Annotated in this window: 61 protein-coding genes and 1 other RNA gene (1 of these 62 cut by a window edge); 34 read left to right on the top strand and 28 right to left on the bottom strand. The window is 58.9% G+C overall.

The genetic code is table 11. The annotated features are described in order from the left end of the window. From thiL to VJ698_RS13940, 4 genes are all read left to right on the top strand, one after another. Positions 1-690, top strand: the 3' portion of a protein-coding gene (thiL, locus tag VJ698_RS13955; protein WP_324103381.1) for a thiamine-phosphate kinase. The gene continues 279 nt to the left of window position 1, outside the view; only the last 690 of its 969 coding nucleotides appear in the window; its start codon lies beyond the left edge, outside the window; its stop codon occupies positions 688-690. Beyond that, positions 687-1,211, top strand: coding sequence for a phosphatidylglycerophosphatase A (locus VJ698_RS13950; RefSeq protein WP_324103380.1), 525 nt, complete (start codon positions 687-689; stop codon positions 1,209-1,211). The genes thiL and VJ698_RS13950 overlap by 4 nt, the downstream gene beginning before the upstream one ends. A 467-nt stretch (positions 1,212-1,678) precedes the next feature. Beyond that, entirely contained in the window at positions 1,679-2,164 is a 486-nt protein-coding gene (locus VJ698_RS13945; protein ID WP_324103379.1) for a CinA family protein, read from the top strand. Continuing rightward, the gene (locus VJ698_RS13940; RefSeq protein ID WP_324103385.1) at positions 2,164-3,060 is read left to right on the top strand and encodes an alpha/beta hydrolase; all 897 of its coding nucleotides are present in this window, start codon (positions 2,164-2,166) and stop codon (positions 3,058-3,060) included. The genes VJ698_RS13945 and VJ698_RS13940 overlap by 1 nt, the downstream gene beginning before the upstream one ends. A 5-nt stretch (positions 3,061-3,065) precedes the next feature. Here the strand turns inward: VJ698_RS13940 and pyrF are convergent, their stop codons facing one another. Continuing rightward, positions 3,066-3,893, bottom strand: a complete 828-nt coding sequence (pyrF, locus tag VJ698_RS13935) for an orotidine-5'-phosphate decarboxylase (RefSeq protein WP_324103378.1) — start codon at positions 3,891-3,893, stop codon at positions 3,066-3,068. Between the two features lie 60 nt (positions 3,894-3,953). Between pyrF and VJ698_RS13930 the strand changes: the two genes are divergently transcribed. Genes VJ698_RS13930 through VJ698_RS13915 form a run of 4 tightly spaced genes read left to right on the top strand, consistent with a single transcriptional unit; the run spans position 3,954 to position 6,803 of the window. Continuing rightward, positions 3,954-4,844 carry a DMT family transporter gene (locus VJ698_RS13930; protein ID WP_324103377.1) on the top strand — a complete coding sequence of 297 codons (891 nt, stop codon included), beginning with the start codon at positions 3,954-3,956 and terminating at the stop codon, positions 4,842-4,844. Positions 4,845-4,888: 44 nt separating this feature from the next. Next, entirely contained in the window at positions 4,889-5,482 is a 594-nt protein-coding gene (locus VJ698_RS13925) for a LemA family protein (RefSeq protein ID WP_324103376.1), read from the top strand. Between the two features lie 17 nt (positions 5,483-5,499). Further along, a complete protein-coding gene (locus VJ698_RS13920; RefSeq protein ID WP_324103375.1) occupies positions 5,500-6,303 on the top strand; it encodes a TPM domain-containing protein in 804 nt (267 codons plus the stop codon). Next, entirely contained in the window at positions 6,303-6,803 is a 501-nt protein-coding gene (locus tag VJ698_RS13915; RefSeq protein ID WP_324103374.1) for a TPM domain-containing protein, read from the top strand. The genes VJ698_RS13920 and VJ698_RS13915 overlap by 1 nt, the downstream gene beginning before the upstream one ends. Positions 6,804-6,844: 41 nt before the next feature. On the opposite strand, the gene dacB is transcribed toward VJ698_RS13915, so the two are convergent. Then, a complete protein-coding gene (gene dacB / locus VJ698_RS13910) occupies positions 6,845-8,257 on the bottom strand; it encodes a D-alanyl-D-alanine carboxypeptidase/D-alanyl-D-alanine endopeptidase (RefSeq protein ID WP_414691158.1) in 1,413 nt (470 codons plus the stop codon). 61 nt (positions 8,258-8,318) lie between these two features. Here dacB and VJ698_RS13905 point away from each other — a divergent pair, with 61 nt between their 5' ends. From VJ698_RS13905 to VJ698_RS13885, 5 genes are all read left to right on the top strand, one after another. Further along, a complete protein-coding gene (locus VJ698_RS13905) occupies positions 8,319-8,789 on the top strand; it encodes a MarR family transcriptional regulator (RefSeq protein ID WP_324103372.1) in 471 nt (156 codons plus the stop codon). Positions 8,790-8,915: 126 nt separating this feature from the next. Then, entirely contained in the window at positions 8,916-9,335 is a 420-nt protein-coding gene (locus tag VJ698_RS13900) for an organic hydroperoxide resistance protein (protein WP_324103371.1), read from the top strand. Positions 9,336-9,609: 274 nt separating this feature from the next. Continuing rightward, entirely contained in the window at positions 9,610-9,900 is a 291-nt protein-coding gene (gene groES / locus VJ698_RS13895) for a co-chaperone GroES (protein WP_324103370.1), read from the top strand. Positions 9,901-9,936: 36 nt separating this feature from the next. Beyond that, on the top strand, positions 9,937-11,583 hold the full coding sequence (groL, locus tag VJ698_RS13890; RefSeq protein WP_324103369.1) for a chaperonin GroEL: 1,647 nt from the start codon (positions 9,937-9,939) through the stop codon (positions 11,581-11,583). 311 nt (positions 11,584-11,894) lie between these two features. Continuing rightward, positions 11,895-12,353 carry a cache domain-containing protein gene (locus VJ698_RS13885; protein WP_324103368.1) on the top strand — a complete coding sequence of 153 codons (459 nt, stop codon included), beginning with the start codon at positions 11,895-11,897 and terminating at the stop codon, positions 12,351-12,353. A 63-nt stretch (positions 12,354-12,416) separates the two neighbouring features. Here the strand turns inward: VJ698_RS13885 and VJ698_RS13880 are convergent, their stop codons facing one another. The 3 genes from VJ698_RS13880 to VJ698_RS13870 all read right to left on the bottom strand — a co-directional run bounded on the left by VJ698_RS13880 (position 12,417) and on the right by VJ698_RS13870 (position 15,139). Further along, positions 12,417-13,199 (bottom strand): enoyl-CoA hydratase, encoded by a 783-nt coding sequence (locus VJ698_RS13880; protein WP_324103367.1) that lies wholly within the window; start codon positions 13,197-13,199, stop codon positions 12,417-12,419. Then, positions 13,189-14,109 carry a ribosome biogenesis GTPase YlqF gene (gene ylqF, locus VJ698_RS13875; RefSeq protein WP_324103366.1) on the bottom strand — a complete coding sequence of 307 codons (921 nt, stop codon included), beginning with the start codon at positions 14,107-14,109 and terminating at the stop codon, positions 13,189-13,191. Before ylqF ends, VJ698_RS13880 begins: the two co-directional genes overlap by 11 nt. Positions 14,110-14,197: 88 nt before the next feature. Then, positions 14,198-15,139 carry a histone deacetylase family protein gene (locus tag VJ698_RS13870; protein WP_324103365.1) on the bottom strand — a complete coding sequence of 314 codons (942 nt, stop codon included), beginning with the start codon at positions 15,137-15,139 and terminating at the stop codon, positions 14,198-14,200. A gap of 196 nt (positions 15,140-15,335) precedes the next feature. Between VJ698_RS13870 and VJ698_RS13865 the strand changes: the two genes are divergently transcribed. The 4 genes from VJ698_RS13865 to mltB are packed head-to-tail and all read left to right on the top strand — an operon-like array spanning position 15,336 to position 20,420. Then, positions 15,336-16,256: a MoxR family ATPase gene (locus VJ698_RS13865; RefSeq protein WP_324103364.1), complete on the top strand. Its 921-nt coding sequence runs from the start codon at positions 15,336-15,338 to the stop codon at positions 16,254-16,256. Next, a complete protein-coding gene (locus tag VJ698_RS13860; protein ID WP_324103363.1) occupies positions 16,253-17,266 on the top strand; it encodes a DUF58 domain-containing protein in 1,014 nt (337 codons plus the stop codon). The genes VJ698_RS13865 and VJ698_RS13860 overlap by 4 nt, the downstream gene beginning before the upstream one ends. Further along, positions 17,263-19,293, top strand: coding sequence for a DUF3488 and transglutaminase-like domain-containing protein (locus VJ698_RS13855; protein ID WP_324103362.1), 2,031 nt, complete (start codon positions 17,263-17,265; stop codon positions 19,291-19,293). The genes VJ698_RS13860 and VJ698_RS13855 overlap by 4 nt, the downstream gene beginning before the upstream one ends. Beyond that, positions 19,290-20,420, top strand: a complete 1,131-nt coding sequence (gene mltB, locus VJ698_RS13850) for a lytic murein transglycosylase B (RefSeq protein ID WP_324103361.1) — start codon at positions 19,290-19,292, stop codon at positions 20,418-20,420. The genes VJ698_RS13855 and mltB overlap by 4 nt, the downstream gene beginning before the upstream one ends. Positions 20,421-20,433: 13 nt before the next feature. Here the strand turns inward: mltB and VJ698_RS13845 are convergent, their stop codons facing one another. Then, positions 20,434-20,982 carry a YaeQ family protein gene (locus VJ698_RS13845; protein WP_324103360.1) on the bottom strand — a complete coding sequence of 183 codons (549 nt, stop codon included), beginning with the start codon at positions 20,980-20,982 and terminating at the stop codon, positions 20,434-20,436. A 172-nt stretch (positions 20,983-21,154) separates the two neighbouring features. Between VJ698_RS13845 and VJ698_RS13840 the strand changes: the two genes are divergently transcribed. Next, the gene (locus VJ698_RS13840; RefSeq protein WP_324103359.1) at positions 21,155-21,760 is read left to right on the top strand and encodes a DUF1415 domain-containing protein; all 606 of its coding nucleotides are present in this window, start codon (positions 21,155-21,157) and stop codon (positions 21,758-21,760) included. 452 nt (positions 21,761-22,212) lie between these two features. Further along, positions 22,213-22,563, top strand: a complete 351-nt coding sequence (locus VJ698_RS13835) for a hypothetical protein (protein WP_324103358.1) — start codon at positions 22,213-22,215, stop codon at positions 22,561-22,563. Positions 22,564-22,586: 23 nt separating this feature from the next. Here VJ698_RS13835 and cysM read toward each other — a convergent pair whose 3' ends face one another. From cysM to gyrA, 15 genes are all read right to left on the bottom strand, one after another. After that, entirely contained in the window at positions 22,587-23,489 is a 903-nt protein-coding gene (gene cysM / locus VJ698_RS13830; protein ID WP_324103357.1) for a cysteine synthase CysM, read from the bottom strand. Between the two features lie 154 nt (positions 23,490-23,643). Next, on the bottom strand, positions 23,644-24,006 hold the full coding sequence (locus VJ698_RS13825) for a ComEA family DNA-binding protein (protein WP_324103356.1): 363 nt from the start codon (positions 24,004-24,006) through the stop codon (positions 23,644-23,646). A 119-nt stretch (positions 24,007-24,125) separates the two neighbouring features. Continuing rightward, on the bottom strand, positions 24,126-25,046 hold the full coding sequence (gene rfaE1, locus VJ698_RS13820) for a D-glycero-beta-D-manno-heptose-7-phosphate kinase (RefSeq protein WP_324103355.1): 921 nt from the start codon (positions 25,044-25,046) through the stop codon (positions 24,126-24,128). Next, positions 25,043-26,425 (bottom strand): UDP-glucose/GDP-mannose dehydrogenase family protein, encoded by a 1,383-nt coding sequence (locus VJ698_RS13815; protein ID WP_324103354.1) that lies wholly within the window; start codon positions 26,423-26,425, stop codon positions 25,043-25,045. The genes rfaE1 and VJ698_RS13815 overlap by 4 nt, the downstream gene beginning before the upstream one ends. A 29-nt stretch (positions 26,426-26,454) precedes the next feature. Next, positions 26,455-27,630 (bottom strand): lipopolysaccharide assembly protein LapB, encoded by a 1,176-nt coding sequence (gene lapB, locus VJ698_RS13810; protein WP_324103353.1) that lies wholly within the window; start codon positions 27,628-27,630, stop codon positions 26,455-26,457. 26 nt (positions 27,631-27,656) lie between these two features. Beyond that, complete coding sequence (locus VJ698_RS13805) at positions 27,657-27,968, bottom strand: LapA family protein (protein WP_324103352.1); 312 nt, start codon at positions 27,966-27,968, stop codon at positions 27,657-27,659. 301 nt (positions 27,969-28,269) lie between these two features. Then, positions 28,270-28,575 carry an integration host factor subunit beta gene (locus VJ698_RS13800; protein ID WP_088710132.1) on the bottom strand — a complete coding sequence of 102 codons (306 nt, stop codon included), beginning with the start codon at positions 28,573-28,575 and terminating at the stop codon, positions 28,270-28,272. Positions 28,576-28,589: 14 nt separating this feature from the next. Then, on the bottom strand, positions 28,590-30,296 hold the full coding sequence (rpsA, locus tag VJ698_RS13795) for a 30S ribosomal protein S1 (protein WP_324103351.1): 1,707 nt from the start codon (positions 30,294-30,296) through the stop codon (positions 28,590-28,592). A 126-nt stretch (positions 30,297-30,422) separates the two neighbouring features. Beyond that, entirely contained in the window at positions 30,423-31,097 is a 675-nt protein-coding gene (gene cmk / locus VJ698_RS13790; protein WP_324103350.1) for a (d)CMP kinase, read from the bottom strand. A gap of 55 nt (positions 31,098-31,152) precedes the next feature. Then, positions 31,153-32,478, bottom strand: coding sequence for a 3-phosphoshikimate 1-carboxyvinyltransferase (gene aroA, locus VJ698_RS13785; RefSeq protein WP_324103349.1), 1,326 nt, complete (start codon positions 32,476-32,478; stop codon positions 31,153-31,155). A 158-nt stretch (positions 32,479-32,636) separates the two neighbouring features. Continuing rightward, complete coding sequence (locus VJ698_RS13780) at positions 32,637-33,533, bottom strand: prephenate dehydrogenase (protein WP_324103348.1); 897 nt, start codon at positions 33,531-33,533, stop codon at positions 32,637-32,639. Between the two features lie 27 nt (positions 33,534-33,560). Continuing rightward, positions 33,561-34,667: a histidinol-phosphate transaminase gene (hisC, locus tag VJ698_RS13775; RefSeq protein WP_324103347.1), complete on the bottom strand. Its 1,107-nt coding sequence runs from the start codon at positions 34,665-34,667 to the stop codon at positions 33,561-33,563. A gap of 66 nt (positions 34,668-34,733) precedes the next feature. Continuing rightward, positions 34,734-35,810 (bottom strand): prephenate dehydratase, encoded by a 1,077-nt coding sequence (gene pheA / locus VJ698_RS13770; protein ID WP_324103346.1) that lies wholly within the window; start codon positions 35,808-35,810, stop codon positions 34,734-34,736. A 68-nt stretch (positions 35,811-35,878) separates the two neighbouring features. Beyond that, on the bottom strand, positions 35,879-36,970 hold the full coding sequence (serC, locus tag VJ698_RS13765; protein ID WP_324103345.1) for a 3-phosphoserine/phosphohydroxythreonine transaminase: 1,092 nt from the start codon (positions 36,968-36,970) through the stop codon (positions 35,879-35,881). Further along, complete coding sequence (gyrA, locus tag VJ698_RS13760; protein WP_324103344.1) at positions 36,967-39,621, bottom strand: DNA gyrase subunit A; 2,655 nt, start codon at positions 39,619-39,621, stop codon at positions 36,967-36,969. The genes serC and gyrA overlap by 4 nt, the downstream gene beginning before the upstream one ends. A 236-nt stretch (positions 39,622-39,857) precedes the next feature. Between gyrA and VJ698_RS13755 the strand changes: the two genes are divergently transcribed. The 6 genes from VJ698_RS13755 (at position 39,858) to VJ698_RS13730 (ending at position 43,708) form a co-directional block, all read left to right on the top strand. Beyond that, positions 39,858-40,535, top strand: coding sequence for an OmpA family protein (locus VJ698_RS13755; protein ID WP_324103343.1), 678 nt, complete (start codon positions 39,858-39,860; stop codon positions 40,533-40,535). 285 nt (positions 40,536-40,820) lie between these two features. Continuing rightward, positions 40,821-41,465, top strand: a complete 645-nt coding sequence (ompA, locus tag VJ698_RS13750) for an outer membrane protein OmpA (RefSeq protein WP_324103342.1) — start codon at positions 40,821-40,823, stop codon at positions 41,463-41,465. 110 nt (positions 41,466-41,575) lie between these two features. Beyond that, a complete protein-coding gene (ubiG, locus tag VJ698_RS13745; RefSeq protein WP_324103341.1) occupies positions 41,576-42,271 on the top strand; it encodes a bifunctional 2-polyprenyl-6-hydroxyphenol methylase/3-demethylubiquinol 3-O-methyltransferase UbiG in 696 nt (231 codons plus the stop codon). Positions 42,272-42,336: 65 nt separating this feature from the next. After that, positions 42,337-43,041, top strand: a complete 705-nt coding sequence (locus VJ698_RS13740; protein ID WP_324103340.1) for an HAD-IA family hydrolase — start codon at positions 42,337-42,339, stop codon at positions 43,039-43,041. A gap of 13 nt (positions 43,042-43,054) precedes the next feature. Beyond that, positions 43,055-43,431: a transfer-messenger RNA gene (gene ssrA, locus VJ698_RS13735) on the top strand. Positions 43,432-43,555: 124 nt separating this feature from the next. Beyond that, complete coding sequence (locus tag VJ698_RS13730) at positions 43,556-43,708, top strand: hypothetical protein (RefSeq protein ID WP_324103339.1); 153 nt, start codon at positions 43,556-43,558, stop codon at positions 43,706-43,708. A gap of 9 nt (positions 43,709-43,717) precedes the next feature. Here the strand turns inward: VJ698_RS13730 and VJ698_RS13725 are convergent, their stop codons facing one another. The 4 genes from VJ698_RS13725 to VJ698_RS13710 form a co-directional block, all read right to left on the bottom strand. Further along, a complete protein-coding gene (locus tag VJ698_RS13725) occupies positions 43,718-44,686 on the bottom strand; it encodes a PA2778 family cysteine peptidase (protein ID WP_324103338.1) in 969 nt (322 codons plus the stop codon). Beyond that, positions 44,687-45,079, bottom strand: a complete 393-nt coding sequence (locus tag VJ698_RS13720) for a PA2779 family protein (RefSeq protein ID WP_324103337.1) — start codon at positions 45,077-45,079, stop codon at positions 44,687-44,689. It abuts the gene before it with no gap. 216 nt (positions 45,080-45,295) lie between these two features. Further along, entirely contained in the window at positions 45,296-45,547 is a 252-nt protein-coding gene (locus tag VJ698_RS13715) for a hypothetical protein (RefSeq protein WP_324103336.1), read from the bottom strand. A 1-nt stretch (position 45,548) separates the two neighbouring features. Next, the gene (locus tag VJ698_RS13710) at positions 45,549-45,761 is read right to left on the bottom strand and encodes a hypothetical protein (protein WP_324103335.1); all 213 of its coding nucleotides are present in this window, start codon (positions 45,759-45,761) and stop codon (positions 45,549-45,551) included. A gap of 277 nt (positions 45,762-46,038) precedes the next feature. On the opposite strand from VJ698_RS13710, the gene VJ698_RS13705 reads away from it, so the two are divergent. The 3 genes from VJ698_RS13705 to thpR all read left to right on the top strand — a co-directional run bounded on the left by VJ698_RS13705 (position 46,039) and on the right by thpR (position 48,206). Next, positions 46,039-46,458, top strand: a complete 420-nt coding sequence (locus VJ698_RS13705; RefSeq protein WP_324103334.1) for a hypothetical protein — start codon at positions 46,039-46,041, stop codon at positions 46,456-46,458. Positions 46,459-46,636: 178 nt separating this feature from the next. Beyond that, complete coding sequence (locus VJ698_RS13700) at positions 46,637-47,584, top strand: metallophosphoesterase family protein (protein WP_414691157.1); 948 nt, start codon at positions 46,637-46,639, stop codon at positions 47,582-47,584. A 34-nt stretch (positions 47,585-47,618) separates the two neighbouring features. Further along, positions 47,619-48,206 (top strand): RNA 2',3'-cyclic phosphodiesterase, encoded by a 588-nt coding sequence (gene thpR / locus VJ698_RS13695; RefSeq protein ID WP_324103333.1) that lies wholly within the window; start codon positions 47,619-47,621, stop codon positions 48,204-48,206. A 164-nt stretch (positions 48,207-48,370) separates the two neighbouring features. On the opposite strand, the gene tcdA is transcribed toward thpR, so the two are convergent. Beyond that, the gene (gene tcdA, locus VJ698_RS13690; protein WP_324103332.1) at positions 48,371-49,228 is read right to left on the bottom strand and encodes a tRNA cyclic N6-threonylcarbamoyladenosine(37) synthase TcdA; all 858 of its coding nucleotides are present in this window, start codon (positions 49,226-49,228) and stop codon (positions 48,371-48,373) included. Positions 49,229-49,319: 91 nt separating this feature from the next. Here tcdA and VJ698_RS13685 point away from each other — a divergent pair, with 91 nt between their 5' ends. From VJ698_RS13685 to VJ698_RS13675, 3 genes are all read left to right on the top strand, one after another. After that, positions 49,320-50,471 carry an MFS transporter gene (locus tag VJ698_RS13685; RefSeq protein ID WP_324103331.1) on the top strand — a complete coding sequence of 384 codons (1,152 nt, stop codon included), beginning with the start codon at positions 49,320-49,322 and terminating at the stop codon, positions 50,469-50,471. 214 nt (positions 50,472-50,685) lie between these two features. Next, positions 50,686-51,321 (top strand): pyridoxamine 5'-phosphate oxidase, encoded by a 636-nt coding sequence (gene pdxH, locus VJ698_RS13680; protein ID WP_324103330.1) that lies wholly within the window; start codon positions 50,686-50,688, stop codon positions 51,319-51,321. A 62-nt stretch (positions 51,322-51,383) separates the two neighbouring features. Next, positions 51,384-52,592, top strand: a complete 1,209-nt coding sequence (locus VJ698_RS13675; protein ID WP_324103329.1) for a cyclopropane-fatty-acyl-phospholipid synthase family protein — start codon at positions 51,384-51,386, stop codon at positions 52,590-52,592. Positions 52,593-52,625: 33 nt separating this feature from the next. Here VJ698_RS13675 and VJ698_RS13670 read toward each other — a convergent pair whose 3' ends face one another. Both VJ698_RS13670 and msrA read right to left on the bottom strand, forming a co-directional pair. Next, the gene (locus tag VJ698_RS13670) at positions 52,626-53,030 is read right to left on the bottom strand and encodes an HIT family protein (RefSeq protein WP_324103328.1); all 405 of its coding nucleotides are present in this window, start codon (positions 53,028-53,030) and stop codon (positions 52,626-52,628) included. A 20-nt stretch (positions 53,031-53,050) separates the two neighbouring features. Further along, complete coding sequence (gene msrA, locus VJ698_RS13665) at positions 53,051-53,587, bottom strand: peptide-methionine (S)-S-oxide reductase MsrA (protein WP_324103327.1); 537 nt, start codon at positions 53,585-53,587, stop codon at positions 53,051-53,053. A 291-nt stretch (positions 53,588-53,878) separates the two neighbouring features. Between msrA and VJ698_RS13660 the strand changes: the two genes are divergently transcribed. The 3 genes from VJ698_RS13660 to VJ698_RS13650 form a co-directional block, all read left to right on the top strand. Beyond that, positions 53,879-54,028, top strand: coding sequence for a hypothetical protein (locus VJ698_RS13660; RefSeq protein WP_324103326.1), 150 nt, complete (start codon positions 53,879-53,881; stop codon positions 54,026-54,028). Positions 54,029-54,198: 170 nt separating this feature from the next. Beyond that, positions 54,199-54,714, top strand: a complete 516-nt coding sequence (locus tag VJ698_RS13655) for a flavin reductase family protein (protein WP_324103325.1) — start codon at positions 54,199-54,201, stop codon at positions 54,712-54,714. A 52-nt stretch (positions 54,715-54,766) separates the two neighbouring features. After that, on the top strand, positions 54,767-55,501 hold a 735-nt coding region (locus VJ698_RS13650; protein ID WP_324103324.1), incomplete at its 3' end, for an acyl-CoA dehydrogenase family protein.

Genomic DNA, 55,501 nt, shown 5'->3' with positions numbered 1-55,501 from the left:
GCCCGGCCCGAATGGCTGGAACCCTTTTCCTCCGGCATGCTCGCACTTGCCGACCTGCATGCGTGCGAACTGATCGGCGGCGATACCACGAAAGGACCGCGCAATATCTGCATCACCGTCTTTGGCGAAATTCCATCCGGGCAGGCATTGCGGCGCGATGCTGCGCAAGCCGGCGACGATATCTGGATTTCCGGAACCGTCGGCGAGGCGCGTTTGGCACTTGCAGCATGCCGGCATGAATTGACACTGGATGCCGCTGCAATGGCGGCCGCCTGCGAGCGCCTGCATGCGCCGGCGCCGCGCGTAGCTCTCGGTATCGCCTTGCGCGGCATTGCCCATGCTGCGATCGACATTTCCGACGGTCTGTCCGGCGATCTCGGGCACATCCTGGAGCGCTCGCAAGTGGGTGCAACACTCGACGTGGACGCACTCCCCTGCGGACCGAACCTGTCACGACAAACAGTCGAACTCCGTCGTCGCTTCGCGCTGGCCGGCGGCGATGACTATGAACTGTGTTTCACGGCGCCACCTTCCCGACGCGACGAGGTGCAGGCGGCAGCCCGCACCGCATCGACGCCGGTCACGCGCATTGGCACGATCGACTCCGCGCCGGGCCTGCGCCTTGTCGATGCGCAAGGTGCCGCGCTCGATCTGCAAGTTGCTTCCTTCGATCATTTCGCATCCCCATGACCACGCTCGAATCAGGCCAGCGTGCCTGCGTCACCAAACCGAATGCACGATTCATGCTGTCGCACCCGGCGCACCTGCTTGCGCAAGGTTTCGGAAGCGGCCTGTCGCCGATCGTCCCAGGCACAACGGGTACGCTGTTCGCTTGGCTGTCATTCAGCACGCTCACGGCGCGCTGGCCAGCATGGTTCTCGCCGCTGCATTGGGCGATCATCATCGCGGCCGGATTCGTTGTCGGCATCTGGGCCTGCCACAGGACCGGGCGCGATCTCGGCATCCCCGATCATGGGAGCATGGTCTGGGATGAAATCATTGCGTTCTGGCTGGTACTGCTGGTCCTGACGCCCTCGGATTTCAATACTCAGTTCTGGGCCTTTCTCTGGTTCAGGTTCTTCGACATGGTCAAGCCCGCGCCTATCGCATACTTCGACCGCCGTTTGAAGGGCGGCTTCGGCGTGATGTGGGACGACATCATTGCCGCGTTTTACACGCTGCTGCTGTTTGCGTTGTGGCGCACGCTGTAATGGCGAGCACAAAAAAACGCGGCCGCATGGCCGCGTCAAGCTCGAAACTTCACGCCATGAACACGCCGCCAGACCGCTCGAGTCAAACGACGCACTGTTCGATGCCATTGTGGGTCGAATAAGCAACGGATATTTGATGCAAATCATGTTCCCGTCGCGATAACGCGGATTGCCTCTTGACCTTGCGGGCCATAGCGGCGCCAAACCACTCACGACGCTGCACCACGGGCCGCTTTTACATGGCCACGCCCTCCCCGTCAGCACTGGATGAAGCGCGCCACAAGCATGCGGTGCGGCCTCGACGCGCAGTGCGGATTTTTCAGGCCGGACAAGCCCGAACACGCCACCAAAAATACAATCCCGGTGGTAAAGTTAATCTTGTCCGTGGTGGAAATCCGGCACGACAATGCATGCAGGTTTTCGCCCGGTCCACCGGCTATACAAGTGAAACAAATAACGGAGAACACATGAGTGACATCATTGATCTGGCAGCACGCGTCGGACGCACGCTCCAGGCAAAAGGATTACTGCTTGCAACCGCCGAATCGTGCACGGGCGGCGGCGTGGGGCAGGCCATCACTGAAATTGCCGGCTCATCGGAATGGTTCGATTGCGGCTACATCGCCTACTCCAACGCGTCCAAGACGGAAATGCTCGATGTGCCGGCAGCATTGATCGCCCAGTTCGGCACGGTCAGCGAAGAAGTCGCGGGTGCCATGGCGGAAGGTGCGCTGGCCAACAGCAATGCGCACGTCGCGCTCTCCACCACCGGCATTGCCGGCCCTGGCGGCGCGGTCCCCGGCAAACCTGTCGGCACCGTGTGCTTCGGCTGGGCAATCGAGCACCACACCTACACGGAGCGGCTTGTTTTCACCGGCGATCGGCAGGCAGTGCGCCAGCAGACCATCATCCACGCGCTCGAAGGCCTGTTGCGCTTCCTGGATAACGCATGATGCTGGAAAGCTTCCAGCGAAAGCAGTTGCAGGTCAATGGCGTCGCCATCAACCTGCGGCACGGCGGCAAGGGGCCGCCGCTGCTTTTGCTGCACGGTTTTCCCCAGACGCATGTCATCTGGCACAAGGTCGCCGATGCGCTGGCGAAGAAGTTCACGCTGGTGATGCCAGACCTGCGCGGCTACGGCGACTCTTCCATGCCGCCGGGCGCGCCCGATCACAGCAATTATTCCAAGCGCGTGATGGCACAGGACATGGTCGAGGTCATGCAAGCGCTGGGATTCTCGTCGTTCTACCTGTGCGGCCATGATCGCGGCGGCCGGGTCGCACATCGCCTCGCGCTCGATCATCCATCGGCAGTCACGAAGCTGATGATCCTCGATATCTCGCCGACGCGCACCATGTACGAAGCCACCGACAAGGCCTTCGCGACGGCGTATTACCACTGGTTCTTCATGATCCAGCCAGCGCCGCTGCCGGAAACCCTGATGGGCAACAGCGCATCCTTCCTGCTCGACACGCTGCTCGGCGGCTGGGGTTCTCAGGGCGAAAAGTTCATCGATTCCGCCGCAATGGACGAATACCGGCGCTGCTTCTGCCGCTCCGAATCGATCCATGCCGTCTGCGAGGACTATCGCGCAGCGGCCGGCATCGACCTCGAACATGACCGCGACCATGACAACAACAGAATCGCGTGCCCGGTGCACGTGCTGTGGGGTGAGCGCGGCGTGATCGGTCAGCTGTTCAGGCCGCTCGATGACTGGCAGGCGAAATGTACGCAGGGCGTGACGGGCAAGCCCTTGCCCTGCGGGCATTTCATTGCGGAACAGGTGCCGGAGCTATTGCTGCAGGAGATGTTTGCATTCTTCGGAAGCCCTGGCGCAATGCCGGCGTAATGGCATCAAGCCCGGTAGCGATTGATCGCGTCCCGGGTTTCCACCGCCACGCGCCGCGCCGCCTGTGCGAAATCCTCGCCCGCCTTTTCATTCGGCTTTGCGTACAGGATGGCCCGCGATGAATTGATCATCATGCCGGTGCCGCTTGCCGTCCTGCCGGCATTCACCGTCGCCTGGATATCGCCACCCTGCGCACCGATGCCCGGAACCAGCAAGGGCATGTCGCCGACGATCCGCCGCACCTGCGCCAGCTCATCAGGGAACGTGGCACCCACCACCAGTCCGCACTGACCATTGGTGTTCCATTTGTCCGCGACGAGATGCGCGACATGCTGGTAGATCGGCATGCCATCCGCATTCAGGAATTGCAGGTCGGACCCACCCGGATTCGAGGTGCGGCACAAGATGATCACGCCCCGGTCTTTCCATTCCAGATACGGCGCAATGGAGTCATAACCCATGTAGGGATTGACGGTGACCGCATCGGCGCCATAACGCTCGAAGGCTTCGCGCGCATATTGCTCGGCAGTCGCGCCAATGTCGCCGCGCTTGGCGTCGAGCACGATCGGAATCGCAGGATAGGTCTTGCGCAAGTAGTCGCAGATTGCCTCCAGCTGGTCCTCCGCACGCAACGCGGCGAAGTAGGCGATCTGGGGCTTGAATGCGCAGGCTACGTTTGCCGTGGCATCGATGATTGCCTTGCAGAATACGTAGATTGACTGCGGCTGTGTCTGCAGATGCGCAGGAAACTTTGCGATGTCGGGATCGAGGCCGACACACAGCAATGAATTGTTGGCCGCCCATGCGGCAGCCAGTTTGTTGATGAAAGTCACGGCTTTACCCGAAAGATGTCAAACAGTGCACATTGTAACGTGCCATGCTATCGTTTCGGGATGACTTCTCTTTCCCGCAAGGACTGGATCCTGCTGATCCTGTTGACGCTGAGCTGGGGGCTCAACTGGCCAATCATGAAAATGGGCGTTCGCCACTTCCCGCCGCTGACATTTCGTGCGATCAGCATGATCGGTGGCTTGCCGGTCTTGTGGCTGGCTGCGCGCATGCAGGGCGCGTCGCTCGCCCTTCCGCGTGGAAGAACCTTCGAAGTGGTCCGCCTGGCAGTTCCCAACATGCTGGTCTGGAATGTCTTCATGATCCTTTCGGTCCGGATGCTCTCTTCCGGCCGGGCAGCCATCCTCGGCTATACGATGCCGGTATGGGCGGTACTGTCGGCCCTGGTTTTTTTCGGCGACCGGCCGGGCCGCAATGGCTGGATCGGCATTGCCTGTGCCATGACCGGCGCCCTGCTGCTCTTGTCGAGCGAAATCACGACGCTGACCGGCAATCCGCTGGGGACAGTGCTGGCATTGATTGCAGCAGCGGGCTGGGGCTACGGCACGGTGACGATCAAACGCTCTTCACTGGAGATGCCGACCATCTCCCTGACGTTCTGGATGTTGGCCCTGACCAGTTCGGCCATGGCGCTTGCCGCAACGCTGTTCGAGAGCAATGCGTGGCAGATGCCGGACATGGCTACGATCGGCGCGATCGCTTTCAACGCGCTCGTCATCTTCGGTTTCGCGCATGTGGTCTGGTACAAGCTCGCGCGCACGCTGCCGCCGGTGGTGTCCAGCCTCTCGGTGATGATGATCCCGGTGCTCGGCGTATTCTCCGGCGCATGGCTGCTCGGCGAAACACCGCACTGGCAGGACTACGCGGCGATGGCCCTGATATTGGCTGCGATGAGCACGGTATTGTTGAGGCCCGGCACAATCGCCCGCAAATAGTTGCTCCCATTTCCACCTCAATATTCAGCGAAGAGGCAATCACAATGAAAACCTGGATCAGATGGATGGCAATCGCGATGCTCGCGTCGATGCTGAGCGCGTGTGGCTACAATGAATTTCAGGAAAAGGACGAGCGCGTCAAGGCGGCATGGAGCGAAGTGGTGAACCAGTACCAGCGCCGTGCCGACCTGATTCCGAACCTGGTAAATACGGTCAAGGGTTATGCCTCGCACGAAAAGGATACGCTGGAAGCGGTCACGCGCGCGCGCGCCGCAGCAACCAGCTTCCAGATCACCCCGGAAGTGCTGAACAATCCTGAAGCATTCAAGAAATTCCAGCAGGTGCAGGGCGAGCTGTCGAACGCGCTGTCGCGCCTGATGGCGGTTTCCGAGAACTATCCGAACCTCAAGGCAGATGCCAGTTTCCGCGACCTGCAGTCGCAGCTGGAAGGCACGGAGAATCGCATTACCGTTGCCCGCCAACGCTATATCCAGGCGGTACGTGAATACAACGTGCTGGCACGCAGCTTCCCGACCAACCTGACGGCCATGATGTTCCACTATGAAGTCAAACCGTCGTTCACCGTCGATAACGAGAAAGCGATTTCGAACGCGCCGACGGTCAACTTCGGCAAGTAGGCAGGCGAAGCGAGGCCATGCTTTCCCTTCTGCACCGCTACCTGATCGGCGTTTTCCTTGCGCTCGCCATGTCCGTGGCGGGCGCCCAGGATTTCGTCCCCGTGCCGCCGCTGAAGGAGCGAGTAACGGACCAGGTCGGCATGCTGACGCCCGAGCAGCGCAACACACTGGAGAATGTGCTGAAGGAATATGAGGAGCGCACCGGCAGCCAGATTGCTGTCCTCTTGATGAGCACGACAGAACCCGAAGCAATCGAGCAATACAGCATTCGCGTCTTCGACGAATGGAAGCTCGGTCGCAAAGGTATCGATGACGGCGTGCTCCTGATCATCGCCAGGGACAATCCTCCGGCACTGCGGCGCATGCGCATTGAAGCCGGTCGCGGCGTGCAGGGCACGCTGACCGATGCACAATCGAAACGCATCCTGCAGGATGTGATGGCTCCCCACTTCCGCCAGAACGATTTCTATGGAGGCCTGGTCGCAGGCGTCTCGGCCATCACCAGCCTGCTGGACAAGGAACGGTTTGCAGCGCCCGGGGAGAAGAAGCCCGCGCAAGAAGAAGAGTCCGATGCATTCTCACTCGGCCTGTTTTTCTTTTTCATGATCCTGTTCCTGCTGCTGTCGCGTGCCCGTTCGCGACGGTATGGACATCATCGAAGCGGTTGGGGAAGATCAGCACCGGGCGTGATCCTTGGCGATGGATTCGGCCGCGGCGGATTCGGCGGCTTTGGCGGAGGAGGCTTCGGCGGTTCCGGAGGCGGCGGATTTTCTGGCGGCGGCGGCACTGCCGATGGCGGCGGAGCTTCGGGGAACTGGTGATGAAAACATTTTCGCGCCTGATCAAACACTTGTGCACGACAACCGCTGACGGCCGCCGCGCGTTTCCTGAAGAAACGCTGAAGGCCATTGAGGAAACGATCGCTGCCGGTGAAAAGTGCCATCGCGCCGAGGTGCGCATGGTGATCGAACCTTCGCTCAGTTCTCAGGCAGTGCTCAACGGCATGTCGCCGCGGGAACGCGCACGAGAGCTGTTTTCCCATTATCGCGTCTGGGACACCGAGGAAAATTGCGGCGTGCTGGTGTATATCAACCTGGCCGACCACCAGGTGGAGATCGTCGCCGATCGTGGTGTCGGCCGCGTAGTCGCTGCAAAGGAATGGCATGGAGTTTGCCGCACCATGACCGAGGGTTTCGCGAACGGGTCCTATCACGACAGCATCGTGGCCGCGCTGGAGCAGTTGAACAGGCTGCTCGCGAACCACTATCCCGATGACGGCTCGACGCGGAACCAGTTACCAGACAGACCGGTGATGCTGTAATTTTCCGTGCGGCTTTCAGCACGCATTCAGCACGCGCCCGCTCAGCCGTGCTCATACACCCACTGCAGCAAGGCATCCTGTGCTTCCTGCCCCTGCAGCGAATTGGGGTGATTGATCATGAAAACGACCACGTAGCGCTTGCCTGACGCGGCCTGGACATAACCCGCAATATTGCGCACCTCATTCAGCAGGCCAGTCTTGATATGCGCCTTTCCCGCCACGGTCTGATTGACCAGCCGCATGCGCATCGTGCCGTCCAAGCCTGCCAGCGGCAGCGACGCCATGAACTCCGGCATGACGGGAGACTGGAAGGCGGCCTCGAGCATCCGGCCCATGGTCAGCGGGGAAATCCGCTCGGTACGCGACAGACCCGAGCCGTTCTCCACGCTCAGTTCTGGCGCATCGATACCCTTCTTGCCGAGCCACGTGCGCAGTACCGCAGCTCCACGTTCGGGGTTGGCCGGCAAGTTCAACTCATTCGCCGCAATCGTCAGCAGCAACTGGCGAGCCATGACATTGTTGCTGTACTTGTTGATGTCGCGGATCACTTCCGCAAGCGCCGGCGAGTCCCATTGCGCGACCAGGCGCGCCGAGTCAGGCACTGCACCGTTCTTTACATCACCTTTCAAGGTCCCGCCGAGATCGGCCCACAGTCGACGGAAGGCAAGATGGAAATATTGGGTGTGTGTCATCTGATAGGGATTCACGTACCAGACCTTCTCGCCGCAGGATGCAGAATAGGTGCCGGCGAAGCGCGCGCCCCAGGTGTCGATGACCGGACGCAGACGCGCATGCCAGTCGCCACATTCGCCGTGCGCCAGACGGGGCGCCATCACTGGGTAGGCCGCCAGCGCCGGATCCATCGTCACGCCGACGGCACCGCGCGCCTCATCCGGCGTGAAACGGAAGGCCAGCGCCTTGTAGTTCAGCAGCAAGGCATCGGGGCCGACGTTATAGGGCTTCATCGGATCGCCGTCGAATTGCGACGGGTCATACGGCATTTCTTCGAAAGCACTGCGGTCCAGCACAAGGTCGCCCCGGATCTCTCGGATGCCTCTCGCGCGGATACGGCGGAGGAACAGCCAGAAATTCTCGAGCACGAGCTTCGGGTCTCCGCTGCCCTTGATATACAGGTCACCACGCAGGACATCCCCGACTTGCGCGCCGGTGACGTAAGCCTGCGTTCTCCAGGTGAACGACGGCCCAAGCAGTTCGAGCGCCGCGTCGCTCGTCACCAGTTTCATGGTGGATGCCGGGTTGAACGGCATACTTTCATTTGAGGCAAGCAACAGCGGACCCGCGCCCACCTCCCGCACATAGATGCCGGTGGCGGACGCAGGGATCTGCGCGCGCTGCAGCGCATCCGCAACGGGAATCGGCAACTGTTGCGCGGCGGCCGTGCCGACAAATGCAAATAAGGCAAGCGCCGCTTGGAGTCTCTTCAGAATTCGCATAGGATTAGGAAAACGTATCACGCGCAATGCAATTGATTATCCCACGTCAGGGCTGCAAACCATGCCGAAATCCGCCACTCCCGCCGCCGTACAGACCCTGGATCCGCTGGCATTGGAAAACCAGTTCTGTTTCGCCCTGTATTCCGCCTCGCTGGCGATGACAAAAACCTACAAGCCGATGCTCGACAAGCTCGGACTTACCTATCCGCAATACCTGGTGATGCTGGTGCTTTGGCAGCAGGATGACATTTTGGTCAAGACCATCGGTGAAAAACTCTTCCTCGATTCCGGCACGCTCACACCTCTGTTGAAACGGCTGGAAGCCTCATCGCTCATCCAGCGCACCCGCGACGAGGCGGACGAGCGCCAGGTAAGGATCACTCTGACAAAGGAAGGTCGCGCCCTCAGGAAGAAGGCGCAATGCGTACCGCAACAGGTGCTCAGCGCCAGCGGCCAGTCGCGGGAAGCGCTGGAGCGTTTGCGCAATCAGCTCTCCTCCATCCGCGACGATCTGGTCAAACTGGCTTCGTAGGAAATCCGGATCGAACGCTTGCCATGCCGGCTTTCCCCAATTAAATCATACACAATTTAATTACGTGATATATTTATCCGGCAGTTCGACGGAATCCTTCATCCCACGATCATCAAGGAGCTACACATGCAGATCCTCTACAAGGCGCAGGCCACCGCCACCGGCGGACGCGACGGCCGCGCCGTTTCCAGTGACAAGAAACTCGATGTCAGCTTCAACACACCGAAAGAACTCGGCGGCCCGGGCGGCGACGGCACCAATCCAGAACAACTATTTGCCGCGGGCTATTCCGCCTGCTTCCTGTCCGCGATGAAGTTCGTCTCCATGCACGCGAAAATCCCGCTGCCAGCCGACGCCTCGGTTACCGCCGAAGTCGGCATCGGGCCAAACGGCAACGGCGGCTTCGGACTTGCAGCCGAACTGCGCGTCGCCCTGCCCGGCATGGACCAGGAAACCGCCCGCAATCTGGTCAGCAAGGCGCACGAAGTCTGCCCCTACTCCAATGCGACCCGCGGCAATATCGAGGTCAAGCTCACGCTGGCCTGATGTACTGGTCAGGCCATATAAAGCCTCCGCACGCCCCCAACGGGGGCTTTCTTTTTTGTCCACCGCCAGATTTAGCGGAAAAACAAGACATGGTCGATGTGGCCTTGAAAAAAGGATTACCCGCCCCTATACTTAGCACTCGTTAGGGGAGAGTGCTAACAAGAACTCCGCCTGGCTTCATGATTTTCTCGTGCGGTTTTGCTGCACTGTGAAACCCAGCTTGCAGCGAATCTGCCGCAAACAACCATAACTTATTGATAATTAAGGAGTTTGTATGAACCTTCGTCCATTGCACGATCGCGTCATCGTCAAGCGCCTCGACCAGGAAACCAAGACTGCGTCCGGCATCGTTCTCCCGGAAGCCGCTGCGGAAAAGCCGGATCAGGGCAAAGTGCTCGCAGTCGGTAACGGCAAGATTCTGGAAGATGGCAAAGTCCGCCCGCTGGATGTCAAAGTTGGCGACATCGTGCTCTTCGGCAAGTATTCCGGCCAGACCGTGAAGGTCGAAGGCGATGAAGTGCTGGTGATGCGCGAAGAAGACATCATGGCAATCGTCCAGAAGTAAGTACAGATACCTGTTCAATATTAAGGAGTCACAAACATGGCAGCAAAAGAAGTAGTCTTCGGCGATGCCGCGCGCCACAAGATGGTTGAAGGCGTCAACATTCTCGCCAACGCTGTTAAAGTCACCCTCGGCCCGAAAGGCCGCAATGTCGTCCTCGAGCGTTCCTTTGGCGCCCCGACCGTCACCAAGGACGGCGTGTCCGTCGCCAAGGAAATCGAGCTGAAAGACAAGCTCATGAACATGGGCGCGCAGATGGTCAAGGAAGTCGCTTCCAAGACCTCCGACAACGCCGGTGACGGCACCACCACCGCTACCGTGCTGGCACAAGCCATCGTGCGCGAAGGCATGAAGTATGTGGCCGCCGGCATGAACCCGATGGACCTGAAGCGCGGCATCGACAAGGCTGTCACCGCCACCGTCGAAGAACTGCGCAAGATCGCAAAGCCTTGCACCACTTCCAAGGAAATCGCACAAGTTGGCGCGATCTCTGCCAACTCCGACACCTCCATCGGCGAGCGCATCGCTGAAGCAATGGAAAAGGTCGGCAAGGAAGGCGTGATCACGGTCGAAGACGGCAAGTCGCTGAACGACGAGCTCGAAATCGTTGAAGGCATGCAGTTCGATCGCGGCTATCTGTCCCCGTACTTCATCAACAACCCGGACAAGCAAACTGCCATCCTGGAAAATCCGTTCGTCCTGCTGTTCGACAAGAAGATTTCCAACATTCGTGATCTGCTGCCGGTCCTGGAGCAAGTCGCCAAGGCAAGCCGTCCGCTGCTGATCATCGCCGAAGACATCGAAGGCGAAGCGCTGGCTACCCTGGTTGTAAACAACATCCGTGGCATCCTGAAGACCTGCGCCGTCAAGGCTCCGGGCTTCGGCGACCGTCGCAAGGCCATGCTGGAAGACATCGCCATCCTGACCGGTGGCCAGGTGATTGCTGAGGAAGTCGGCCTGACTCTCGATAAAGCATCCCTGAACGATCTGGGCCAAGCCAAGCGTATCGAAATCGGCAAGGAAAACACCACCATCATCGACGGCGCCGGCCAGGCTGCCGCGATCGAAGCGCGCGTCAAGCAGATCCGCGTCCAGATCGAAGAAGCAACGTCCGACTACGACCGCGAAAAGCTGCAAGAGCGCGTTGCCAAGCTGGCAGGCGGCGTTGCAGTGATCAAGGTCGGCGCTGCGACCGAAGTCGAAATGAAAGAGAAGAAGGCACGTGTCGAAGACGCGCTGCACGCAACCCGTGCTGCCGTTGAAGAAGGCATCGTTCCTGGCGGCGGCGTTGCCCTGCTGCGTGCTCGCGTCAACCTGACCCTGAAAGGCGACAACGCCGACCAGGAAGCCGGCATCAAGATCGTCCTGCGCGCCATGGAAGAGCCGCTGCGCATGATCGTCACCAACGCCGGCGAGGAAGCTTCGGTCGTCGTCAACAAGGTCATCGAAGGCAAGGGCAACTTCGGTTACAACGCTGCCAACGGCACCTATGGCGATATGGTCGAGATGGGCGTGCTGGATCCGGCCAAGGTCACCCGTTCGGCACTGCAGAACGCAGCGTCGATCGCCGGCCTGATGCTGACCACCGACTGCACCGTCGCCGAGCTGGTTGAAGAGAAGCCGGCTGCTCCGATGGGCGGCATGGGCGGCATGGGTGGCATGGGCGGCATGGAAGGCATGATGTAATTCGCCCCGCGAACCCGCTACGCAGAAAAGCCCGCTTCGGCGGGCTTTTTTCATGCCTGGAGAAGTTCGATATCGGGAAGGCGTCGAGTTTCATTGCCTTCCAGCAGTGACTGTTATACATGCAACTCTTTCAATTTCTTTGAGTGCATATTCTCTACGTTTCTTATTGGCAACATCCCAGTGCTGTTCCGATGGGGTTATCTTGCCGCAAAGAAACAAACCGGATAGATTCGAGGATGCGCCCGCAAGCCTCGCAGCGTCTTGCGGTTATTGCGCGTGCAATCAAATCAACAATCTTGTCGGAGAAATGAATGAAGCGTGTTTTGAAGTTTTTCATCGGCGCATGCCTGAGCCTCGGATTCGTCGCAAGCTCTCATGCGGGGGACAAAGGAACGAAGGATGAAGCAGTCGCCCTCGTCCACAAGGCGATCGCCTTTTACAAGGCCCATGGCAAGGACAAGGCATTTGCGGAGGTGAGCAACAAGTCCGGGCAATTCGTCGATCGCGACATGTATGTGTACATCCTCGATACGAACGGCACGATGATGGCGCACGGCGCAAATGAAAAACTGATCGGGAAGGACCTGACGAACCTGAAGGACGCCGACGGCAAGCTTTTTGCGCAAGAGCTGATTGCCCATGCAAAAGCGAAGAAGGCGGGCTGGGTCGACTACAAATGGCCGAACCCGGTGACGAAACAGATCGAGTCCAAGACTACCTACGTCGAAGCGTTCGACGGCTACGGATTTGCCGTCGGCGTGTACAAGTAATCGAATTCGCTGCGCGGCCGGCTGCACGGCCGCGCGATCGTACGGAAAAAGGCGGCGTTCCGCTCAACCCTTCCAGTTCGGTGCACGCTTCTCGATAAACGCCTGCACTCCTTCCAGCGCAGCGTCATCCATCATGTTGCACACCATCGTTTGCCCCGCAAGCTGATAGGCAGCGCCGATACCGAGTTCCAGCTGCTTGTAGAACAATTGCTTGCCCATCGCGATGGCGACCGCAGGCTTGGCGAGGATGCTGGCAATAAGTTTTCCAACCTCGGCGTCCAGCTGAGCGGCGGGAACGACACGATTGACCAGGCCGCGATCGCGCGCCGTTTCAGCATCGATGAATTCGCCCGTCAGCAGCATTTCCATTGCCTGCTTGCGCGAGACGTTGCGCGACAGGCCGACCGATGGCGTGGAACAGAACAATCCGTAATTCACACCGGACACCGCGAACTTTGCCTCGCTGGCGGCCACAGCAAGGTCGCACATCGAGACAAGCTGACAACCCGCTGCAGTGGCGATACCATGTACACGGGCGATCACTGGCTGCGGCAACTGCTGGATGGTCAGCATCACCTTGCTGCACTGGTCGAACAGTTTCTTGTAATACGCCTCGGAGGGCTGCGCGCGCATCTGCTTCAGGTCGTGGCCGGCGCAGAACGCCTTGCCTGCACCCGCGAGGATGACGACGCGGATGGCGTGATCATTCCTGATCGCGTCGAGTTCGCCCTGCAAGGCGTCCATCATTTCTTCCGAAAGCGGATTGAACTTCTCGCCGCGGTTGAGCGTGAGCGTTGCCACGCCATCCTGCACTGACCGGATCACATAAGGTGTTTCATTGCTCATCTTCGCTGCCCTCCTCTTGGTCTTGTGGTAAGCCGAGCGATGGCTCGGGCTGGTAGCTTGCAAGCAGGTCGGCCCGGCTCTGGGGGGTCTCCAGGCTGATGCGACCGAGCGCGCCAGTGCGATAGTCCTGCAGCAAGGTGTGCGCCGCCTTCTCCAGGTCGTATTCGCCGCCTTTCACACGAAAGGCACGTCGCTTGGCGATGCCTTCGAGCACGCCGGTACCGTCCATGTCTTCCGTCTTGAATCCATAGCGGGTTGCCAGGAGCGGCGCATAGCGGGCGAGCAACTGCTCTGCCAGGAAGGTTGCCACCTCCTCCTCGATCAAGGCGTTTACGCCCACAGCATGGCTGGCGGCGAGCATCAGGCCGTCAGTCGGATGCTCGATCTTCGGCCACAGCATACCGGGTGTATCGATCAATACCATGTTATTGCCGAGATAGAGGCGCTGCTGGGTCTTGGTTACTGCGGGCTCATCGCCGACCGCCGCCACGCGCTTCTTGAGCAGGGCATTCATCAATGTCGACTTGCCGACGTTCGGGATGCCCATGATCATCATGCGCAGCGGCTTGAGGGCCGTGCCGCGGTGCGGCGCCAGCTTCAGCGCGAGGCCGGGAACCTTGGCCACGTCGGCCGGCTTCTTGCAGCTCAGCGCGACGGCATGCACATCTTTCTGCGCGTTGTAGTGCGCAAGCCATGCCTTGGTGGCGACGGGATCGGCGAGGTCGGCCTTGTTGAGGATCTTCAGGCAGGGCCGCTGGCGCTGCTTGCGCAGCTGTTCGATCATGGGATTGCAACTGGCTTGCGGCAGGCGCGCGTCCAGCACCTCGATGACGAGGTCGGTCTTCTCCATGGATTCCGCCGCCTTCTTGCGGGCGGCGTTCATGTGACCGGGGAACCATTGAATGGACATGCGTGAATGTATTGAAACAAGGCAAACCGCTATTCTACCCGCTGCCTGCCTCCGTCACGGGAAGGGCCGGCGAAGGGCCGGCGGCGGCTCAGACGAGTTCGGCCAGTGCCTTGATATGTGCGACGACGCTGCGGCCGAGCGCGGAGAGGTTGTAGCCGCCTTCCAGGCAACTGACGATCCGTCCCTGGGCATGCTCTTTCGCGACTGCCAGGACCTGCTGCGTGATCCAGGCATAGTCGTCCTCCACCAGCCCCATCTGGCCGATATCGTCCTCGCGGTGCGCGTCGAAGCCGGCGGAAATGAAGATCATCTCGGGCCGGTGCGCATGCAGGGCTGGCAGCCACCGCTCGGCCACCAGCTGGCGCACCACATCTCCCTTGGAATAGGCAGGCACCGGCACGTTAACCATGTGCGGCGAATCCGGCCGGACCTCGGTATAGGGGTAGAAAGGATGCTGGAAGAAACTCACCATCAGCACGCGCGGATCATCGAGGAACGCTTCCTCCGTCCCGTTACCGTGGTGGACATCGAAATCGACGATCGCCACGCGCTCCAGTCCGCGTGCTTCGAGGGCGTGTTTTGCCGCAATCGCAACATTATCGAAGAGGCAGAATCCCATCGCCTCGGACGGCCTTGCGTGATGCCCCGGTGGGCGGATGGCGCAGAAGGCATTGCTCAATTCACCGGCAAGCACGGCGTCGGTCGCCGCCACTGCTGCACCGGCGGCCCGCAATGCCGCATTCCAGCTATGTTCGTTCAGCATGGTGTCGGCATCGATCGGGTAGTAGCCGGAGCCGGTTTCCGCCAGCGTCGCGGTGTTTTCCTGTACGCGCGCTATCGCGTCCGCCGTATGCACGCGCCGGATTTCGGCCACATCCACCTTCGGCGCCTCGCGGTGTTCGAGCAGGTTGTTGATCCGGCTGGCGATAAGCTGGTCTTCGATCGCCTGCAGGCGCGCAGGACATTCCGGATGCCATTGCCCCATTTCGTGGCGCTTGCAGTCGGGATGGGTATAGATGGCGGTGGTCATTTCCGTAAAGCCGGATGTGCGGCAGGGTTCTCGAATAGAATCTATCTGTCATCGATATGAAAGCGGATATCGATGCACTCGATGCATATAGTGTAACGAATAACAGGATGTATGACAGGAGCTTTTGTCACCGGCCTGGATTTGCGATTGCTTGACACCATAGCGCGTTTCCCTTTCACCCAGATTACAGAAGAACATGTTCGCAAAAGTCCATGCTGTCGCCAGCCAGGTTGGCAAGATCGTCGTCGGGAAAGACCTGCAAATCCGCCAGTCGCTGGTCTGCCTGCTGGCTGGTGGGCACTTGCTGATCGAGGACGTGCCCGGTGTAGGCAAGACGACACTGGCGCACGCGCTGGCGATTTCCCTCGGCCTGAAATTCAGCCGGCTGCAATTCACCAGCGACCTGCTCCCCGCCGATGTAATCGGCATTTCCATTTTTGACCGGGAAAAGAACGGCTTCGTGTTCCATCCCGGCCCCGTATTCACGCAAGTACTGCTGGCCGACGAAATCAACCGTGCCACGCCCAAGACGCAGTCGGCGCTGCTGGAAGCAATGGAGGAGCGCCAGGTCACGGCGGACGGCGTCACACGCAACCTGCCCGATCCGTATTTCGTGATTGCCACGCAGAACCCGGGGCATCAGATCGGCACGTTTCCGCTGCCGGAATCGCAGCTCGACCGATTCATGATGTGCCTGTCGCTCGGCTACCCGGATGCGGCCGCGGAACGCGCCCTGCTGATGGGTGAAGACCGCCGGACCATGCTGAAATCCTTGCCAACTGCCATGCGGCCGGAAGAGCTGCTGGCGGCGCAAACGGCGCTCAAGGGCATCCACGCCTCATCGGCGCTGATCGACTACATACAGGCTCTCGCACAAGCATCGCGCCGGAACGGATTGTTTGCGGAAGGCATGAGTCCTCGCGCAGGCATTGCCCTGCTCCAGGCCTCACGTGCCTGGGCCGCCCTGGAAGGGCGCAACCATGTCATACCCGAAGACGTGCAGGCAGTCCTTGTACCTGTCGTCGCGCACCGCCTGCGGCCATTGAAATCGACGGGCAGCTCCGCGCTGGGCAGCCGCGACCTGGTGCTGCAACTCATGAAATCCGTCCCGGTGTGAAGAAAAAACTTTCCCTCTACGCCCGGTTTGAACACAGCATCCGCAAGCGTGCCAGCAAATGGCTGTTGCGTCTCGATGGCCCTGAGCCGGGTGAAACTTTTCTCAACCAGCGGCGCGTCTTCATCGTCCCCACGCATCCCGGCCTGCTGTTCAGCCTGATGATGGTCGTCCTGTTCATCGGTTCGACAAATTACAACCTGAGCCTCGGCTTCGCGCTCACCTTTTTGCTCGGCGGTTGCGGACTCATCGACATGCACCTGACGTTCCGCAACCTTGCCCATCTTCACCTGGCCGCCGGCCGCACCCTGCCGGTGTTCGCCGGCGAAGAAGCGCAATTCGAATTGCACCTGATTAACCGTCGCACGTATCAGCGCTATGCCATCTGGCTTGACTTCGTCGCCGATGACAGGCCGGACCTGGCGCAGGCCTGCGACGTTTCCGCCAATGCCAGCACCAGCCTCGTCCTGTCGACGCCGGCCGGCAAAAGGGGCTGGCTGCAGGCGCCGCGGGTGCGCCTGCAGACGCGTTTCCCGCTGGGCCTGTTGCGCGCCTGGAGCTACTGGCAACCCGATGCCATGGTCCTGGTCTATCCTCGCCCGGAAGACGATGGTCCGCCGCTCCCCTATGCCGCAGCGACGCAGAAAGATGGGCAAGGCCGGGCAGGACAGGATGATTTTGCCGGCATCCGGGGTTATCAGGCCGGCGATTCGCTGAAGCGGCTTGCATGGCGGCAGATCGCCAAGCTCGATGCTGGATCGCCCGGCACGCTCATCTCGAAGCATTTCGAAGGCGGAGCTGCTGCTGAAGTCACGGTCGATTTCGCGCAGATGCCATTTGGAATGAGTACCGAAGCCAGGCTATCGCGCATGACCCGATGGGTCCTGGAAGCAGATGCACGCAATATGGCTTACGCTTTCCACCTGGGTGATACCAGCTTTCCGGCCGCGCTCGGGGCCGCGCACAGGGAAGCATGCCTGCGCGCCCTGGCCCTGTATCCGCAAGCATCATGAAGCCTGCCATCATCCAGTCCTTCGCGCGACGCCTGCAGCGCCCGCTCGCGCGTGACAAGGCCGACACCCTGCTCTTGCTGGCCACCTGCGCATTCGTGTTGCTGCCGCACGCGCGCCACTTGCCGGGATGGGTGTTCCCCACCTCCATGTCCGTTCTCGCGTGGCGCGGCTGGGTGACTTTCCGCGGCAACCGCATGCCGCCGAACTGGCTGCTGCTGCCCATTGCCGTGCTCGCGATGGCCGGTGTCTACCTGACCTACAAATCTTTTTTCGGGCGCGAACCCGGCGTCGCCATGCTGGCGTTGCTGCTTGCCCTGAAGCTGCTGGAAATGCACGCCCGGCGCGATCTGTTCGTGGTCCTTTTCCTCAGTTTCTTCCTGCTCCTGGCCAACTTCTTCGAATCGCAGTCCATCGGTAGCGCGCTGATAACCATCGTCGCCGTGATTGCGCTTCTCACCACGCAACTTTCTTTCCAGTACACCGGGGCCGTTCCCTCGCTGGGTCAGCGTTTCAGGCTGGGGGCGACGATCCTTGCCCTCGCCGCGCCGCTCACCCTCGTCCTGTTCCTGCTTTTTCCTCGCATCCAGGGTCCGCTCTGGGGCCTGCCGGGCGACGCCATGGCGGGACGCTCCGGCTTGTCGGAAACCATGGCGCCCGGGAACATCGCGAAGCTGGCGCTCTCGGACGATATCGCCTTTCGCGTCAGGTTCGCCGACCCTGCGCCGCCGAATCCGCAGCTGTACTGGCGCGGTGTCGTGCTGGGGAGGTTCGATGGTCGCACCTGGACGCCAATTCCGGCAACACCGGGCGATCGCCGCATCAGTATCAACCTGCGCGGCGCGCCGATCCACTACCAGGTCACACTGGAGCCAAACGGGCAGCACTGGCTATTTGCACTCGAAGCACCGCAGGCGCTGCCGCAGATCGACGGCAACCCGACCGGCGCAACGCCGGACCTGCAGATTCGCACGGCGCAGCCGATCAATGATCGCGTGCGCTACGACGTCGTCTCGCATACCGACTTCGATCTGCAACCCATCGAAGCCGCTTCCATCCTGCGGCAATCATTGCAGCTTCCTGCCGGATTCAATCCTCGAACGCTGGAGTATGCAACGCAACTGCGTAGTCAATACAGCAATCCCGCGGATGCCATCAACGCCGTACTCCGCTATTTCCGCGAGCAGAACTTCAGGTACACCCTGGAGCCGCCAGTGTTGGGAAAGCACACAGTCGATGAATTCCTGTTTACCACCAGGGCAGGTTTCTGCGAACATTATTCGAGTGCCTTCGTGGTACTGATGCGCGCGATGGGAATACCCGCTCGGGTGGTGACCGGGTACCAGGGCGGCGAAATGAATCCGGCCGATGGATTCATGACGATCCGTCAGTCGGACGCGCATGCGTGGGCGGAGGTGTGGCTCAACAGAAAAGGCTGGGTGCGTATCGACCCCACCGCTGCCGTAGCGCCAGGGCGCGTCGAACACAACCTGTCGAGCGTACTGCCGCGCCGCGTCCTCGGCGGCCTTGTCATGATCGATGGAACAAACAACCGCTGGCTCGCGCCGCTGCTGAGGCTGCGCCAGAACTGGGATGCCGTAAGCAATGCATGGAATCAATGGGTATTGAACTACACGCCCGAAAAGCAAAGGGATTTCTTCCGTTCGCTCGGATTTTCCGATGTCGATTGGCCACTCATGATCGCGGTCATGACCATCCTCGGCATTGCCGCGGTTGCGGTCGCCGTCCTGCCCATGATGCTGCACCAGCAACAGCGCGATCCGGTCGATGCGCTCTATCAAAAGCTGTGCAAGCGGCTTGCGCGCGAGGGCATGCCGCGCATGATGCACGAAGGACCTCGCGCCTACCGACAACGCCTGACCTCGGGCGACTCCTCGCTTTCCGCAAAAAGGAAAGCGGCTCTGGCGCGCTTCCTCGAACACTATGAAACAGTGCGGTATGGGGCAGATCGAAAGTCTCCCGGCGCCGCCATCTCTGAACTCAAATTGTTATTGTCCGAATGTCGATGATTTTCAAGCATGTCTCACCTTCCGCGCTGCTCATCTCGCTGCTGCTTGCGTTTGCGCCCCACCCCGATGCCTTTGCGAAGCACAGCTCGAAAAAACCACATGCGGTGAAGAAATCGTCAGGCGCCAAGCTGCGCAAGGTCGCCTTCTCGCCGGACAATGAGGGCGAATTCGCCAACTTCACGCAATGGAAAGATGTATCCGAATTCATTGACATGATGGTCGAGAAGCACGGCTTCGATCGGCCCGAGCTGGAAGCCATGTTCAGGAAGGCGCGCTATGTCGAGACCACGATCCAGCTGATCAAGCCCGCACCGCCCGGCAAGCCGAAGAACTGGCATGCCTATCGCGCACGCTTCATCGAGCCGGTCCGCATCAACGCGGGCGTGGCATTCTGGGACGCACATGCTGACGCGCTGGCGCGCGCCGAAGAACAATATGGCGTGCCGGCGGACATCATCGTCGGCATCATCGGGGTGGAAACCATCTATGGCCGAAACACCGGCAGTTTCCGCGTCCTCGATGCACTCACCACCCTGGCATTCGATTATCCGCAAACGCCGAACCGCAGCTCACGCATGGACTTTTTCCGCGGCGAGCTGGAGCAGACATTGCTGTTCGCGCGCGAGTCGGGCATCGATCCGTTCTCCCTGCTCGGCTCCTATGCAGGCGCAGTCGGTCTGCCGCAGTTCATGCCGGGCAGCATACGAAAATATGCTGTTGACTTCGACGGCGACGGCCGCGTCGACCTGCGCAACTCACCCGTTGATGCCATTGGCAGTGTTGCGAATTTCCTTGTTGAGCACGGATGGAAGCGGGGCGAACCGATTGCCTTTCCCGCAGCAGTAGCAAGCAATGAACCCGGCCGCGGCTGGGATATGTTCATCGGCCAGCCGCTGGAGGCAAAATTTACGCTGGATGAGCTGAAAGGTGCCGGCGTCACGCCGGGTGTGGAGCCGCCGCACGATATGCAGTACGGCCTGGTCGATTTGCAGAATGGCGAAGAGCCGACGGAATACTGGCTCGGCACCACGAATTTCTACGCGATCACCCGATACAATCGCAGCTTCTTCTATGCGATGTCTGTCGTTGAGCTGGGCCGCGCCGTGCGCAGCGCACGCGGCGGCTGAGGAAGGACTCTGTTCAGGCGTCGGCGAACGGCTTGAGCGTCTTCAGCTCAAGCTGCACGGTGTCCTCGCCGGAGCTCATCCAGATTTGCCCTTCCTGGATCGTGCATTGCAGCTGCATCGTGCGTTGCGCGAGTTTCGCCAAGGCGAGGCTGGACTCCGCCGGCACGTTCAGGACGCGCAGGTTACGCGCACGCTCAACCTTGCCGCCGGTCTGCCCCCACCAGATGTTGCTCGTGCTGCTATAGCAGTACACCAGGACCCGCGATGAACGGCCGCAAGCCTTGAGGATACGTTTCTCATCTGGCTGCCCGACGTCGATCCACAGGTCGATTGCACCGGTCAGGTCCTTCTGCCACATGTCCGGCTCATCATCGGTGCTCAGTCCCCTGCCAAAGGTGAGCGCCTCATTCGCATTGAGTGCGAATGCCAGCACGCGCATCATCATGCGCTCGTCGGTTTCAGAGGGATGCCGGGCAATCGTCAGGGAATGGTCGGCATAATAGTGCCGGTCCATGTCCGCGATCTGGAGTTCCGCCTTGAAGATGGTAGCTTTGAGGGCCATATTGGAATGCAGCCGCCCGGATCGCGATGCGCCGAACCGACTGTGTTTTGAATGGAGCGGCAAATGTACAGTAAAGCGGATATCGATGCCAGCTTGACGGAGGAAAGTACGGCGCGAGGAAGGTGCGATATGCTTGCCAGCTCTCATGCAGGTTCAAGCCACGTTATACAGAATGACAATCCACACTGACGAAACTGTTCTTAATATCACCGAAGCGACTGCGCACTGGCTCGACAAGGCCGTCATTGGCCTGAACCTCTGCCCATTTGCGAAAAGCGTTCGCGCCCGGAATCAGATCCGTTTTGCCGTGAGTAACGCAGGAACCGAAGTAGAACTGCATGCGGATCTGATTGCAGAACTGCTCCTGTTGCAGCAGACAAACCCGGAGGATGTGGATACCACTCTGCTGATTCATCCTTGGGCGCTCACCGATTTTCTTACGTATAACGACTTTCTCGATGTTGCCGATGCCACCCTGGAGGAACTGGACCTGGCGGGCGAAATCCAGATTGCGAGTTTCCATCCGCAATACCAATTTGCCGACACCGAGCCAGACGACATGAGCAATTTCACCAACCGGTCGCCCTACCCAATGCTTCATCTCCTGCGGGAAAGCAGTGTCGAACGCGCCGTCGCAGCGTTTTCCGACGCGGAAAAGATATTCCTAAGAAATATCGATACTATGCGCCGTCTCGGGCTTCCCGGCTGGACACGCCTCGACGTTTCGTTACCGCATGCAGAGCCTTTGCACACAGCCGGCAAAAAGAAAGAGAACTAATGCCTTGTGCCGCCGTTCCAACGCCGGCGAAAACTGCCCCTCGTTCATGAATTTCCCGGCTTCCTGCCGAAATTCGATGATAGAAAAGTGCAATTGCGCGGTATCAAAATGGTGACGGGGTGCTTGGTTAAAATGCAATTGAATTTACGCAATCCACCACCATATTCATATTAGTTCAGGAAGCGAACCTCCCTGAGTCACGCACCGTTGCCACACTGCCACTGAGCAACCAGTTAGCCGCCTTGTCACTTTTGGCTGGTTTTTAATATTGCGTTTTTGAAATCTTTTACTAGATTGCATATTAACAATAGGTGTTTCTGGCATACCAATGCAGCCTACAGAAGCGCTGCTGTACATTTTGTAACAAGCATCTTGTCCAAACTTGCTGCTTTGTCTAAACACTCTATGTTTTTTTCTGTACAATAATCTTGCAGTATGGAATTATTGAGACTATGACTACTCAATTAGGCAATGCTATGAACAGTACCCGACTCGCCGATCAAGTCAATTACGATCCCAACAACCTGCTGGACGCGCTGATCGAAAAGCTCAACCTCAAGAATGATGCCGCTCTTTCAAGAGCGCTCGAGGTCGCGCCACCGGTTATCAGCAAGATTCGCCACCGACGGCTTCCCGTGGGGGCGTCCCTGTTGATCCGCATGCATGAAGTCAGCGACCTGAGTATCAAGGAACTGCGGATCCTCATGGGTGATCGCCGCGACAAATTCCGTATCAGCGACAAGCAGTTCAAGCCGAAAGAGCCTCTCGCTCCCGCCGCGAGCGGTGAACAGCACGACGAATGAATTCCCTGCGTCGGACGTAACTGTCAGGCAGGGAATACGCCGGTCGATAGATAACGGTCGCCGCGATCACAGACGATGAAGACGATCGTCGCGTTTTCGACGCTATTTGAAATGCGCAGCGCGACTTCGCAGGCGCCGGCAGCCGAAATACCACAGAAGATCCCCTCTTCCATCGCCATGCGGTGCGCCATGCGTTCCGCAGCCGCTTGGCTGACATTTTCGATCTGGTCAATGCGCGACCTGTCGTAGATCTTCGGCATATACGCCTCAGGCCATTTCCTGATGCCCGGGATCTGCGAGCCTTCCTCCGGCTGCGCACCAATGATGCAGACGTCCGGATTTTTTTCCTTCAGATAACGTGACACGCCCATGATAGTTCCAGTCGTGCCCATCGCGCTGACGAAATGCGTAATGCGGCCTTCTGTGTCGCGCCAGATTTCCGGCCCTGTGCCTTCATAGTGCGCGCGCGGATTGTCCGGATTGGAAAACTGGTCAAGGATGATTCCCTTTCCCTCTTTCTGCATTTGTTCGGCAAGGTCGCGTGCATACTCCATGCCGCCGGTCTTCGGCGTGAGTATGATGTGCGCGCCATAGGCTGCCATGCTTTGCCGCCGCTCCTCGCTGAGATTTTCCGGCATCAGCAACACCATCTTGTAACCCCTCAGGGTCGCCGCCATGGCCAGCGCAATGCCGGTATTGCCGCTGGTTGCTTCGATGAGGGTATCGCCCGGCCTGATCTCGCCACGCTCCTCCGCGTGCTTGATCATCGACAGCGCAGGACGGTCCTTCACCGACCCGGCAGGATTGTTTCCTTCCAGCTTTCCGAGAATCACGTTGTTGCGACGCGCGGCTTCTTCGCCGGGAATGTGCTTGAGCTGAACAAGGGGGGTATTGCCGATGGTGTTTTCGATCGTCAGGTAAGGCATGGTGTGTAGTTCGGCTGCTTCATCAAAAATATCATTTTAATCGTAGACGCCAATCGACGTACGCTGCTGCCCGGGGCCTGTATCTACCAGTTGCAGGTGATCCGGCATAACAAAAACCCCGCGCAGGGGCGGGGTTTTTGCTCATGCGAAGCGCTCAACCTTTCGAATCGTTCTTCTTCATTTCCTTTTTCGACTTCGCGCCCGATCCGCTCTTCCTGTCTTCCTTGTCGGCATCGGATGCTTTTCCGCGGGGACGGCCATTGACCATCAAGCCGGCTTCGGACAATTTGATCGCTTTCTTTTCGCGGACGCCCTTCACGCGCGATTCGAAATCGGCCCAGTCCTTGAAGTCCCCACCCTTCTTGCGCTCGTCAAGGATGGTCTTCGACATTTTCGGCCCGATGCCCTTGACGCTGTCGAGCGAGGCCTGGTCGGCCTTGTTGACGTCGACTTGGGCAAAAGCGGATCCCATCGTTGCCGCCAGCATGACGATGGCCAGAATCAGTTTTTTCAGCATTTATCTATTACTCCCATGTTGATAAGGTTAACGAACGAAGCCACTCGGCTTCGAAATCGTTAACGAATTGACAACGAAACGGTTGACAAAGAAACATCTCGCGTTTCGCCTGCATGGGATCAGCCGAAAAGTTCTTCCTTGGTCACAGTCGCCGTACCCAGCTTGCCGACCACAATGCCCGCGGCACGGTTGGCGATTTCAACCGCTTCGATAAGCGGCTTGCCAGCGCCAAGCATCGTTGCCAGAGTAGCGATGACGGTATCGCCCGCGCCCGACACGTCAAAGACCTCGCGCGCCACAGTCGGGGTATGCACAGCCTGGCCGGCGGTATAGAGACTCATGCCTTCTTCCGACCTCGTCAGCAGCAAGGCTTCGAGGTCGAGCGATTCGCGCAGGCGTTGCGCCTTCGTGGTCAGCTCTTCCTCAGTCTTCCAGGAGCCCACTACCTGACGCAACTCCGACTTGTTCGGCGTCAGGACGGATGCACCGTTGTAGGGAGCAAAGTCATCGCCCTTGGGGTCGACGAGGACACGCTTGCCAAGCTTCCGCGCCGCGGCAATCATTTCCGCCACGTTGATGAGGCTGCCCTTGGCGTAGTCGGACAACACGACCACGTCATAGTCCGGCAATAGCGCGTTGTACTTGGTCAATTTGTTGCGCAAAGCCGAATCGGTAGGCGGATGCTCGAAATCGATGCGCAACAGTTGCTGCTGCCGGCCGATCACGCGCAGCTTGATGATGGTCGAGACGTCCGGGTCTCGGCTGAGGAAACTGTCGATGTGCAGGTCCGTCAGCATCTTCTGCACGGCGTCACCCGCTTCGTCCTTGCCCACGACGCCCAGCAAGGCTGTTTGCGCACCGAGCGCAACGGCATTGCGCGCGACATTGGCCGCTCCACCCAGGCGCTCCTCGCGCCGTTCCACGCGAACGACCGGCACCGGTGCTTCCGGTGAAATGCGGCTCACTTCACCGAACCAGTAACGGTCCAGCATTACATCGCCTACAACGAGCAGGCGTGGCGTCTTCAAGGATGTCGTCATGTAGCTTGTGCCTGTGTGCACGCAGACCGGCCAATGCCGTAATACTCGATTCCGGCATCCGCCAAGACCTGCGGATCGAACAAATTGCGCCCGTCGAAAATGACTGGCGTCCTGAGGTCGGATTTGACTTGCGTAAAATCAGGACTGCGGAAGGCTTTCCATTCGGTGACAATGGCCAGCGCATCGGCATCGGGCAATGCATCCATCGGCACATCGCAGAAGCGGATGCGCGACAGTTGTTCCGGTGCCTCGGCAAAGTCGATCGCGAGAACGCGCTTTGCCTCTTCCATGGCGACCGGATCATGGACCGCCACGCTGGCTCCGCGGCTGAGCAGCTGCTGCAGCAGGACCCGCGACGGCGCTTCGCGCATGTCATTGGTATTGGGCTTGAACGCCAGGCCCCAGATGGCAAAATGTCGGCCGCTCAGGTCTTCACCGAAGCGGTGGATGATCTTTTCTCCCAAGACGTGCTTCTGCCGATGGTTGACTTCCTCGACGGCGCGCAGGATCAGCAGATCCCTGCCGTGCTCGCGGGCGGTGCGCTCCAGCGCCTGCACGTCCTTGGGAAAGCACGATCCGCCGTAACCGCATCCCGCGTACAGGAAGCTGTATCCGATGCGAGGATCGGAGCCGATTCCATGCCGCACCGCTTCGATGTCGACGCCAACCATATCGGCGAGATCCGCCATTTCGTTCATGAACGAAATCCGCGTTGCCAGCATGGCATTCGCCGCATACTTGGTAAATTCCGCCGAGCGCACATCCATCCAGAATGTGCGCTCATGATTCCGGTTGAATGGTGTGTAGAGTGTCTTCATCGCTTGGCGGGCATGCTCGCCGTCGAGCGTATCGTCGCAGCCGATTACGATGCGGTCGGGCCGCATGAAGTCTTCCACGGCCGCGCCTTCCTTCAGGAACTCGGGATTCGACACCACCGAGAATCTGGCGTTGCTGTCGCGTGCCCGCAATTCTTCCTGGATGACGGCGCGCACCTTGTCAGCCGTCCCCACCGGCACGGTTGATTTGTCAACCACGACCTTGAATCCGCCCATGTGCCTGCCGATGCTTCGGGCCGCGGACAGGACATACTGGAGGTCGGCCGAACCATCTTCATCGGGCGGCGTGCCGACCGCGATGAACAGTATTTCGCCGTGCGCAACGCCGGCGGCCATGTCAGTAGAAAACTTCAGGCGCCTTGCCGCGCGATTGCGCGCGACAACGTCACCAAGACCTGGTTCAAAAATCGGAATGCCGCCGCTGTTAAGCAGATCAATCTTGCCTTGGTCGACGTCAAGGCAGAACACGTCATTGCCAACTTCCGCAAGGCACGCTCCCGTGACCAGGCCGACGTAGCCTGTACCGATAATCGTTATTTTCATGATGCTCCGATTGGGTGGTCGAAACCCGTTTAATTCATGACGTTGAGTTCTTCAGTGCGGCGCGGGGGATAGGACTCCCATTGGCTGCAGCCAGGGCACTGCCAGTAGAACTGCCGCGCCTTGAATCCGCAGTGGCTGCACTGATAGCGCGCCAGCTTCTGCGTGTAACCGTGGACCAGGTTTTTCACCAGTGAAAGCTCCGGACGTACTTCCGGAGGCGCTTCCATCAGGCGCGCTTCAAGCAGCTTGTCCAGGCCGAGCAGGGTTGGAGTGCGACGCAGCTCATCGCTGACCAGCTGGTTGGCAGCATCGACGCCATCGAGTTCCAGCACTGCCTTGAAAACCACTTCCAGCAGGTCGATGGAGGGCGCTTCCGCAAGATAATTTTTCAGCAGGTTGAGACCTTCCTGGGGCCGTCCAACCGTGCGGTAACCATCCATGAGCCGCTGCGCCACCAATGCCACGTGCGGGACGCTTTGCTGCTCTACGCGCCGCCATGCAAGCAATGCCGCTTCAGTATCGCCCTTGGCAAGATGGACATCGCCGATCAACATGGCCGCCCTGACATTGTTGCGGTCAGCCGCCAATGCCTTCTCCAGCATGGCCAGCGCGGCATCGGGATGGGTATGCACCAGCTCGTCCTGTGCGAGTTCGCAGTAAAACTGCGCGATTTCTTTCTGGCGGGCGCCGGCCCCGGATTCCTGAAGGGCGCGTGCGGCATCGATCGCGCGCATCCATTCCTTTTCCCGCTGATAGATTTCAAGCAGGGCACGGCGTGCCTGCGCGCTGTACTGGGTATCAACCAGTCCGTGGAAAGTCTCTTCAGCACGATCCAGCAAGCCGGCCTTGAGGTAATCCTGTCCGAGCTCATACTGGGCGTGCACCTGATGTTCCTGTGGCAGATCCGGCCGCGCGAGCAGGTTCTGGTGCACGCGAATCGCCCGCTCTATCTCGCCACGCCGGCGGAACAGATTGCCGAGCGCAAAGTGCAGGTCGATGGTCTCCGGGTCGAGCTTGACGATCTCGATGAAGGCATCGATCGCCTTGTCGGGCTGTTCGTTCAGGAGAAAATTCAGTCCCTTGAAGTAGCCGCGCGGCAGGCTGCGCGACTCCGAGACGAGCTGATTGATGTCAACGCGCGCGGCAATCCAGCCGAGGCCGAAGAAGATTGGGATGCCGAGCAGCCACCAGGTTTCGAATTCCATGCAGTCTTTTGTTATCGTGGTCGTTCTTATTTGCTGACGCTGTCCGGTTGCGGTGGTTGCACCCGCGCGAGACGCTGCGCTTCGCGTTCCTGCTCCATGGCGGATATCGTTTTCCTGTGCCTGGACAAGTCACGGCGATGACGAAACAGCGTAGGGATCATCGCCAGGATACCGAGTGCGGCGCCTGCAGCAAAAAAAGCCAGCAGCAGCAATACGAGCGGTCCGCGGATTTCATAATCAAAAAAGAAGCGCAGCGCGACTTCCTGGGTGTTTTTCAGCGCGAAACCAAAGAAGACAATAAAGAGAATGGCCGCAACGATTCTGAAAAGAATTTTCATGGTGCGACTTCCTTATTGATGTTTATCGTCAGGCGTGGGCCCAAAATGTTGTGGATCGCAAAACAATTGAAATTGTACGTGAAACGGGGATGCAGTGAATGCTGACTTGCTTCCAGGTCAGGATGGCACGGCGAGATCTGGTTAAAAAAAACGGCATCCGAGGATGCCGTTTCCATTGCTTGCAGATATTCAGTACAGCGCGAATCGATGATACACCATGTCCCGGAAACGCTCTCCCATCCTGCGCCGGAGCTTTCCATCGCCGTCCGGTTCTCGCCGCGATCCGCGCCGAACTGTTGACTCAGTCTTCCTTGATCGGTTGCCCGACCATGGCATCCACCCGTTCCCGCAACTCCTTGCCGGGCTTGAAGTGGGGCACACGCTTTTCGGGCACCATCACCTTGTCCCCCGACTTCGGGTTACGTCCGATGCGCGGCGGCCTGCTGTTCAAGGCAAAGCTGCCGAAACCACGGATTTCGATGCGCTGCCCGTTTGACAACGCTTCGGCCATCGCATCGAGGATGGTCTTTACCGCGTAATCCGCATCCTTTGCAACCAGTTGCGGATAACGCTCGGCAAGACGGGCAATCAGCTCCGACTTTGTCATTTATCGACTTGACCTTATTGCTTGTTGTCGAGTTTTGCCTTCAACAGAGCGCCCAGGCTGGTCGTGCCGGAAGCTGCGCTGGCGTCAGCCGACATCTTCTGCATGGCTTCCTGCGTTTCCGCATTGTCCTTGGCCTTGATCGACAGCTGGATGCTGCGTGCCTTGCGGTCGATGTTGATGACCATGGCTTCGATCTTGTCGCCAACCTTCAGGTGCGTACCGGCATCTTCCACGCGATCGCGGGAGATTTCGGAAGCGCGCAGGTAGCCTTCGACCTCTTCCGTCAGTGCAATGACAGCGCCCTTCGGCTCGACGGACTTGACGGTACCGGACACAACGGCGCCCTTGTCATTGAGGGCAGCAAAGTTGTTGAACGGATCGCCTTCCAGCTGCTTGACGCCCAGGGAAACACGCTCGCGCTCGACGTCGATCGCCAGCACGACAGCTTCCAGTTCGTCGCCCTTCTTGAACTTGCGGACGGCTTCTTCGCCAGCCTCGGTCCAGGACAGGTCGGACAGGTGGACCAGACCGTCGATGTTGCCCGGCAGGCCGATGAACACGCCAAAGTCGGTGATCGACTTGATCGCGCCCTTCACCTTGTCGCCCTTCTTGTGGTTCATGGCGAACTCTTCCCACGGATTCGGCTTGCACTGCTTCATACCGAGGGAGATGCGGCGACGCTCTTCGTCGATTTCCAGGACCATCACTTCGACTTCGTCGCCCAGCTGGACAACCTTGTTCGGAGCCACGTTCTTGTTGGTCCAGTCCATTTCGGACACGTGCACCAAGCCTTCGATGCCCTGCTCGACTTCCACGAACGCACCGTAGTCGGTCAGGTTGGTGACCTTGCCGAACAGGCGAGTGCCTTGCGGATAGCGACGGGACAAACCGGTCCACGGATCGTCGCCCAGTTGCTTGACGCCCAGGGAAACGCGGTTCTTCTCCTGATCGTACTTGAGGACCTTGGCGGTGATTTCCTGGCCGACGGAGAGCACTTCCGACGGATGACGCACACGACGCCATGCGAGGTCGGTGATGTGCAGCAGGCCGTCGATGCCGCCGAGATCAACGAACGCACCGTAGTCGGTGATGTTCTTGACGATACCGGTGACGATGGTGCCTTCCTTCAGGGTTTCCATCAGTTTGGCACGCTCTTCACCCATCGATGCTTCGATGACGGCGCGACGCGACAGCACAACGTTGTTGCGCTTGCGGTCCAGCTTGATGACCTTGAATTCCAGGGTCTTGCCTTCGTACGGGGTGGTGTCCTTTACCGGACGGGTATCGACCAGCGAACCCGGGAGGAATGCACGGATGCCGTTGGTCAGGACGGTCAGGCCGCCCTTGACCTTGCCATTGACAGTGCCGGTAACGATTTCGCCGGACTCCATCGCCTTCTCGAGCGCGAGCCAGGAAGCCAGGCGCTTGGCCTTGTCGCGCGACAGGATGGTGTCACCGAAACCGTTTTCCAGCGATTCGATCGCAACGGTAATGAAGTCGCCAACATTGACTTCGAGTTCGCCATTGTCGTTCTTGAATTCTTCGATAGGAATGAAAGCTTCTGATTTCAGGCCGGCGTTGACGACGACAAAGTTGTAGTCGACACGGACGACTTCAGCCGAAATCACTTCACCGGAACGCATGTCCTGGCGAGACAGGGACTCCTCGAACAGGGCTGCAAAGCTTTCGGAACCGGTAGGTTGTTGTTGCACAGTAGACATAGATAAGAAAAGTTTTCCAGCAATGATTGTGTCTTGTTTAATCACAGGCTGGGTTAGGTTTATCAACACCCGACTTGGCATTGCGCCAGGCCAGGCACCAATCGCACTGCAAAACCAGCGTACTCGTTACGCGTGTTTTTTTGCTGCCGCATACCACCTCAGAACCTGCTCGACCGCCTCATTGGCAGTCATATGCGAAGTATCCAAGATATGTGCCCCTTCCGCCGGTTTCAATGGTGCGATGGCGCGATTCGAATCGCGCTCGTCCCGTTCCCTCAAATCCTTGAGAAGGTCGTCCATATTAGCAGGAAAACCCTTGTCAATCAATTGCTTATATCGTCTTTCCGCGCGTGCCTCGGCACTTGCGGTGAGGAATACCTTTAGCGTGGCGTGGGGGAAAATGACGGTACCCATGTCACGTCCATCGGCGACCAGGCCGGGAGGCATTCGGAATCCAAGCTGGAGTGCGACCAGCGCATGCCGAACTGTTGGCAAGGCGGCAATTTTCGACGCCATGTTGCCGACTTCCTCGGCGCGAATCGCAGTTGTGACATTTTCGTTCGCGAGCCAAACCTGTTCGCCGGTGAACCTGCAGGGCAGTTTTTCAGCCAGCTTCGCCATGGCATGCTCGTCCGTCAGGGGCACCTGGTGGCGCAGGGCCGACAAGGCCGTGAGCCGGTAAAGCGCGCCGGAGTCCAGCAAGTGGAATCCCAGGTGCTGCGCAACACGTTGCGCTACCGTGCCTTTGCCGGACGCGGTGGGACCATCGATGGTAATGACCGGGATCGGGGGTGTCTGCATTGTCAGGGAAGTGGAAGAGTTTTTATTGTTGGCCGGCCGGTGCCGCGGCATCAGTTCAAAACAGGTTGTCCTGCGTGATTTTTGCGAAGGCGTCGAAATAATCGGGGAAGGTTTTCGCGACGCACTTCGGGTCATTGATACGGATCAGGTTGCCGCGCCGCGCTGCGCCGTCGAGCGATGCGAGCGAGAAACACATTGCCATGCGATGGTCGTCGTAGGTATCGATGGCGGCGGACTGGATCACTGCCGGCGGTGTCACCCGCAGATAGTCGGCGCCCTCTTCCACAACAGCGCCCAGCTTGCGCAGTTCGGCGGCCATCGCTGCAATCCGATCGGTTTCCTTCACGCGCCAGCTGCCAATATTGCGCAAGGTGCTCGTCCCATCGGCGTAGAGTGCCGCCACGGCGATTGTCATCGCAGCGTCGGGAATATGGTTGAAATCGGCATCAATTGCCTTCAGGACGCCGCTCGACTTCGCTTCAATCCAGTTGTCGCCCATCGTGATCGCGGCGCCCATTTGCTCCAGCGCTTCAACAAACCGGACATCGCCCTGGATGCTGTTCAGGCCAACGCCTTCGACGCGCACCGGACCACCTGCAATCGCGCCGGCAGCCAGGAAATACGATGCCGACGACGCGTCGCCTTCCACATGAATCGTACCCGGGCTAACGTAGCGCTGCCCGGCCGGAATGGTGAAAGACTGCCAGCCATGGCGCTCCACCGTGACGCCAAAACGGCGCATCAGATTGAGTGTGATTTCGATGTAGGGCTTGGAAATCAGTTCGCCGACGACATCGATAGTGACCGCTTGGTCCTGGGCCATCAATGGGCCAGCCATCAGCAAGGAGGTAAGGAATTGACTGGAAACATTCCCTTTCACCTGCATCCGCTGCGCATGGATATGGCCGCGGCGAATATGCAAGGGCGGGAAGCCCGGCTGCCCGGTATATTCGATCTGCGTGCCGACTGCATTCAATGCATCGGCCAGGTCGCCGATAGGTCGCTCATGCATGCGCGATACGCCGTGCAGCGTATAGTCGCCGCCGATCACGGCAAGCGCTGCTGTGAGTGGACGGATCGCAGTGCCGGCATTACCCATGAACAGGTCTGCCTGATGTACCGGAAACACGCCGTTCACTCCGTGGACGGTGTATTGCCGTGTGTCGCCGACCTGTTCCCACTTGACGCCGAGCTGTTGAAGCGCCATCAGCATCACATGCGTATCGTCTGACGCAAGCAGGTCGAAGATCTGCGTCGTTCCCTGCGCCAGCGCAGCAAGTAGCAGCGTCCGGTTGGAAATACTCTTGGATCCCGGCAGGCGCACCGTGCCGCGCGCATGCATTGCGGGATGCAGCTCAAGATAATGTGGATAATGCTTCATTGTCGCCCGTCATCAGATAACTTGAGAATGTGAATAATCGGCGCCGCGCTTCATGCCAGCACATGACGTTCCGGGTGCTGGGTGCGCTCGCCACACTCGAAGCAACATTGCCCGAAGCTTGGCCGCACATCACTCCCCCTCGGGCACGGCCGGCGGTTTCAGTCGCCGCCCTGCTTGCTCTGCTGCTCGGCAGCTTCGATCGTGCGAATCCAGTTTTGCCTTGCATGCTGGGCATTGGCATAGACCGCCTCAATGCCCTTACTGTTGCGTTCAGCCAGCAAGCCGCGCAATTCCTTCAGCCGCGCCATGTAAGCATCCAGCTCGCCAAGCAAAGCCTCGTGATTCGCAAGGGAAATGTCACGCCACATTTCCGGCGACGAACCGGCGATGCGCGTGAAATCACGAAAGCCGCTGGCTGCGTACTGGAACAGCAGGTCGGCATGCGGTTTCCTCGCAATGTCGTCCACCAGCGTGTAAGCGAGCAGATGCGGCAGATGGCTGACCGCGGCAAATACCCGGTCATGTTCTTCCGGCGACAGGCGGTGAATAATCGATCCGCAACGTTGCCAGGCTGCCGCAACCCGTGCCACATCGCTTTCCGCGTTTTCCGGCAGCGCCGTGATCACCGTCTTTTTGCCGACATACAGGTCAACGATCGCAGCATCCGGGCCATTCTGCTCGCGGCCGGCAATCGGATGCCCGGGAACGAACTGCGCAATCTTTGTACCGAGCGCCTTGCGCGCCGCCGCGACCACGTCGGACTTGGTGCTGCCCGCGTCGGTCACGATCATGCCCGGTTGGAGGTGGGGCTCGATGGATGCCAGAATCGCTTCCGTCTGTGCCACAGGCGCGGCAACCAGGATGAGTTCCGCACCCTTCACCGCCTCTTCGACCGACGTGCAGGCGCGGTCGATGATGCCCAGATCCCTCGCACGCGCCAGCGACGCCATGCTGCGCCCGACGCCGGCAATCTCTTGTACCGCACCCGCCTTTCGCAGCGCCAGTGCGAACGATCCGCCGATGAGGCCGACGCCGAAAATTGCGATTTTTTTCATGAAGCTTAGCGGCTCAGTCAAGTGGGATCAGGGCAGGACCTTCTTCAAGGCATCGATGAACGCGGCATTCTCATCCGGCAAGCCGATCGAGATGCGCAGCCATTTCGGGAGGCCGTAATTGCCTACCGGACGGACAATGATGCCGCGCTTCAGCAAGGCAAGGTAGACGCGCGCACCGGCGTCATCCGAATCTCCCACCCTGACCAGGACGAAGTTGCCGGAGGACGGCACGTACTCGAGACCCATGGTGTCGAATGCTTCGGTCAGTTGGCGATAGCCTTCTGCATTCAGCTTGGCACTCTTCTTCAGGAAATCGGCGTCATTCAGCGCGGCCACCGCGGCGGCTTGCGCCATTGAATTGACGTTGAACGGCTGGCGGATGCGGTTCATCAGGTCCGTCACGTTCGGCTGCGCAATGCCGAAACCGACGCGCAGGCCGGCCAGCCCATAGGCCTTCGACAGCGTGCGCGAGACCAGCAGGTTCGGGAACTGCCTGACCCAGGTCGTGGATTCGTACTGCAGTTCCGGTGCGAGGTATTCGTTGTAGGCTTCGTCGAGCACAACCACCACGTTCTGCGGGACGGCTTTCAGGAATGCTTCGATTTCCGCAGCCGGCAGGAAGGTACCGGTGGGGTTGTTGGGGTTGGCGATGAAGACCAGCCGGGTGCTGTCATCAATCGCTTCGGCCATGGACTTCAGGTCGTGGCCATAGTTTTTCGCCGGGACGACGATCGCGCGGCCACCCACTGCCTGCGTCGCCAGCGGATATACGGCGAAGGAATACTGCGCATACACAACCGACTGCCCGGGCTGGACGAATGCATGTGCGGCAAGCTCGAGGATGTCGTTGCTGCCATTGCCCAGCGTGATCCAGTCCTGCGGCACGTCATATTTTTCGGTGATCACCTGCTTCAATTCGAAGCCATTCGAGTCCGGATAGCGGCCAATATCCGCCAGGGCCTCAAGCATCGCCTGCTTTGCCGACTCCGGCATGCCCAGCGGATTTTCATTGGACGCGAGCTTGACGATTTTTGCTTCGTCAAGGCCGAACTCGCGAGCAACCTCGGAGATCGGCTTGCCGCCCTGGTAAGGCGCAATCGCGCGGACGTAATCTGGACCGAATTGAATAGACATAGTGAATTCCAAAAAACAGGAGCAGCGCCCGGCCACGAAAATTCCGCATGCCGGATCGCCTCTCGATTACAGACTGAACGGGTACGAACCCAGCCATTTGAAGAATGCCGCGTTCTGCTTCACCTCTTCCAGCGCCCGCTTTACCTTCTCATTCTTCACATGTCCTTCGACATCGACATAGAAGTAGTACTCCCAGGTCCCGACACGGGCAGGACGTGATTCGAAGCGGGTCATTGATACGCCGTGGCTGGCCAGCGGCGCGAGCATGTTGTAGACGGCCCCTGCCTTGTTGGGCACGGCGAACACGAGCGAGGTCTGGTCCTTGCCGCTCGGAGCCGGTTGCAAGCGGCCAATGACAGCAAAGCGGGTACGGTTGTGCGGATCGTCCTGGACATGCGCCTGGACGATCCCGAGGCTGTAGCGCTCACCGGCGACTTCGCCCGCAATGGCCGCTGCCGCAGGATCCTCGCTGGCAATGCGCGCCGCCTCGCCATTCGATGCAACCGCCTGGCGCTCGATGTTCGGGAAGTGCTGGTTGAGCCATGCCTGGCACTGCGCCAACGCCTGCGAATGCGCGCAGATGCGCGTGATGCCGTCCATCGTGCCGCTCCTGGTCATCAGGTTGTGATGCACCGGGATCGAGAGTTCGCCGCTGATCGAGAGCGTCGTTTGCAGAAGCAGGTCGAGCGTGCGATTGATCGCGCCTTCCGTGGAGTTCTCAATCGGCACCACGCCGAAATCCGCCGTGCCCGCCTCCGTGGCACGGAAGATTTCATCGATCGAAACGCAGGAAATTCCTTCGATCGCATGCCCGAACTGCTGGTATACCGCCTGTTCGGTGAACGTGCCTGCCGGCCCGAGGTAAGCGACGGTCACACGCCGTTCCAGCGCGCGGCAGGACGACATGATCTCGCGGAAAATCTTCTGCACATCGCCGCTGTCGAGGGGACCAGGATTGCGCTCCGCGACCTTGCGCAAGACCTGCGCTTCGCGTTCCGGGCGAAACACGGGTGCATTCGTTTCAGCCTTGACGTGACCGACCTCCTGCGCGACGCGGGCACGCTGGTTCAGCAGGCTGAGGATCTGCGCGTCAATCGCATCGATCTGTTCGCGCAGGGGTTTGAGTTTGTCGTCCGTATTCATTTGTCCGTAGTCGTTCCGCCTCCCCCGCTCAGGGAAGGCACCGAAAAGCGAAAGCGTCAGGCAGTGCCCTAGCCATGCTTCCTTTCGAATTCCTTCAGATAGTCGACCAGCGCCTGCACGCCTTCGACGGGCATCGCGTTGTAGATCGATGCCCGCATGCCGCCTACGGACTTGTGGCCCTTGAGCTGAAGCAGGTTGCGCTCTTTCGCGCCAGCGAGGAACGCGTCGTTCAACGATTCATCCTTCAGGAAGAAGGGAACGTTCATGCGCGAGCGGCAGTCCTTCGCAACCTTGTTCGTATAAAAACCGGTGGAATCCAGATAGTCATACAAGAGCGCGGCTTTCGCAATATTGCGTTGTTCCATCGCAGCAACGCCGCCCTGTTTCTTCAGCCACTGGAATACCAAGCCAGCGATGTAAATCGCGTAGGTCGGCGGCGTGTTGTACATCGAGTGGTTTTCCGCGACCAGTTTCCAGTCGAAGGCAGAAGGGCAAATGGTGAGCGCATGGCCTATCAGGTCTTCGCGCACGATCACCAGGGTGAGGCCGGCGGGACCGATGTTCTTCTGGGCGCCACCGAAAATCACACCGTATTTTGAAACGTCAATCGCGCGCGACAGGATGTGCGAGGACATGTCAGCCACCAGCGGTACCTCGCCCACGTCCGGCGTGTACTGAAACTCGACGCCGTCGATGGTTTCATTGGTGCAGATATGGACGTAGGCCGCATCCTTCGACAGCTTCCAGGTATCGCGTGGCGGAATGGCCGCGAACTTCTGGCTTTCCGAGGACGCAGCGACATTCGCCGTGCAGTATTTTTTCGCTTCCTTGATCGATTTGCCCGACCAGGATCCGGTATGGACGAAATCAACCACAGCCGGCTGAGGCTTCCTGCCGAGCAGATTCATCGGCACAATGGCGTTCTCGCCGATGCCGCCGCCCTGCAGGAACAAGATTCTGTAATTCGCCGGCACGGCGAGCAGGTCGCGCAGGTCGCGCTCTGCTGCTTCGTAGATCGAGATGAATTCCTTGCCGCGATGGCTCATCTCCATCACGGACATGCCGCTGCCGTGCCAGTCGAGCATTTCATCCGCTGCTAGCTGCAGTACTTCCTGCGGCAGGACCGCCGGACCGGCGGAAAAGTTGTAGACGCGTGTCATTGGTCCTCCGTTGCGCCGCCAGCGTTGCCGTTTTCGGTTGCGCTCTCCGCGCTACTACCGTTGTCTTCCTCGACATCCGATTCGACAATGCGCTGCAGGCCAGAGAGCTTCGTGCCGTCCTCGACCGCGATCAGCGTAACGCCCTGCGTCGCGCGACCCATTTCGCGGATCTCGGCGACACGCGTGCGAATCAGCACGCCGCCGGTCGTGATCAGCATGATTTCATCGTTGGGTTCCACCAGCGTGGCGGCGACCACCTTGCCGTTGCGCTCGCTAGTCTGGATCGCAATCATGCCCTTGGTGCCGCGGCCATGGCGCGTGTACTCGGTAATCGGCGTACGCTTGCCGTAGCCGTTTTCAGTTGCCGTCAGCACCGATTGCTGCTCGTTTTCCGCCACCAGCAAGGCAATCACCTGCTGACCGTCTTCCAGGCTCATGCCGCGCACCCCGCGCGCCGTGCGTCCCATCGGGCGCACGTCGTTCTCGTCGAAGCGAACTGCCTTGCCCGCATCGGAGAACAGCATCACGTCGTGCTTGCCGTCGGTCAGAGCCGCGCCGATCAGAAAATCGCCATCGTCCAGATCAACGGCGATAATGCCCGCCTTGCGCGGATTGCTGAACTCGGTCAGCGGCGTCTTCTTCACCGTGCCAAGGCTGGTCGCCATGAACACGTAGTGGTCTTCGGGGAAGCTGCGGTTCTCGCCCGACAGCGGCAGTACAACGGTGATCTTCTCGCCGTCCTGTAGCGGGAACATGTTGACGATCGGCTTGCCGCGGGAGTTGCGCGAGCCCTGCGGCACTTCCCACACCTTCAGCCAGTACAGGCGCCCGCGATTCGAGAAGCAGAGGATGTAGTCATGCGTATTGGCGATGAACAGCTGGTCGATCCAGTCGTCTTCCTTGGTCGCCATCGCCTGCTTGCCGCGGCCGCCACGCTTCTGCGCGCGGTACTCGGACACCGGTTGCGATTTCATGTAGCCGGCATGTGACAATGTCACCACCATGTCCTGAGGGGCAATCAGGTCTTCGGTTTCGAGATCTGAGGTGTTCAGTTCGATCTGGGAACGCCTGGAGTCCTTTGCGCCTGCACCGTATTCGTTCTTCGCCGCATTCAGCTCGTCGGAAATGATGGCCGTCACGCGTTCCGGCTTGGCGAGAATATCCAGCAGGTCGGCGATCTGCGCCATCACTTCCTTGTACTCGTTGACGATCTTGTCCTGCTCCAGACCAGTCAGGCGCTGTAGGCGCATCTGCAGGATTTCCTGCGCCTGTTCGTCGGACAGCCTGTAGAGGCCATCGGGCTGGATGCCATAGTGCTTGGGCAGGTTCTCCGGACGGAATGCGTCGATACCGCCCGCGTTCTCGGCACCAGTGCGGGCCAGCATTTCGCGAACGAGGGACGAGTCCCAGGAACGCGCCATCAATTCCGATTTCGCGATCGGCGGCGTCGGCGCAGCCTTGATGATCGCAATGAAGTCGTCAATGTTCGCCAGCGCCACGGCGAGGCCTTCCAGCACGTGACCGCGTTCGCGTGCCTTGCGCAGCTCGAACACCGTGCGACGCGTGACAACCTCGCGGCGATGCGAGAGGAAGCACTCCAGCATCTGCTTGAGATTGAGCAGCTTCGGCTGGCCATCGACCAGCGCCACCATGTTCATGCCGAAGGTGTCCTGCAACTGCGTCTGCTTGTACAGGTTGTTCAGCACGACTTCCGGCACTTCGCCGCGCTTGAGCTCGATCACCACGCGCATGCCGGACTTGTCGGACTCGTCGCGGATGTCGGAGATGCCCTCGAGCTTCTTGTCGCGCACCAGTTCAGCGATGCGTTCCAGCAGCGACTTCTTGTTGACCTGGTACGGCAGCTCGTCGACGATGATCGCAGTGCGGTTATCCTTCCCGAATTCCTCGAAATGGGTTTTCGCACGCATCACCACGCGGCCGCGGCCGGTGCGATAACCGTCGCGTACGCCGGAGACGCCATAGATGATGCCCGCGGTCGGGAAGTCGGGCGCGGGAATGATTTCGATCAGTTCATCCACCGAGCATTCCGGGCTGCGCAGTACATGCAGCGCGCCGTCGATCACTTCCGAGATGTTGTGCGGCGGGATATTGGTTGCCATGCCGACCGCAATACCCGAGGAGCCGTTGATCAGCAGATTGGGAATGCGCGTCGGCAGGACGGAAGGTTCCTTCTCCTTGCCGTCGTAGTTCGGTACGAAGTCGACCGTTTCCTTTTCGATATCCGCCAGGATTTCGCTGGCGATCTTGTCGAGCCGGCACTCCGTGTAACGCATTGCCGCAGCATTGTCGCCATCGACCGAGCCAAAATTCCCCTGACCGTCCACCAGCGTGTAGCGCAGCGAAAAGTCCTGCGCCATGCGCACGAGAGTGTCGTAGATCGCCTGGTCGCCATGCGGGTGGTACTTACCCATGACCTCGCCGACCACGCGCGCGCATTTCACATACGGACGGTTCCAGACGTTGTTCGTCTCGTGCATCGCGTAGAGAACACGGCGGTGCACCGGCTTCAGGCCGTCGCGCACATCCGGCAGCGCACGCCCCACGATCACGCTCATCGCGTAATCGAGATAACTCTTGCGCATCTCTTCTTCGAGGGAAATCGGGATTGTCTCTTTTGCGAATTGATCCATTGGGGAGTCGGCTTGTCTCTGCAGAAGGTGGATGAATATCGTTGCTGCGACATCACATGCGTGACATGGATGCCAAACGATAGATTTTAGCACGTCGCCCCGCGCCTTCCCCGGCCTCGGCCGCACCCGGAAGGCGCGTGTTATTCCATGGGCGCGGAATTGCAAAAAATGTGATTAAATTGCCTGTTGCAAGCGGCAAAAATATCATTTCTACAAATAACCGTTAGTAAAAAAACATGCTCAATAAAATTACGCTTGGCCTCGCCTTGGGCGTCAGCGCAGTCTCTGCCGCCGCCCAAACCACTTCCGACATCAAGGCAAATCCCGGTAACAGCGCTTACGTGCAGGACGGTCGCGGCATCATCGCGCGCAGCCCGTTCGGCTTGTGCTGGCGCACCGGATACTGGACCCCCGCCGATGCAGTGCCCGGCTGCGACGGAGAATTGACTCCGCCGGTAGCGAAACCGACCGCGCCCGCGGTTGCTCCTCCCCCGGTGGCGCAAGCGCCTGCCGCACCGGTCGCTCCCAAACGTTGCGACTTCGCAGTGACATTGAGCAGCGACGAAACCTTCGCATTCAACAAAGCTGTGCTGAGCGGCGCTGCGAAAAAGCGTATCGACAGCGATGTGGTTTCTCGGCTCACGAGCTGCGCCAAGGTGGATATCGTGCTCGTCACGGGTCACACCGACCGCCTCGGCTCGCAGGCCTATAACCAGCGTCTCTCTGAAAAACGTGCCGATGCAGTGGCTGCCTACCTGAAGAGCAAGGGAGTTGGCGCCAACATCGACACACTGGGCGCAGGAAAGACGCAATCCATCAAGGCCTGCAACGACAAGTTGCCGCGCAAGCAATTAATTGAATGTCTCGCTCCCAACCGGCGCGTCGTCATTGAGGTTCGCGGCCTCGCAAAGTGAAATGCGATCAACTAAAAGATCCCTGTGACCTACGCAGGGATCTTTTAAAAACTCCAGCTTTTTTATATATCCGTTGCGAAAACACAACGGCCCATCAAAATCGCCGTATCGTTGACTTTGCAATAATCGATGCACATCAGGCGTATGGCAAAATGTAGTTAATTAAACGGCATTGCAGGTGAACAACCTCGCCAAACGACGATCTAATAGCATGTGGTAATATAAGTTCCAAAATGTCATTTGTTGCGCAGTGACCCTGCGGATATCTCAACCAAGAGGAAAAATATGAATAAATTAGCAAAACTCGTCTTTGCTGCGTCCGCAGTCATTTCGTTCTCCGCTTCGGCCCAGCAAGATATCCAGGCAAAAACCCCGAACAGCGCATACCTGCAAGATAGCCGTGGCGTGATCGCACGCGATCCGTTCGGCCTGTGCTGGCATACCGGCTACTGGACTCCGGCCGATTCCGTTGGTGGCTGCGATGGCGAGATCGCCAAGGCTGCTCCGGCTCCCGCTCCTGCTGCACCGGCACCCGCTCCGGCCCCAGCTCCTGCTCCGGCACCTGCCCCGGTCTCGGAAAAAGTCACGTTTGCTGCCGACACCTTCTTTGACTTCGACAAGGCCGTGCTGAAACCCGATGGCAAGGCAAAGCTGGATGATCTGACTTCGAAGCTCCAGGGCATGAACCTGGAAGTGATTATCGCCGTTGGTCACACCGACTCGATTGGTACTGACAGCTACAATCAGAAACTGTCCGTCCGCCGTGCGGAAGCCGTGAAGGCCTACCTGGTTTCCAAGGGCGTTGAAGCCAACCGCGTCTACACTGAAGGTAAGGGCGAGAAACAGCCTGTTGCAAGCAACAAGACTGCTGCTGGCCGCGCCAAGAACCGCCGCGTTGAAATCGAAGTTGTTGGTACCCGTACCCGCTAATCGATTCACAAAGAACAAAACCCCGCTTCGGCGGGGTTTTTTTATGGCTGCGCTGCGGAATTGCCTCCCGCGCCACGACATGCGGCCGTATTCCAGCTATCATTTACACTATGAATGCCGATCCCCTCGAACTGCAAAAATTCAGCGACCTCGCTCACCGGTGGTGGGACCCGACCTCTGAATTCCGTCCCCTCCACGAAATCAATCCGCTCCGGCTTGAATGGATCAACACGCGCATTCCGCTGGCCGGAAAAACCGTAGTTGATATCGGCTGCGGAGGAGGCATCCTTACAGAGTCGATGGCAAAAAAAGGGGCCAAGGTCACAGGTATCGATCTGTCGGAAAAGGCCCTGAAGGTGGCCGATCTGCACAGCCTGGAGTCGGGCGTGCAGGTCCGTTACGAGATGATTTCCGCTGAAGACCTCGCCGCGCGCGAACCAGGTGCTTACGATGTGGTTACCTGCATGGAAATGCTCGAGCATGTACCCGACCCGGCCGCCGTTGTGCAGGCTTGCGCCAATCTCGTCAAGCCAGGCGGGCACGTATTTTTCTCCACGATCAACCGCAACCCGAAAGCCTATCTGTTCGCAGTGATCGGTGCAGAGTACATACTGCGAATGCTTCCGAAGGGGACGCACGATTACGCAAAGTTCATCACCCCAGCCGAACTGGCGCAATTCATTCGGCACGCCGGATTGACATTGGAAGGCTTGAAAGGGATGGGTTATAACCCCCTGACACAGGTGTATTCGCTAAATCAGAATACCGATGTCAATTATCTGGTTGCCTGCACCAGGCCGGCTTAAAAAAGCATACTGGCGAATCACCTTCCAGCCCGACAAACAAGCGCCTGCCTCACCACGACGAAACCATGGCATTAACCGCACCCCGTGCCATCCTGTTTGACCTGGATGGCACCCTTGCCGATACCGCGCCGGACCTTGCTGCGGCCATGAACCGTGTGCGCGCAGGGCGCGGCCTTGCACCTACGCCGTATGAGCAGCTGCGACCGGTAGCTTCGGCTGGAGCGCGCGGGCTGATCGGCGCATCGTTTGGACTGCAACCGAATGACGAAGGTTACAACGCGTTGCGCGATGACTTCCTGGATAGCTATGAAGCATTTATCGCGGTAGAAAGCCGTCTGTTTGATGGCATCGATGCATTGCTGGCAAGCTTGCAGGAATGCGGGCTGCCATGGGGAATCGTGACCAACAAAGCAGCCCGCTTTACCGAACGGCTCGTGCCGCAGATCGGTCTTGGCCATGCAGGTTGCGTGATTTCCGGCGATACCACACCGCATTCCAAACCCCACCCTGCTCCACTGCTCGAAGCGGCCACCCGTCTCGGCGTGACTCCACAAGAGTGCTGGTACGTCGGTGATGACCTGCGCGATATTCAGGCCGGCCGTGCAGCAGGCATGATCACTATTGCTGCAGCCTGGGGTTACTGTGGCCATGTCGAACCTGCCACATGGGATGCGCACGCGCTGGCCAACTCGCCGACTGGTCTTATGGATTTAATTCGTGGCCAGGCCTTGAATTCCATCAGTCGAGTCACATCTAGTGCGGTACAATAGTTCCGACTGATCTGGGGGCGACCTGGTTTCGACAGGGGTTGCGAAGCAGTACAGGGCATGCCGAGGGCTGGTCACCTCGTAAATCCAACCGGAAATGCTTAAATGCAAACGATGAAACTTACGCTCTCGCAGCGTAATCCTCTAGGAACTTAATAACTTCTTAGCTCTACACCGTCTTGTCTCTGGGGCGGGCTGGCAACAGCAGTAGAGTCACTCACAGGGAATCGCGTTGCACCGGGTTACTTGGTGTAACGTTAAAAATAGGTAACTCGCCTTGACGAAGCGCGTGCGTCCGCGTCGACAAGGTTAAAACCAGTAGGCTGCACTACGCATGTAGAACTGGCTGTAGAGGATTTCTGGACGCGGGTTCGATTCCCGCCGCCTCCACCAACTCGAATTATTTCGAGCAGCATTTGTCAGAGAACCCACGCAAGCATCGCTGTTTGCGTGGGTTTTTTGCTTTCTCCCCCGACAACACCAATCCTGAGCTGAGGCGTCCATGGCAATGAGACACATGAAAGGCTTGACGATTATCCAGCTGATGCTCTTGTTGTTCATTGCCGGCATCGCTGCAACGGTCCTGATTGACTTTCTTGTCGGGATGCGGTGTGAAGGCAATCCGACGTTAAAGCTTTGCGTGGATCGGAAGGAAAGTCGTACAAGGTGACGCGACGGTTCACTTTGCCTTGCTTTTTCGGGTTTCGATCGCACGCAATGTCGCGCGGGCATCGTCTCGCCAAGGACCGTCCAGTGCCACAGCCTTCTCGGCTGCATTACGCGCTTCCTCAAAGCGACCGAGTTCGGCCAGTACCGTTGCCAGGTTATTGAATGCCGCTCCGCTGTCCGGATGATCCCGTGCTGCACTCCGAAACGCATCGGCCGCCGCAACGCGATCGCCCGAAGCATACGCTGTATTGCCATAGCCCATCTGCAAGGTCAGGTTGTGCGGCCAGCGCTTCAACGCGCTTGCATATGCCTTGCGTGCGCGAGACGGCTCGTTGTTTTTTTCAAATGCCACGAGTTCTTCCGTTGCGGTTTGCTCGTCGACGGTCATCGGCATCCGCCCCGGCTGCAACACGACTTCCCCCCAATAGTTGCCTCGCGCCCAAGTGTGCTCGAATGTCGAGAGCGGCATTACTTCGCGCGCTGTCGTACCTGACCGCAGGATGATGTCGCCCTTGTCCAGGTCATATCCGATCGCTACCGCGTAGTGCCACAAAGGGAACAAGGGCAGGCTCAGGTTTTGCAGAACAATGACCGGATTGCCTGCAGCAAGCTCGGCAAGCAAGGATTCAAGGCGAGGAGGAATGGTCATGCTGACAACACCGTTGCGCCGTGCGGCTGCAAGCATTTCCGGCTGCAGACTGCCTTCGCGCTGCGGAACATAAACTTGCGGAACCAATGCATCTGGCGTGATCTTGACACCGGCTGCATTCAACGACATTGCCAGTGCAGCGGGTCCGCACTGGTAACGTTCCTGCGGAAAGAAAGGTGTCGCCACCAGCTCGATATGGCGCGGCAAGGAAGTCGCCGCCGGGGACTGCAGGAGGGATCGTGTCTGGGTGGCGCAACCTGACAGGAGCGCCAGCACCAATAGCAATCCCGGCGCAAAACCGCGCCAGGAATGCCATTTATGAAGCTGCATTTACCTTCTGGAACGGGTGAAGGGGAATACCTTCGTAAGCCCGAGGATATCGGTGACAAGCAGCACGACGAAAATCAGGACCAGCGCGCCGACGACATCGCCACCTGCGGGGAGGCTGTCGATCTGCTTCGCCAGCGTGGCTGCTTCCGAATCACTGAGTGCGGCGACGCGCTCCTGTGCATCAACCTTGTTGACGCCCATCTTTTCGAGTTGCGTCATGACTTCCGGCCGATCAAGCGCAGCGGCGATTCGCTCCCTGTTCTGCTGGCCTGAATTTGCGGCCAGCACCTGATCGGTACCGATCATCGCGGCCTGGACAGTCTGGGTAAAGCCTACAAAGGTGAAGGCGCTCAGCAGCATCCAGACAAACGCTCTTTTTAATTTCTGAATCATGATTCCCTCTTCTTGGCAAAGCTGTTGATGCCGATGAACAGAAGGCAGCAACCGCGAGTGGTTACTACTGAAACACTGAAAGTCTATCACCTGGCTTTTGATGTTAGCCGTTCAGAAACATATCTTAACAACTTCAACATATTGAAAAAATTCAATGTTGAAGTTCGTCAAATCCATTGAACGGGGCTTCTTCTCCGCGGGCATTTCCACTTGCAACTACGGCCAAGGCATCGGATTCATGTCGATGTACTGGCGTGATTCCCCATTTGACATGCTTTCATCTGAAGGACTTCCATCACCAAGTTTCGGTCCGACGATCCTTCCGATCTCGCGGCGCGATTCGTTGAAGTCAGAAGGCAGCAAGGGCGACTCGCCATTCGGCCAGTTCGTGATTGCCCATCTCGTGAGATCTTCGAAGCGCTGAATCAGCTCGGCTGCGTACTTGTCGCATTCTTGCTTGGTAGCCATGTCAGATCTTCCTCTGCTCATCCTGTGGCGAAGGGCAACTACTTTTCCCGAGCTTCTCCGGGTCAGGCCGGATTTCGTCCAGCTCCGGCATATTCTCCGCAACGATGTCAGCCGGCAAGCCAATGTCATCGACACCAAGCGGATTGTCCTTCGTGCGAGCCATCCGGGGGTCAGGTCTTTCGGCTTCGATTGGATCACGTTGCAAGTCGCTCATAAGCCCTCCAAATAAAAATTAGACGAAATGGCATCATGATGGTTCGACTACCTTGCAACGCGCCGGCAAGAACTATCGATATGCGGCGTCATCCTATGTCCAGGGTCTGCCAAGGAATAAATTGTGCGGTTTGGCGGTCATAGCGGGATGCGATACAAGACATTGGATGCACTGCAGTACGTGCAGGCAATGCTGTAGCGCAAACGCCTTGACGAGCAAAAGTGTGACCATTTATTGCTTGGCAGGCTCTCATGCTAACGATAGTCAGGAGAATCGCATGGCACCGCAACCCAGGCATTACATGGATGAACCGGATATCGGAAGCGGCGAGAAGGCGCCGGCACAGGACGAGGTGGAGCGCGACGAGCGCAGGATAAACCCTGCGGCGGGCCATCCGAATGGCGATCAGAAGGCGCAGAAGCCGAACGGAAGGCACGCGGACGGACATCCCCGCGAGCAGGATCACCCACCGGCTGCTCAGGAAGGACGCATTCTGCGAAGCGACGAGCATCTTGCGCGCATCGTTGCAGTCCGCCAATCCGACGAGACCTTTGAAGCGCAGGTTTATGTGCGGCTGGCGCGCGAACCGGAGATCGCAGAGACCTACATTCCGGTCGGGACATTTCCTACGGAGGCAGAGGCGTGGAAAGCCGCCGAGGAGCGTGCAAAACGCGCGTTCAGGGAACACGAATTCTAGTCTCGCCCCTTTTGTTGCACGCACAATCGTTTGCTGAGCGCATTCGTCATCCGTTTTGCGCGTCATCACACATGCCACCGTGCTCCGCGTCGGCACATGCTGCTGCGCAATACCCATGCGCGCCATTCCGCCGATCCACTACAATAGGCCCCTGTCAGAACAACAATACCGGCATCCAATGACCGCTTCCAAACGCTTCCGCAATCCACTTCATTTCATCCTGGTATTTGCCTTGGCCTGCACGCAGGCGGCGTGCCAGTCGAACAAGGGCTCGCATGAAGAGACCGCCAAAGCGGCATTGACGACCGACAAGGGCGTCACGGTGTATGCGGCCGGTGATATTGCCGATTGCCGGAACCGCAAGCCGGAAGACAGCGGCGCGGCCAAAACGGCGGCGCAGATCATTCCGGGCCTTGCGCAAGACAGCCAGGCTGCAGTGCTTGCTCTGGGCGACAATACCTATCCGGTTGGACTGCTCAGCGAGTTCACGGATTGCTACGAGCCCACTTGGGGGAAATTCAAGCAACGCACCCATCCGGCGCCGGGGAATCACGAATACTACACGCCGAATGCCGTCGGGTATTACGCCTATTTCGGAGCCATCGCGGGGCCGACACGTTACGGCTACTACAGCTTTGACATCGGCAGCTGGCATGTCATTTCGCTCAACAGCTACCTGAAGCCGGAGCAGCACAAGGTGCAGATGGAATGGCTCAAGGCCGATCTTGAAAAGAACAAGGCGCATTGCACACTGGCATATTGGCATCATCCGGTATTCAGTTCCGGAGGACACGGGAGCAATGCCCAGATGATCGAAGCATGGAAAATGCTGTACGACTCAGGCGCAGAGCTGGTGCTGTCCGGACATGACCATGATTACGAACGCTTCGCGCCGCAGGATGCCGATGGCCATCGCGACGAACAGCGCGGCATGCGCCAGTTCGTAGTCGGTACCGGCGGTGCGAAGCTGACGCCGTTCCGCTTCCGGAAATTCAACAGCCAGGTCAGCGATAACTCCACGCACGGCGTGCTGAAGTTGTCGCTCAAGAATGAAGGTTATGAATGGGAATTCCTGCCCGTCGACAAGGACGGGTTCACGGATCACGGCAGCGCGCTCTGCCATTGAGGACCAGCGCGCAGCTTGCCGACAGGAGGATGCAATGACGATGAACGCGAGACCGAATGAATCGCTGCGCCTGTTCTTCGCACTCTGGCCTGACGATCTGACGCGTGCGGCACTGGTGGAAGTGCAATCGTCACTGCGTGGACGGTTGGTGCCCTGCCACAACATCCACCTGACGTTGGCCTTCCTCGGACAACAGCCAGCCACCATCCTGCCAGCCGCGAAAGAAATCCTCACGCATCTCGGATCCCCTTCCTCTATCTTGCTGCTGGACCGTGTCGGCTATTTCCCGCGCAAGCATATTGCCTGGGTTGGTACGCATCGCGCACCTGATGAACTGCATTCGCTGCAGGAAGAACTGGCCGGCGCCTTGCTGCGAGAAGGCATTCCGAGTGACGCCCGGCAGTCATTCAAGCCGCACATTACCCTTGCCCGCGATGCGTCGCCGCCCTCGGATTTCGCGTTCAATCCAATCGAATGGCATGCCAGCGAAGTGGCCTTGGTGCAATCGGTTACGACGGCGGAAGGAGCGCGCTATGAAGTGCTCGCATCGCGCTCGCTGGATGAGACTTGCTGGGTACCCGATGTAAAGGCTGGCGACGCAAGCGGGCTGCCGCCCGCTTAGGGCCTGTCTAGGAATAAATTGTGCATTTTGCCGGGCGTGGCGGAATGCAATGCAAGGCGTTCGTTGCGCCGCAGTGCGGGCACTGCAAGCAGCGAACAACGCCGCGGCGCGCCCGCCATGGCTGAGAAAAATGTGCAATTTATTCCTGGACAGGCCCTTAGATCTCAGCCAGCCTGTCGATTGGTGTTGATTGACGCTGTCTCTTCCGCCAGCCTTCGGAGCACCTGCGCGGCAGCGACCAGGCCGAACGATGCGGTCACGGCCATTGTCGATCCGAAGCCCGCGCAATTCAGCCCGGTCACGCCGGACTTGTCATCGTCATCTATTGCACATGCTTCGCCGCTCTCGGGAAAGCGCAGGGGTTCAGTGGAAAACACCGCGTCGATGCCGAACTTGTTCTTCGTGCCTCGAGGGAAACCGTGCTCGGCGCGCAGGCGCTTGCGTACCTTGGCCAGCAAGGGCTCCTGCTCGGTGCGGGAAAGGTCGCGGATTTCAATCCGGGTCGGATCCATCTGACCGCCGGCGCCGCCGATCGTGATCAGCCTGATACCCTTGGCTCGGCAGTAGGCGATCAACGCGGTCTTGGCCTTGACGCTATCAATGGCATCAATGACATAGTCATAGGAATGTGCGCCGATCATCTGGTCGAGATTTTCCGGCGTGACAAAATCTTCAACCTCGGTGACTTCGCAAAACGGGTTGATCTGCCTGATGCGTTCTGCGAGCGCGGTCACCTTGGCCTTGCCGAGCGTCTCGGTCAATGCATGGATCTGGCGATTGACGTTCGACTCCGCCACGTTGTCGAGGTCGATCATCGTAATACGCCCGATCGCACTGCGTGCGAGGGCTTCGACAATCCACGAGCCGACGCCACCCACGCCGACGACACATACGTGTGCGCGGCGAAAGCGCGACAGCGCAGCATCGCCATACAAGCGTGCGATGCCGCCGAAGCGACGATCGAAATCAATGTCGCAGGTCGAGGAATCAAAAGAAGGATCAAGGGAAACAATTGCGTTCATCTCGCCATTTTAACGGACAGCAACGCACTATGTTTTCCTCTAGAATGATTCTTGCAGATCTCCTGCCATTGCCTTCCCGTATCGCCCTGCCGTGCTTCCCTCCGTTCCGCTGCTGCAGCTTATCCTTGTGTCATTGACCGCGCATGCGGCGCTGGCCGGTACCCGGGTGACGACCTCGCTCTATGCGCTCTCGATGCACGCATCAGAATTCACTGTTGGCACATTGATAGCCCTGTTCTCGCTTTTCCCGATGCTGTTCGCGGTGCCGGCAGGACGCCTGATCGACCGCGTCGGGATCATCCGGCCGATGCTCGCCGGATGCGCGTCGATCCTCATCGGCTGCGCACTGCCAGGCATCATTGGAGGATTGCCGATTCTTTATCTTGCCACTGTGCTCATCGGTACCGGATTCATGGCGGTACAGGTCGCGTCGCAGCACACCGTCGGCGAAATCAGCTCGGCGGAAAACCGTATATCCAATTTTGGCTGGCTGGCACTCGGGTTTTCGATTTCGGGATTCTGCGGCCCCGTGCTTGCCGGACTGATCATCGACCATGCCCGCTACAGTGCTGCCTACATGGTTTTTTCCGTCCTTGCGCTGGCAGCATTGACCCTGACCGCTCGCGGCCGGCTGCGGCACATCCGGCTCCGTCTGCACACCGAAGAGCTGCCGCCGGGCGGCGCGCTGGATCTGCTGCGCAAGGTGGAAATGCGGCACATTTATTTCGTCGGCACCCTGCTCTCGTCGGCATGGGACCTGTTCACCTTCGTGGTGCCGATCCAGGGCACGCGTTCTGGCTTCAGCGCATCGACCATCGGCCTGATCCTCGGCTGCTTTTCCGCCGCCACGTTCATGGTGCGTCTCGCCATGCCATGGATATCGCGGCGCCTGTCGGAATGGCAAGTGCTGGCATCGGCGCTGATGCTGGCAACGGTCTGCTACGCCTTGTTCCCGCTGATGCGACAACCGCTCCCGGTAATGGCCGTGGCGGCCTTGCTCGGGCTGGCGGTGGGATCCAGCCAACCGAATATGCTGGCGCTGCTGCATCATTGCGCCCCTGCAGGACGCGCGGCGGAGGCCGTGGGCATGCGGGTCACCATCGGGAATGCCTGCCAGGTGGTCCTGCCCCTGATGTTCGGCGGCGCAGGCGTCGCGCTCGGCTTGCCTGCCGTATTCTGGAGCATGGGCGCGATGATCGGTGCCGGCATTCCGCTCGCCTGGCGGAAAAGCGCGTCCCGGTAGCGCTGCGTCATCAAACCCTTACGGGCGCAAATACGCGCAGCGACTTTGTATTTCGATAAAATTGATGCAAGACAAGGCAGCCGGGCGCGGTATTCGTCTATGTTGCAGAAAATGCCCTTGTTGTGTCACGCGTGAAAACCATTCCGGGCGCCCGGATATCAAAGCTTGCATGAGCAGCAGCCGGACTGTTGCAAAACAATAAACAGGAACCAAGATGTCGATAGCAGATCTGCGTAAAGATTACAGTCGTGCCAGTTTGTCGGAGGCGGACACCCTGCCCAGTCCGATCGAGCAGTTCTCGAAGTGGTTTGGCGAGGCAATCGCGGCACAAGTGCCGGAAGCCAATGCGATGTGCGTCTCCACCGTCAACGCAAACGGCAGGCCGTCCTCGCGCATTCTGTTGATCAAGGAATTCGATCAGCGCGGCTTCACCTTCTTCACAAATTACGAGAGTCGCAAGGGGCATGAGTTAACGCAAAACCAATTTGCGGCATTGCTGTTTTACTGGATTGAACTGGAACGGCAGGTGCGCATCGAGGGTCGTGTCGAACGTCTGTCCGACGCCGAAAACGACGCCTATTTCCAAAGCCGTCCATTGAAAAGCCGCCTGGGCGCCATTGCATCGGCCCAAAGCCGTCCGATCGCCAGCCGCGAAGCGCTGGAAGAGAGAGTCACCCAGGTAGAACAACAATACGGAGAACACCCGTCCCGGCCGGCACATTGGGGCGGATTCAGGCTGGTACCGGATTACATCGAGTTCTGGCAGGGTCGTCCGTCGCGCCTGCATGACCGCATCGCGTATATCCTGCAGGCGGACGGCAACTGGCAACGGCAGAGGCTGCAGCCGTGACATAAGGCAGCTACCCGGAGTCGCATCACTCGATCAATCCGTTCCATATACGGAGGCACATCGTGTTTTGGGAAAAGAAGCTGGGAAGCTGGGTCGAAACGTTTCGCGGCCAGTCCGCATTGCCACTCAGGCTCGTGCTCTGGAACGGGCAACAGCTGGATCTCGGTGACCAGACACCACCCAAAGTCACGGTAAAGGTGCCGCACGTGTCAGCACTGGCTTACCTGCTGACGCCGTCGCTGTTCAACCTCGGCAAGGCCTATGTCGAAGGCAAGATCGAGGTTGAAGGGCGTGCCAGAGAGATCATCTCGATCGGCAGCGCACTCGCCACACATGCACTGAAGCCGGAAGGAAAATTCTCCCGTGTGGTGCGCTCGCTGCACCACACGAAGAAGAAAGACGAAGAAGCGATCCGCTACCACTACGACGTCTCCAACGAGTTCTACAGCAAGTGGCTCGACGAGAACATGGTTTACTCCTGCGCCTATTTCGAGAACGGCGAGGAAGACCTGGCCACCGGGCAGCTGAAGAAGATTGACCATATCCTCACCAAGATCCAGGTGCGGCCGGGCCATACGCTGCTCGATATCGGATGCGGCTGGGGCGCGCTGGTCATCCGCGCGGCACAGAAGTTCGGCGCGAAGTGCGTCGGCATCACCTTGTCGCAAAATCAGTACGAACTGGCGCGAGAACGGGTCATGAAGCTCGGACTCTCCGACCGCGTGGACATTCGTATCCAGGATTATCGCGATGTGACCGGCAACTACGACCGCATCACCAGCGTCGGCATGTTCGAGCATGTGGGCGCAAAGCACCTGCCGGAATATTTCCGCAAGATCTGCTCATTACTGTCCGACGACGGTATCGTGATGAATCACGGAATCACCACCACCGATCCGAAGAACGGCTCAACTGCCTATGGCGCCGGCGATTTCATCGAACAGTACGTCTTTCCATGTGGAGAGCTGGAACATATCGGCACCGTGCTGACGACGATGCAGGAAGGCGGACTGGAAGCCTACGATGTTGAAAACCTGCGGCGCCATTACGCGAGGACCTGCGGTATCTGGGCAGACAACTACGAGGCGCACGCCGACGCCATCAAATCGATGGTGGATGACAGGCGTTTCCGGATCTGGCGCGTCTACCTGGCGGGCTGCTCCTACGCATTCGCGCAGGACTGGGTCTCGCTGTACCAGGTTGTGTGCACCAAGGCCAACCGCGAGCCGACCATGTTGCCGTGGTCGCGACGCTACATCTATGCCAACTGAATGGAGCCTGCGGCAGCAGGCCGACGACTGTTCTTAGTCGAGCACGATCCTCGCAGCATATTCGCGCAGCTTGTCCATCCCGGGCTCCTTGCGCGGCCACGTGAGTTCGACGCCATCGCCGTGAAAACGCGGCAGCACGTGCAGATGCAGATGCGGCACTGTCTGCCAGCCGGCGGGCCTGTTCGCCTGAAGGACGGTAACGCCTTCCGGCTGGAAGGCCTTCTGCACCGCCTTGGCGATCCTGCATGCGGCCCGCATCATCGCCGCAGCCGATTCTTCATCCGCATCCATCAGCGTCTCGTAGGGCTTCTTCGTCGCCACCAGCACATGGCCCGGATTCACCTGACCGGCATCCATGAAGGCGTAAACCAGATCGTCTTCATACACCTTGACGCTCGGGATTTCGCCACGGATGATTTTTTCAAATACGGTTGTCACGTTCTCGTCCTCTCCTCCGCTCACTCCGCCGCCCTGGTCTTTTCCGCGAAGACCTTGCGGAATTTCGCCACCTTGGGTGCGACGATGAATGCACAATAGCCCTGCAGCGGATGCTGGCGGAAATAGTTCTGGTGATAATCCTCGGCCTTGTAATACTGCTCCGCCGGCTTGAGTTCGGTCACGATGGGCGCATCCCAGACGTTTGCCATGCAGGCGATCACCTGCTTTGCCGTTTCCTGTTGTTCGGTCGAATGGTAAAAAATCACCGAACGGTATTGCGTGCCGATGTCATTACCCTGGCGGTTCGGCGTGGTGGGGTCATGAATGGTGAAGAAAATTTCCAGGATCTCGCGATAGCTGACTACGGCCGGATCGAACTCGACACGAATCACTTCGGCGTGGCCGGTCGTCCCGTCGCACACCTGTTCATACGTCGGATTGGGCATGTGGCCGCCCGCATAGCCGGACTCGACGTGCAGCACGCCCTTCAGTTCCTGATACACCGCCTCCAGACACCAGAAGCATCCTCCGCCAAGTGTTGCTGTTTCGGTCGCCATCGTTAATCCCGTTACGTTATGACATGACTTTAGCGCAAACCGCCGCAGATCCCCAACCGATTCCGGTCAAGGCGTGATGTTTTCCCATTTGACGCAATACTGCCTGTTTCAAGGTACACCGTTTGCAGCGTGGTTTATGCAGTGCTGTATCATTTTTGCGACTTTGTTGTCAAGTCGATAAAACCATGATGCAAGCCACTTCCCTCGTCGAGTCGCTCAAGCGCGAACTGAAATTGGGCGGCATTATTTTATGCGCCCCTTGCCGGCTACATCTGCATGTCGGAAGTGAGCGTGAAACGCATGTTTTCGCTGAATAACTTCACGCTCCAGCGTCGCACCGGCGTCCTGAGGGTGATCAATATCGATTTTCACAACATCGCGCTGAACGTCCATGATGAATCGCTACTCATCTTCGAATGGGGCTTCGAGCAGGAAAAGTAAATCATCAGCGACATGAAATTGCCGGTCGCCGCGGTATCAAGGTGCAATCATTTGACTTCCGCGCAGATTTTTGCGCCATAACAGAAGCGAAAGTGATGAAATGCCTGGCGCGCCTGTCCGCGAGAAAATTTCTTTTTCGGCATAATGAGCACTATTTCCTGGATACTCAGATGTCAAAACAGTCTTCAAGCGCCGGGCCGCCGGAATTCGACACCCGCCATTTTCGCAATGCACTCTCGCAGTTCGCGACGGGCGTCACGATCATCACTACCTGTCTGCCCGACGGCAGTTTCCTCGGACTGACTGCCAGCTCATTCAACTCCGTGTCACTCGATCCGCCGCTAGTGTTATGGAGCCTTTCGCAAGCCGCTTCCAGCCTGCCTGTCTTCACCGGCAATTCCCATTACGTGATCAACGTGCTCGCCGGCGATCAGAAGGAGCTTGCGGAGCGTTTTTCGATGCGCATCGAGAACCGCTTCGAAGGCGTCGACTTCGACCTGTCGCGCACCGGCTTGCCTATCCTCAAGGGTGCGGCGGCCTGGTTCGAATGCCACAACCGTAGCCGTTACCCGGAAGGCGACCATGTCATTTTTGTCGGTGAAGTCGAACGCTGCGACGTCTCGCCGAAGCCCGCGCTCGTCTTCCATGCCGGGAAATTCGTATCGACCAGTACGATCAAGGAATAACAGGAACGGAGGTGTGCGCCTCCAGCATTTCTCTTTACCAGAGGACCCAACGATGACTTCCAAGACTACAAAAGCCCAGTTCCAATGGGACGATCCCTTGCTGCTGGACCAGCAACTCACCGACGACGAGCGCATGGTGCGCGATGCCGCCAACGCCTACTGCCAGGAAAGATTGCAGCCGCGTGTGCTCGAAGCCTTTCGTCACGAAAAGACCGACCCTGCCATCTTCCGCGAAATGGGCGCGCTCGGCCTGCTCGGCCCCACCATTCCCGAACAGTACGGCGGCCCCGGCCTGAACTACGTCAGCTACGGCCTGATCGCGCGCGAAGTCGAGCGTGTCGATTCCGGCTACCGCTCGATGATGAGCGTGCAGTCCTCGCTGGTCATGGTGCCGATCTTTGAATTCGGCAATGAACAGACGAAGCAAAAGTATCTTCCGAAGCTCTCCACCGGCGAATGGATCGGCTGCTTCGGCCTGACCGAACCCAACCACGGCTCCGACCCCGGCTCGATGGTCACCCGCGCGAAGAAAGTGGCGGGCGGCTACAGCCTGACCGGCAGCAAGATGTGGATTTCCAATTCCCCGATCGCCGACGTATTCGTGGTGTGGGCCAAGGATGACGAAGGAGCCGGGGGTGGCCAAATTCGCGGCTTCGTGCTGGAAAAAGGCTGGAAGGGATTATCCGCACCGGCGATCCACGGCAAGGTGGGCCTGCGCGCATCGATCACAGGCGAGATCGTGATGGATGAAGTGTTCTGCCCCGAAGAAAATGCCTTCCCGGAGGTG

The sequence above is a fragment of the Noviherbaspirillum sp. genome, from assembly GCF_035254685.1.
In the GTDB taxonomy this organism is placed as follows: Bacteria; Pseudomonadota; Gammaproteobacteria; order Burkholderiales; family Burkholderiaceae_D; genus Noviherbaspirillum.
Note: the sequence above shows the minus strand (reverse complement) of the source record. Positions and strands in the feature narration are given on the sequence as shown.

Excerpts from the sequence above, each read along its gene's own strand:
- VJ698_RS13950 (WP_324103380.1), top strand. The coding sequence starts at position 687 with ATGACCACGCTCGAATCAGGCCAGCGTGCCTGCGTCACCAAACCGAAT.
- VJ698_RS13945 (WP_324103379.1), top strand. The coding sequence starts at position 1,679 with ATGAGTGACATCATTGATCTGGCAGCACGCGTCGGACGCACGCTCCAG.
- VJ698_RS13940 (WP_324103385.1), top strand. The coding sequence starts at position 2,164 with ATGCTGGAAAGCTTCCAGCGAAAGCAGTTGCAGGTCAATGGCGTCGCC.
- VJ698_RS13930 (WP_324103377.1), top strand. The coding sequence starts at position 3,954 with ATGACTTCTCTTTCCCGCAAGGACTGGATCCTGCTGATCCTGTTGACG.
- VJ698_RS13925 (WP_324103376.1), top strand. The coding sequence starts at position 4,889 with ATGAAAACCTGGATCAGATGGATGGCAATCGCGATGCTCGCGTCGATG.
- VJ698_RS13920 (WP_324103375.1), top strand. The coding sequence starts at position 5,500 with ATGCTTTCCCTTCTGCACCGCTACCTGATCGGCGTTTTCCTTGCGCTC.
- VJ698_RS13915 (WP_324103374.1), top strand. The coding sequence starts at position 6,303 with ATGAAAACATTTTCGCGCCTGATCAAACACTTGTGCACGACAACCGCT.
- dacB (WP_414691158.1), bottom strand. The coding sequence starts at position 8,257 with ATGCGAATTCTGAAGAGACTCCAAGCGGCGCTTGCCTTATTTGCATTT.
- VJ698_RS13905 (WP_324103372.1), top strand. The coding sequence starts at position 8,319 with ATGCCGAAATCCGCCACTCCCGCCGCCGTACAGACCCTGGATCCGCTG.
- VJ698_RS13900 (WP_324103371.1), top strand. The coding sequence starts at position 8,916 with ATGCAGATCCTCTACAAGGCGCAGGCCACCGCCACCGGCGGACGCGAC.
- groES (WP_324103370.1), top strand. The coding sequence starts at position 9,610 with ATGAACCTTCGTCCATTGCACGATCGCGTCATCGTCAAGCGCCTCGAC.
- groL (WP_324103369.1), top strand. The coding sequence starts at position 9,937 with ATGGCAGCAAAAGAAGTAGTCTTCGGCGATGCCGCGCGCCACAAGATG.
- VJ698_RS13885 (WP_324103368.1), top strand. The coding sequence starts at position 11,895 with ATGAAGCGTGTTTTGAAGTTTTTCATCGGCGCATGCCTGAGCCTCGGA.
- VJ698_RS13880 (WP_324103367.1), bottom strand. The coding sequence starts at position 13,199 with ATGAGCAATGAAACACCTTATGTGATCCGGTCAGTGCAGGATGGCGTG.
- ylqF (WP_324103366.1), bottom strand. The coding sequence starts at position 14,109 with ATGTCCATTCAATGGTTCCCCGGTCACATGAACGCCGCCCGCAAGAAG.
- VJ698_RS13870 (WP_324103365.1), bottom strand. The coding sequence starts at position 15,139 with ATGACCACCGCCATCTATACCCATCCCGACTGCAAGCGCCACGAAATG.
- VJ698_RS13865 (WP_324103364.1), top strand. The coding sequence starts at position 15,336 with ATGTTCGCAAAAGTCCATGCTGTCGCCAGCCAGGTTGGCAAGATCGTC.
- VJ698_RS13855 (WP_324103362.1), top strand. The coding sequence starts at position 17,263 with ATGAAGCCTGCCATCATCCAGTCCTTCGCGCGACGCCTGCAGCGCCCG.
- mltB (WP_324103361.1), top strand. The coding sequence starts at position 19,290 with ATGATTTTCAAGCATGTCTCACCTTCCGCGCTGCTCATCTCGCTGCTG.
- VJ698_RS13845 (WP_324103360.1), bottom strand. The coding sequence starts at position 20,982 with ATGGCCCTCAAAGCTACCATCTTCAAGGCGGAACTCCAGATCGCGGAC.
- VJ698_RS13840 (WP_324103359.1), top strand. The coding sequence starts at position 21,155 with ATGACAATCCACACTGACGAAACTGTTCTTAATATCACCGAAGCGACT.
- VJ698_RS13835 (WP_324103358.1), top strand. The coding sequence starts at position 22,213 with ATGACTACTCAATTAGGCAATGCTATGAACAGTACCCGACTCGCCGAT.
- cysM (WP_324103357.1), bottom strand. The coding sequence starts at position 23,489 with ATGCCTTACCTGACGATCGAAAACACCATCGGCAATACCCCCCTTGTT.
- VJ698_RS13825 (WP_324103356.1), bottom strand. The coding sequence starts at position 24,006 with ATGCTGAAAAAACTGATTCTGGCCATCGTCATGCTGGCGGCAACGATG.
- rfaE1 (WP_324103355.1), bottom strand. The coding sequence starts at position 25,046 with ATGACGACATCCTTGAAGACGCCACGCCTGCTCGTTGTAGGCGATGTA.
- VJ698_RS13815 (WP_324103354.1), bottom strand. The coding sequence starts at position 26,425 with ATGAAAATAACGATTATCGGTACAGGCTACGTCGGCCTGGTCACGGGA.
- lapB (WP_324103353.1), bottom strand. The coding sequence starts at position 27,630 with ATGGAATTCGAAACCTGGTGGCTGCTCGGCATCCCAATCTTCTTCGGC.
- VJ698_RS13805 (WP_324103352.1), bottom strand. The coding sequence starts at position 27,968 with ATGAAAATTCTTTTCAGAATCGTTGCGGCCATTCTCTTTATTGTCTTC.
- VJ698_RS13800 (WP_088710132.1), bottom strand. The coding sequence starts at position 28,575 with ATGACAAAGTCGGAGCTGATTGCCCGTCTTGCCGAGCGTTATCCGCAA.
- rpsA (WP_324103351.1), bottom strand. The coding sequence starts at position 30,296 with ATGTCTACTGTGCAACAACAACCTACCGGTTCCGAAAGCTTTGCAGCC.
- cmk (WP_324103350.1), bottom strand. The coding sequence starts at position 31,097 with ATGCAGACACCCCCGATCCCGGTCATTACCATCGATGGTCCCACCGCG.
- aroA (WP_324103349.1), bottom strand. The coding sequence starts at position 32,478 with ATGAAGCATTATCCACATTATCTTGAGCTGCATCCCGCAATGCATGCG.
- VJ698_RS13780 (WP_324103348.1), bottom strand. The coding sequence starts at position 33,533 with ATGAAAAAAATCGCAATTTTCGGCGTCGGCCTCATCGGCGGATCGTTC.
- hisC (WP_324103347.1), bottom strand. The coding sequence starts at position 34,667 with ATGTCTATTCAATTCGGTCCAGATTACGTCCGCGCGATTGCGCCTTAC.
- pheA (WP_324103346.1), bottom strand. The coding sequence starts at position 35,810 with ATGAATACGGACGACAAACTCAAACCCCTGCGCGAACAGATCGATGCG.
- serC (WP_324103345.1), bottom strand. The coding sequence starts at position 36,970 with ATGACACGCGTCTACAACTTTTCCGCCGGTCCGGCGGTCCTGCCGCAG.
- gyrA (WP_324103344.1), bottom strand. The coding sequence starts at position 39,621 with ATGGATCAATTCGCAAAAGAGACAATCCCGATTTCCCTCGAAGAAGAG.
- VJ698_RS13755 (WP_324103343.1), top strand. The coding sequence starts at position 39,858 with ATGCTCAATAAAATTACGCTTGGCCTCGCCTTGGGCGTCAGCGCAGTC.
- ompA (WP_324103342.1), top strand. The coding sequence starts at position 40,821 with ATGAATAAATTAGCAAAACTCGTCTTTGCTGCGTCCGCAGTCATTTCG.
- ubiG (WP_324103341.1), top strand. The coding sequence starts at position 41,576 with ATGAATGCCGATCCCCTCGAACTGCAAAAATTCAGCGACCTCGCTCAC.
- VJ698_RS13740 (WP_324103340.1), top strand. The coding sequence starts at position 42,337 with ATGGCATTAACCGCACCCCGTGCCATCCTGTTTGACCTGGATGGCACC.
- VJ698_RS13730 (WP_324103339.1), top strand. The coding sequence starts at position 43,556 with ATGAAAGGCTTGACGATTATCCAGCTGATGCTCTTGTTGTTCATTGCC.
- VJ698_RS13725 (WP_324103338.1), bottom strand. The coding sequence starts at position 44,686 with ATGCAGCTTCATAAATGGCATTCCTGGCGCGGTTTTGCGCCGGGATTG.
- VJ698_RS13720 (WP_324103337.1), bottom strand. The coding sequence starts at position 45,079 with ATGATTCAGAAATTAAAAAGAGCGTTTGTCTGGATGCTGCTGAGCGCC.
- VJ698_RS13715 (WP_324103336.1), bottom strand. The coding sequence starts at position 45,547 with ATGGCTACCAAGCAAGAATGCGACAAGTACGCAGCCGAGCTGATTCAG.
- VJ698_RS13710 (WP_324103335.1), bottom strand. The coding sequence starts at position 45,761 with ATGAGCGACTTGCAACGTGATCCAATCGAAGCCGAAAGACCTGACCCC.
- VJ698_RS13705 (WP_324103334.1), top strand. The coding sequence starts at position 46,039 with ATGGCACCGCAACCCAGGCATTACATGGATGAACCGGATATCGGAAGC.
- VJ698_RS13700 (WP_414691157.1), top strand. The coding sequence starts at position 46,637 with ATGACCGCTTCCAAACGCTTCCGCAATCCACTTCATTTCATCCTGGTA.
- thpR (WP_324103333.1), top strand. The coding sequence starts at position 47,619 with ATGACGATGAACGCGAGACCGAATGAATCGCTGCGCCTGTTCTTCGCA.
- tcdA (WP_324103332.1), bottom strand. The coding sequence starts at position 49,228 with ATGAACGCAATTGTTTCCCTTGATCCTTCTTTTGATTCCTCGACCTGC.
- pdxH (WP_324103330.1), top strand. The coding sequence starts at position 50,686 with ATGTCGATAGCAGATCTGCGTAAAGATTACAGTCGTGCCAGTTTGTCG.
- msrA (WP_324103327.1), bottom strand. The coding sequence starts at position 53,587 with ATGGCGACCGAAACAGCAACACTTGGCGGAGGATGCTTCTGGTGTCTG.
- VJ698_RS13655 (WP_324103325.1), top strand. The coding sequence starts at position 54,199 with ATGTCAAAACAGTCTTCAAGCGCCGGGCCGCCGGAATTCGACACCCGC.